Here is a 57671-nt window from a genome sequence, read left to right on the forward strand (position 1 = left end):
ATAGCCCGCTTCCGCCATCGCATAGAATAACGATTCGCGTATATCCAAGCCTTCCTTCGCTCTAACTCGTACATGAACCGTATCACTATCAATAACAGAATGATCTTGGCTCGAAGCCGCCGAAGCTGTTTCACGGTCATCAGCAGGCTCGATATGATCCTGTGCCTCATCCTCATCAAGAACAACCTCATCCACTTCCGCTATACCGCCTATACAAGTGATCACCTGCTCCGCAGGTCCTTTTACTTCCAAGCTGATACCTGCTGCCTGTCCCATAACATCACCGAGGCGATCAGGCTTCTCATCCAGCACCAGCTTTCCTTGATTAATGATGATCACTCGATTGCACAGTGAATTAACCTCCGGAAGAATATGTGTGCTCAGCAGCACGGTATGCTGCTCACCCAGCTCCCGGATCAAATTGCGAATCTCCGATATTTGATTCGGGTCTAAGCCGGATGTCGGTTCATCCAACACCAGAAGCTCTGGCTTATGAATGATCGCTTGCGCCAAACCGAGCCGCTGTTTATAGCCCTTTGACAGACTGCGTATCAATTGGCGTTCGCGGCCATGAAGGCCAAGCCTATCGACCATTTCTTCGATCCGTATCTTCTGTTCACGCGCAGACACATCCCGCAGATCAGCGACAAAGCGAAGATACGCGTGAACAGACATATCCGGATAGAGCGGAGGTGTCTCCGGCAAATATCCAATCTTGCTCCTTACCCGATGCGTATCCTCCGACATCGATATGCCATCGATGCGAATCGTACCGCTTGTTGGCAGCAGATACCCTGTAATAAGCCGCATTGTCGTCGTCTTGCCAGCTCCGTTTGGACCAAGGAACCCGATGATCTCTCCTCGTTCCATCGTAAAGTCGATGTTTTGAACGCCCCTTTGGTTCTCAAACCATTTGCTGACATCTTGAACTTCAAGCATAACGCTCCCCCTTCAATTGGTTAAAGTGCGATCCTATGGAACGCATGTCGTCCTATACTAACTGTAAGTAGGGAACCCTAAAGCAACATTAAATCAAACTTAAAATATGCTTAAAAAACAAATAAGGAGCACCACGCAGTAAATAACTACTGGCGATTACTCCATTTATCAACAAATCATGTATGATTATCAAAAATAAATAACAAAAAAACGACTGTATCCCATTATTCATGAAAACACAGCCGTGCATTATATTAGATGGTCGGGACGACACGATTTGAACATGCGACCCCCTGGTCCCAAACCAGGTGCTCTACCAAGCTGAGCTACGTCCCGTTCTTACAATTATCTTACTGAGATAACATAGATGAATATATCACAAGATATTCAGAGCTGCAATACATTTCATGATGATGAGCTTCACCGTTAAACCAATCCATTCTCAAAGGCATATCGCGTAAGCTGTACACGGTTGTCTAGATGTAGCTTCTGCAATATATTTTTGAGATGATTCTTAACGGTATGCTCGGATAACTGCAGGCGCTGCGCAATCTCTCGATTAGATTCGCCAGTTGCGACCCGCTCTAGTATTTCCTGCTCACGAGCGGTAAGCGGCGTCGTATGCTCGGAGCGCGAAGCAGGCTTCATCGTAAATTCCTGCAGCAGACGCAGCGCCAGCTCCTTCGACATCGGCGCTTCATCAATGGCTACAGCACGCAAGTACTCGTGCCAAGCTGAGGGCTGCAGGTTCTTGATCAGGTAGCCTTGTGCGCCAACCTTCAACGCTTCGAACAGATTCGTAATATCATCTGAAACGGTTACCATCACGATCTTCACCGACGGATACAGTTCTTTAATCCTGCGTGTCGCCTCCAATCCGCCCATAAGCGGCATCGAGATATCCATTAGGAGCAGATCAGGCATGAGCTGTCCCGTCATCGCAACAGCCTCTTCACCATTAACTGCTTCTCCTACTAATTGAAAAGCATCATCTATCGCTAATATATCAGCCATTCCTTCACGCGCATGCGCATTGTCATCCGCAATCAAGATTCGAAATCGTCTCATGAGGCATTTCTCCTTTGCAGATCTGAACAACGGTTTCCTGCTCTTGTCGTGTGATCACTATGCTCCAGCCCATATGCCGCACGCGATCACGCATCATTTTCAGACCGAACTTTCCTTTTATACTGAACGGATCATCCGCGAATCCTACTCCATTGTCCCGTATTTCGCATAAGAAGCCCCCCTCCGTACGCTGTGCATACAGCTTGACCTCTGTAGCCTGAGCATGCTTGCGAATATTCGTGAGGGCCTCGCGTATACATGAGAACAATGTAATCTTCTCTTTCATCATTAACCATTCATCGTCAAGCTGCCAGATCACTTCGGGCTCCCATTCTGCTTCCTGCTTAATGTCAGCTACCATCTGATGCAGCGCACTGGCCCAAGAGAAGCTCGCTTCATCCGGATGATGATGGAGACTGGTTATCGCTTGTCTAACGTCATCATGTACATGGCGCACCGTTTGGCGGAGCCTTTCCAGCTGCTGCGCGTAGTCATCGCCAGATGAAGCCTCCAACCGGTCGATCTTGACCGACAGTAAAAACAGAGACTGTGCGATGCCATCATGCAGCTCCTGAGCCAGACGCTCTCGTTCCTCCAGCGCAGCTTTATCGCGCTGCTCGCGTCCCAACTTCCGCTGCACCTCATCCAGCAGCGCGAATAGCTTCTTATGCATGATCAACGAGACAACGAACACGATCACTGGGGCAAGAAGATTCCCCATGTCCATCGATATATACGGAAGCAAAAAAGCATGCCGTATGTATTCCCATAGCCCGATTGTAATAGTAGGTGTCCATAGAATTAGCCGCTTGATATTCCGATCGCTCATGTCAATTCACCGTCTACTCTCCCTATATATGTAACTAACATGAAACTTTCATCAGCCATATATTTCAATAATAAACAATAGAGAGCTTTATTCCAATATCATCCTGAAAATATAATCCGTAAAAACAGCCTTTCCCCAGTTGGAGAAAGGCTGTTTAAATATTGATATTTATTTCTGCTTCTTAACCGCGAAGCTAACCTCAGGTGTCATGAACTTATCGTAGAACTCGGTAAATTTATCGCGATCAGGCGATGCGAGCAGCGCCATAGCAGTACGAGGATGCTCATCAAGCGTGCCTGTGATCAGGTAAGGGATCAAGTAGCCCCATTCCCACTTCTCACGCATCGGAATCATATGCTTCTCTAAGAAGCCCAATACCGCGCGCAAAGAGAATTTGCTGTTCTTCAGATGCGTCAGCAGCGCTTCAGTCGGACAGTTGCCTGCGCCGCGGCCCATACCGTATACAGATGCATCCAGAAGCTCAACGCCTCTCTCAGCAGCAATCAGTGTATTGGAGAAAGCAAGCTGCATATTGTTATGGGTATGTACACCCAGACGCTTGTTAGGAAGATGCTCTTGGAACTTGCTAACTAAGAACATAAAGTCATTGTGATCCAGACTGCCGTAAGAATCTACGATATATACGATATCTACCGGGCTTTCCTTAATCATCTGGAAAGCTTCGCTTAGATCGTTTTCCATAACGTTCGACAGAGCCATAATGTTCAGCGTCGTTTCGTAACCGCGGTCATGGAACATCTGAATCAGATTCAGCGCCTTATCCACATCTTTAATGTAACAAGCTACTCGAATCAAGTCGAGCATGCTCTCACTGCGAGGCAGGACATCATTCTCATCCACGCGACCGATATCAACTAGCGCGGACAGCTTGGTTGTACCCTTCTGCGGAATGACCTTACGCAAGAAATCATCGTCCAAAAATCGCCATGGACCTGCTCCTTCCGAACCTGGCAGCAACTTCGGCGAGTTCTTGTAACCGACTTCCATGTAGTCGACGCCCGCTTCATTTAAAGCTGCATACAGATCTTGTACAAATTCAACACTAAAATCCCAGTTGTTTACTAGCCCGCCATCGCGAATCGTACAGTCGACAATTTTGCAGTGATTCGTTTTCATTCCGCTCTCTCCCTCTACATAATTTTTCTCTCCATTCTACTGGATAAAGATGCATAAAGCAAAGTAAAGATGTTAAAATTTCGTGGAAATTGGCAACTGGTTAATTATTCTAACATTTTCCCTCACCGTATGTGATTTATGTCACTAACTTATTATTCTCTTTGACTGTAGCATTAATAGTTGTATAATTGATAAAGATTATCATTATGAATTGAGGGATTCGTCGTGAACGATACATCGGCACAGTCATGCCCACTACAATCATTATGCTGTTTACTACCAGGTCAGGACGCATGCATCACTGATCTATCTAAGACACATAAAGCAGTTTGTCACCGTCTCCTCGATCTAGGAGTTACAGAAGGAACGCGTGTGCAGCTGAAACGCTCAAGCCTCTTTGGCGGACCCTTGATGCTCGAAGCAAACGGTCAACTATTCGGTCTTCGCCGGCGTGAAGCATTGCGTATCGGGGTGGTAATCGGATGACAACTTGGGACACCGCCCTGTTAGGTAATCCTAACACAGGCAAGACCTCTCTATTTAATGCGCTAACGAAGTCATATGAATATGTAGGCAACTGGACAGGCGTTACTGTGGAAAAAAAAGTCGGATTGCTCCGCAATCAGGCTTCCTCATTAGTAGACCTGCCAGGTATTTATTCACTGCAGCCAGTGTCGAAAGACGAGAGCATCGCAGTTCATTATCTGATGAGCGAGAGGCCTGACGCCATTCTCAATGTCATCGACGCTTCTCAATTAGAGCGTAATCTGTACCTAACGGTTCAGTTACTTGAATACGGAGCGCCAATGTTGATCGCTCTGAATATGAATGATGTGGCTGAAGGCCGCGGTATTCATGTTGATGTGGACAAGCTCTCTGCCGCACTCGGAGTTCCTGCTTGGCGAGTAAATGCACGTCGAAACCAAGGCATTAAGGAATTGCTGCTGAATATGGAACCGCAAGCGATTCATCAGCAGCCGCGAACTGAAATATCCTTGGATTATGGCCCAATAACAGAGGCGGCCATCGCGTCTCTTATCGAGCTGCTGCCGCAATCTGGGGACATTCCCGCGAGGTGGGTCGCGCTTCAATACTTAGAGAGCAATGATCCCGTTCAGCAATGGGCTCATCAAGCTAGCAGCGATGCTGAAGCGATGCGGCTCATCTATAAGGAAACGGAAGCGAAGCTTCAGGCGGAAGGGAGCGCGCTGCATCTGCCGCAGCATATACGCTCGGTTCGCATGACATTTATCAAGCATGCAGTACAATTATGCAGTACAACCCGCGAGCATTCTGGCGTTACATTCACTGACCGAGTTGACAGTATCGTAACGAACCGATGGTTAGGCATTCCGATCTTTATCTTAGTTATGTTTATTATGTTCAAGGTTACATTTGAATGGATCGGAACGCCTCTCTCTGATCTGCTGGACGGCTTTATCGGAGGAACCTTAACTGAATGGGTGTCCGCAGGTCTAGACAGCATTGGAGCTTCGCCATTTACACACGCGCTGCTGGAAGACGGCATCATTGCTGGCGTCGGTGGAGTACTCGTATTCGTACCGCAGATTCTAGCCTTATTCTTATTCATTTCATTTATAGAGGATTCAGGTTACATGGCTCGCGTCACTATTGTAATGGATCGCCTGATGGAAATGGTCGGCCTGAACGGCAAGGCATTCATTCCGTTCATTATCGGTTTCGGGTGCAATGTCCCGGGAATTATGGCCGCACGTACGATGGAACAGCCGAAGGAACGACTTATTACGACCTTGCTTGTTCCCTTCATGTCCTGTTCTGCCAGGTTGCCGGTATACGCATTATTCGCAGGTGTCTTCTTCAAAGGCAATGAAGCCATAATTGTTCTTTCGCTTTATTTGCTCGGCGTAATACTCACCATGCTGCTGGCAAAGCTGTTCTCATCCCGCATGCTGAAGGATGAAGAGAGCGTGTTCGTAGTCGAACTGCCTCCATACCGATTCCCTCAATGGCAAACCATGCTCCTGAGCACATGGGAAAAAGGGAAAGGCTTTGTACGTAAAGCTGGAACGTTCATTTTGGGCGGATCCGTGCTCATCTGGCTGCTGTCATACGCAGGACCAGGCGGATTGAATGTAGAGATGGACGATAGCTTCCTGGCTATGATCGGCGGATTATTCGCGCCTCTGTTAGCTCCGCTGGGATTCGGCACATGGCAAGCTGGAGCTGCGCTCGTGACCGGCTTTATGGCCAAAGAAGTTGTCGTTTCAACGATGAACATTATCTACCATGCTCCAGACACGGCGATGCTGCAAGCTCAGATCGCACAAGCATTCACGCCATTATCAGCATATGCCTTTTGCGTGTTCGTGCTGCTGTATATTCCATGCTTGGCGACCGTTGGAATTATTCGTCGGGAGACAGCGTCGTGGAAATGGACCTTCTTCTCGATGGGGTACGCACTTATTACCGCGTATATAATTGCGCTTATCGTTTATTGGGGCGGCAAGCTGTTAGGCTTTGCTTAATGAGAGCAAACGGAAAGGAAGTGTTACGCGATGCCATGGATAGAAATTATTCTAGTCGGCGGTATCTTCGCTTATGCCATATGGGCAATTACACGCCAGGTTCGCAGAAGCAAGCAAGGAGCATGCGCATCCTGCTCCCTGAATAAGAGCTGCTCAAGCGGCTGCGGAACGAAAGAATATTCTCATACGAAATCAGCAATTGCTAACAAACAACCTGACATCAAATAACCATTTATTTACATCTATTATTCATTAAATATCCAATCTTATGGATGAGACTATTTCATGCCTGATTGAATTCCTAAACAGGAATATCAATCAGGCATTTCTGTATGGTCATGCATTCTCGCCGGCTATTCGCCGTTCTCTGATCTCAGCAATCGTCTGTAGAAACTTCCGCTCCGCCTCACCCATATAAGCGTCTGTGCGGCGAATATATACCACACTTACGGCTTGATACGGCTTAGGTATCGGGAACAGCCGTACGGCCCCTTCACGCTCCAGCTTATCGACTGCAGCCCGCGGAACAAGCGTGATGCCAAGCCCTGCCACAACAGTACCGAGTATCGTCTCAAGCGTACCGAATTCCATCAACTTATGAGGGGAAATACGTTCGGCTTGCATCCACTGCTTCAGCTTGGCTCGATATCCGCACCCCTTAGGAAATACGAGCAGCGGCAGATGAAGCAGCTCCTCTCCTGAACTTACCCGCAGCGATTCCTCTCGATTCGTCCCACATACAAGCACCAATTCTTCATCGAATACAGGAACTTGGTCAATCTGCGGCGTATCGACAGGACCTGTTACAAACGCTCCGTCCAGCTTCCAACCCAATACATCCTCCGTCAGCTTCTCAGTTACACCTGTTAAGAGTGATAGGTCAACCTTGGTGTTGCGGCGGTGATACAGCGATAGAATATCAGGCAAATCAACGACTGTTTCTACCGAACCAATTAGGAGTTGACCTGCGGGATCATTCTCGTCCTGAAACGCCTTGCGCATCTCGTTCATAAGCTTCATCATCTGATCCCCGTACATCATGAGCTTGCGCCCTTCCGCATTCAACGTCATTCCGCGACGATGACGATGAAACAAGGGATGACCGATCTCTTGCTCTAGTGACCGAATGCGCGCGGTCACATTGGATTGCACGTAGCCTAACTCTTCAGCAGCACGGCTCACACTGCCGTGCTCCACTACAGACATGAATATGTGAATATCACTGAAATCCATACCCTATCCCCAATTCTGTTACCCTAGTTTAGATATCATTTTAATTGATATCTTAAATCACTTACAATTATTTTACAAGATATCAGGAAAGGGATATGATGATCACTGTCAACTGACAATGAATAGCCGCTGTTCGTGCATCGATGCCCTGATCAAACATCCGGTTCACGTTCCGAACTAGTCATCAGAGAGAGATCATCATAGGAGTGAATAAGGTTGAGGAAATCGAATTTATGGCTGGGAGCACTGCTATGCTTCTTCGCCGCAGCGGCATGGGGTGCAATGTTTCCAGTTGCAGAAAACGCATTGAAGCATATTGATCCTTTTTGGTTCAGCTCACTGCGTTACGGTACTGTTGCAGTGCTGTTATGCATCATACTGCTAGTCAAGGAAGGACGTCGTGCTTTTCGATTTGAGGGCAGAGGCTTTAGGTTATGGATCTTCGGAACTTTCGCTTTCACTGTTTATAATTTCTTCGTGTTCTGGGGTCAACAGCAAATGGGCAAATCAGGCGTTCTGCTAGCTTCCATCATGGAATCTTTCATGCCGATGCTTGTCATCCTGCTCATGTGGGTCATCACTAGAAAGCCACCTAAACTTGCTGCACTCACTTGTGTAATTATTGCGTTCATTGGCGTAATATTCGTTGTGACAAAAGGGGATTTAAGCTTGTTCACGAGCAGCCAATTCGAAGCGATCCCGCTCCTGTCTGTGTTCATTGGAGTAGTCGGCTGGGTGTTCTATTCTGTAGGAAGTGGACAGTTTAGAGGCTGGTCTACGCTTCGCTACTCAACTCTTACTTGTATGTTGGGGTCCGCAACATCTGTAATCATTACTGGGGTTATGACGATAAGCGGGAATTTATCCGCTCCGACTATGACGCAGTTGCAGCCTATTATCCCGCATATGCTATTTATGATCGTAATCGCTGGATTAGCAGCGCTTCTCGCTTGGATGAAAGGCATGGAGCTGCTCTCGCCTGAAAATGGAATGCTGTTTATCAACTTTGTGCCTGCAACGACATTTTTCATCTCCGTTGTGCAAGGCTATCAAGTATCCGCAGCCGAGTGGTTCGGCACTGCACTCATTCTCATTGCCGTCGTAGCTAACAATATGCTAAACCGTCGTACAGCGCAAGCCTCTGCTCGCGTTCAGACAGCTGTAAAAGCAGCTCCCGCGACAAGCACCGTTCAATAATACAACTTTAAATAAATTGGCTCAGGCAGCGTTCAGACTGACTGAGCTTTTCATTTTTCACTCCTTCGCTATATTCACCTCTCAACTCCGTCTCACTGCTCTCCCCTTCGCTCAGAACTCGGTATGCTTCAACACACGATTAGCCGCAACTAACAATCGTCGTTATAAGAATATATGCAATGCATTTTTCATTTACTGATTGATTGCAGAACATATGTTTGGTATAATTTTCTTGTAATCTAGAACAAACATTCGCATGTGTGGGAGGATTAGTCATGGAACATAGTGGTTCATGGGCTACACTCGAGGAACTATCGCATCATTTTTCCGATGAACATACTTGCGTCTCCTATCTATATAAGATAAAGTGGCCGCACGAATTCAGATGTCCCAGATGCCACTATTCGCACGCCTATGTCATCAGCACACGGCGACTTCCACTGTATGAGTGCAGTGCCTGCCAGCATCAAACATCTCTCACAGCAGACACTATTATGGAGAATAGTCGAACTTCATTAGTAAAATGGATAACAACCATCTGGTTAGTATCACAGCATCATATGACCATCAATGCAGTCCAGCTTAGCTCCATCATTCAAGTTACATATAAGACCGCTTGGTCTATGCTCCATAAAGTTAGAGCTGTTATTAGCGCGATTGATTCAGATTCTCCATTGGAGGGAACCATTCAAGGCGTCGTTGAATACCATGCTAAGCCTCCGCCAAGGGCAGTATATGAGCTCAGCTCACGTGAAATCCCACTTATCGTCGCTGCATCCGTCTCGTTCGGCCAAGAGATCATCAACCTCAAGATCAAGAAAGTTGATCGGCAGCTGCTCATCAGCAAGTCTCTGCACCCTGCAGCATGCAGCCAATTCATTGAGCATCACACCTGTGCAAATGTTGCGGATATAACAATTATTAAACAGCCTTTCAGAACGATTCAATTTGCTTACTTGAAGAAGCAATTTCAACGTGCCCGCAGATGGATGATTGATACGTTTCACGGTATCGGATCAACCTATTTGCAGCGCTATTTAGATGAATTCTGTTTTCGATCCAATGCGAGTTCTGAACATTTTTCGGCGTGGGATCTCTTAATGAGCTTGTCATTATCTACTCGCTATGGCTCCATTTCCAAGCAAAATCTAATTTCCACTATTAAGCTTGCCGCATAACTTATTAAACCACATCTAATCGATTGATATTTTTCGAGCTGTCCATTTCTTAATTAAACCATCATTTTTTATAAGTAAAATTTTCAAGAATACGCTGCGAATTGCACCTGAGCCCTGGGGATAATGCATAATAGTCTCCAAGACAGGCATACATTGCATCCCCGCGGTGGTACAACTATTCCTTCTACCTACATAGCAGCACGGCTATTCCGAATCCCACTCCCGTCTCGCATCCCAGACTCACCAGCCTGTCCTGAGCCAATGGGAGAATAGGCAGATACTCTCTGAGACATATATTGAAGGTTCAGCTGCAATAAAAAAGAGGCCCGCTCCCATAATGTCATATCCCTGACACGGGGAACGTTCCTCTTCTATGTTTCTAATCTATACTATGCTATGACGACATAACTGCTTCTGCAATCGTACGTACCATTACACCCGTCGCACCCTTCGGATCAACACCGCGAGGCTTGCTCAAAAATGCTGTACCCGCGATATCCAGGTGAACCCAAGGCAATTCATCCGCAAACGTGCCGACAAACAGTCCCGCCGTAATCATACCGCCTCCACGACCGCAGCTGTTGCGCACATCTGCAACGTCACTTTTCAGCAGTTCCCAATATTCTGGATGCGAAGGCATCTGCCACAGGTATTCACCTGTGCGTTTTGATGCTGCAATAAGTTCCGCCATCAACTCATCATTATTCGTTAATGCCGCAGTCGTTACATCGGCGAAGGCGACAACTGCCGCACCCGTCAACGTTGCCACATCGATCAGCTTAGCAGCGCCCTGCTCCTTCGCATATGTCATTCCGTCAGCCAGCACCAAACGGCCCTCAGCATCAGTATTCAATACTTCCATCGTACGACCGCTGTAAGTTGTCAGTACATCTCCTGGCTTCATGGCAGATGCAGAAGGCATATTTTCCGCCGAAGGTACGACACAGACAACGTTTGCTTGCGGACGAATCTGACCAATAACAGCCATGGCTCCAAGCACAGTCGCCGCGCCGCCCATATCACAGATCATTTCATCCATGCCTGCCGCTGTCTTCAACGAGATACCGCCAGTGTCAAACGTTATTCCTTTGCCGACAAGACCAAGCACATTGTCCCACTGCTCTCTGCCTTGGTACTTAAGAACGATCATGCGAGGCGGGTTGGCACTGCCCTTGCCTACTCCAAGCAAGCCGCCCATCCCTTTCGCTTCAATCTCCTTTTCATCAAGAACATGAGCTTCGAAGCCATATGTTTCAGCCAAAGACATGGCATAGTCCGCTAAGGTACTAGGAACTAATACGTTACCAGGCAGATTCGTCAGATCACGAGCAATTGTTGTGCCGATCGCGAATGCTTGGCCACTCTCAACGCCTTTCTGCCAGACTGCTACATCCAGTCCCTCTCCTATTAGTGCAAGAGACTCTACTGCATGAACTGGATCGGCATCTTTCTTATATGTAACTCGCTGATAGGCTCCCAGCATAAAGCCTTCTACCATCGCATGCGATAACGATTGAACCTCTTTGTCGTCTGTAACGCCATTAAGTTCATTTGGAATTAATGCTGCTACTCGCTTCACTTCAAGCTTAATAGCTTTCTTAGCCGCATTCGCCATTATCACACGAAGATCGTTCGCTGTAAGCTGACCTTCCTTCCGTCCAACGGCGATAACATACTTCACATTCCCTTCACGAACAGGTACAACATGGATGCTGTTCGCACCTGCTTCATATAAACCTGTATGTACGGCATCCTCAATGGATGTGCCGCTTGGTACAGCATAGACGCCCTGTTCCCATTCAGACTTGGAAGCTATAACGACAAGCGCTTCTGCCTCTGCTTGCAAAGCGCTTTGAGCGGATGCTTGTACTGTCAACTCACGAAGCCATTGTGTATTGGTCAGATTCATGGTCACTCATCCTTCTATGATTAGAATAAAATAACTATCGCTGATTATACCACACTCGCGAGAGCTATCGGCAACCGGATTACGAATTCTGTCCACTCACCTTGCTTGGAATTCACTTCTATTGTGCCACCGTGATTGCGAATGATCTGGTAGCTGACGGATAATCCCAAGCCAGTACCATCATCCTTCGTCGTAAAAAATGGATCAAATAAACGTTCCAATGTTCGATCATCCATGCCTTTACCGTTATCCCGAATTGTTACGGTTGCATACTTACCTTCAAGCTTCGCACTAATGTTAATCAGTCCCGCTCTCGTGCTGCATATTTCCACAAGGGCGTCGATCGCATTGCGAATCATATTTAGAAAGACCTGCTTAATCTGTTTAACATCAATGGATACAAGAATGGGGCTGTCTGAAGCTTGCTCTTCCAGCGAAATATCGCACCCTTTCATAAGCGCTTCGCTCTCTGTAAGCATGATAACTTCTCGAATCAGCGAGGTAATAGGTACTACTGAAGTAAATGGCGCGGTTGGTTTAGAAGAATTAAGAAACTCATAAATAATATCATTAGCTCGATCAATCTCAGCTAAGATGATGCGGGCATATTCATCCTTACCAAGCTGCATGAGATGAGGTCTAAGCAGTTGGATAAATCCGCGTATTGAAGTTAGTGGGTTGCGGATCTCATGCGCAATAGCAGCAGCAATCTTGCCGAGTATCGCAAGCTTGTCATTCTGTACTGCAGTATGTTCAATTCTCTTGAAATCTGATACATCCTTGATGCTGTAAAGATAATTGCCATCCATCTGATCTCCATAAGTAAAGGTTACAACATATGTATGACCCTGCTTATCGGTAACTTCATGGTACCGTTTCCGCAGCACAATAGTCTCACGATAGATTCGCAGTATTAATTTGCGCTTATCACGATCAAGTAAAGGATGTCGCAGCAGATCCAATAAGGTGCAGCCAACCAATTCTTTGCGAGCTATTTGAAGAAGCTTGGCTGTCTCCACATTAATAAAGGACAACAATCCTTCCTCATTAAACAGTACAATTGCGCTGTCCATTTGTTGCAGTACATTTTCATAGTTATTGCGTGGATCTTGTCTTAATAAGATACTATTAGCTGACTGCAGTAAAGGCTCACGAAATGAATGAAGTGCCAGTTCTTCCCCCTCCTTACTGTCTTGTTCCGCTGCAATCACGGACAAGCTTTCCATTAAATAAGCGAGTGAACGATGAAACATAATCATCGCCTCGTTTATTTCAACGTGTGATATCATCATATACATCGTTTCTTCATGGAGACACATTATGTCGTAAGGTTGTTGTTGAATGACGCACTTGGCATTGTGCTTGGCTTGTGCTAGATCATCAGCATGTCCAGTTAACATAAACTTTCGAAGATGACGAATATAGCTTTGTTTCCATTCTAGTTGCAATTTTCGATGACTGGCGATAAGACCGTTCAAAATTTATCACCCCATTGCAGTATCAGCCTGCAATTTACATTCGTTTGTGAATTAAGATTATAGTCACAAATATGTCAAATACATTAATTGGTAGTTACTATCATAAAAATTATGCCTCACTAAATCAAGATAATTTATTGTCGAATAACCGCAAAAAAAGAGGAAAACGCTAAAAGTAATCTAAAATTAATCACGCTCGAGCATATACATTCATTTTTGTTTCATGATCTGAGCTTTTCTTCTACTCATTAACGCTAAGCGGCGTTTGAGCTGCATCTCCCATTGCGAATCTCCCCACTGCTTTGCCAAAGCAAGCAGATCGAGGGCAGAATCAATTTGGCTGCGTACAAGGTCCAATGGATCCTCATTTTCATGGTTTATGCAATTCTCCAGCAACCGACTATCGTCCTGTGTCACATATTCCTTAAAGTCGACCTCCTCTACTCCATCGATTTGCGCGTACTCCGCTAATATTGCATACTCATTCTCTACAAGATAATGTACTTCCATTCGTTGACAGACCGGACACAGCAACAGGGGAACATTAAGAATCCTTGTCCGATAGTGTTGTAAACTGCCTTGCGTGCCAATCATACTTGCTCCACAGCAAAAGCTCATGTTCTCCCTCCTTAATCATAGATGGTATCGTTTGTACTATCACTAATCTCAATAACGCCGTCTTGAGGTTCATGTGTTGAAGCATATTCGATTATGGCATGACCGATTCCTTTATTTTATATGAAATGGAGACTAAAGTCTTAATCAGCTCTTTTTTATTATGTACTTTTTATCATATATTATCAAATAGAGTCATAGACATAAAACCCGATAGCAAAGGATATGATGATAGGGAAGATACTTTCGATCAATAGTTTTATAGAAAAGCCAATCATTTCGCAGGAAGGAGATCCCTATGATTCGGCAATCAACATACTCAGCGGCATGGCCGTATCGTTATAATCAATCCTTTATTCATATAATGGTACAAACACCATACACACTCTTCGCGTACTGGGAACTGCATGAAAGACGCAAGCGACTGATCGCCGAGCATTATCGCTCCCATTGGAATGACTTGACGAAACAAGTTAGATTGCTTCAATATGGTCATGCACACGAACGCGCCTTGCCTGTTCAATACTCCGATGCAACGATAGACGAGCAGGGGTCATGGTACTTCCGCGACGTTAATCCGAACGCGTCCTATCGGGTTGAATACGGAATCCTGAATCCTGATCATCAGTTCATATCCCTGCTTCAAAATAATCTCGAATCCCATACCTCCATCACTGCCTTATCCCATTTCACCGATGAGTTGAGCGCATCTTATTCGCCCTTTGAACAATTCTCTGCCTATACGCTGTATTCTGTTGTGAATCCGCTTCTTCATCTACCTAATCAAAAGGAGTCGAAACATGACAACACCATTTGACGATAAGCCGTTTCCTGTTAGAAGGGGATATGCTTCATTAATATTGCACGCTCACTTGCCTTATGTCAGGCATATAGATGAAGCAGGAAAATTAGAAGAACGCTGGTTCTTTGAAGCGATGACCGAAACTTACATCCCTCTGATAGACATGTTCGAACGGCTAAGACGAGATGGAATACCGTATCGTATAACTATGTCACTGTCACCTACCTTACTGGCATTGATGAAGGATTCACTGCTGCAGGAGCGATATGAACAGCATCTGTTAAGTATCATCCATCTAGCAACCCTTGAAGCAGAACGTCTGAATGATTGTCCCGAGCAGGAGCAGATTGCAGCAATGTATAGAGATCGTTGGCAACAGTGGCTTCGTCATTATCGAAATTGGGATCGTAATATTATTGGACAGTTTCGTCATTATCATGAATTAGGTTTTCTTGAACTTATGACCTGTGCTGCGACTCATGCTTATTTGCCCTTCATATGCAATGATAAGCTTGTTGAGGCACAAATCGAGATTGGCGTTCAAGAGCATGAACGGCATTTTGGTGTGCGGCCGCGTGGGATCTGGCTGCCAGAGTGCGGATATACACCGCAATTGACCCCCTTACTGCGCAAGAGCGGGCTCAGCTACTTTATAGTTGATACGAATGGCATCACAGATGCTGATCCCGCTCCGCAGGCAAACACACTTCGTCCTATACTCGTAGACGAACGCACCTATGCCTTCGGCCGTGATCTTGAATCATCCCAGCAGGTGTGGGATGCATCCTGCGGCTATCCTGGCCATCCCGATTATCGCGAGTATTACCGCGATATCGGATACGATCTCGGCTGGCATGACGAAGCCGAGTGGAACTACATAAAGCCGTATATGCTGCGCGGCGGAACGCGGGTAAATACGGGCTTGAAGTATTACCGCGTAACTGGCCCGACGGATCATAAAGCATGGTATCACGAAGACAGGGCGCGGTTACGCGCGCGCGAGCATGCAAGGCATTTCTTGAACAGCAGACTGAGTCAAATGGACACCTATTGGGAACAGCACCCCGATTGCGAGCAGCCGCCATTGATCGTGTCCCCCTATGACGCGGAACTGTTTGGACATTGGTGGTTCGAAGGGCCGCTCTGGATTGAAATGCTGTTCCGCGAGCTTCACGCTGAGCAGCAGGCTTGGGGCGATCGCCTTCAGTACATAACGCCGTCGGATTATATCGATCGGTTCCCAGATGCGGAAAGAGCCCTTCTGCCAGCAAGCAGTTGGGGACGAGGTGGATATTCTGAAGTGTGGCTTACGCAGGGCAACGATTGGATCTATAAGCATCTTCATCAGGCTGAGAATCGGTTACTATATACGCTGAACGAAGCGGCTCCTCTCAAGTGGGGATTCACGGAAGTGCATGCTCGTATCTGCAATCAGGCGGTTCGCGAGCTTATGCTAGCGGAGAGCAGCGATTGGGCGTTTATCATGGAAGCCGATACTTTTCCTAGTTATGCTATGGAACGCACCAAAGATCATATCATGCGCTGCCATACCCTGCTCGACATGCTGGAGCAGCGAGTCTACGACGAAGAGCAGCTTACCCGCATGGAAGCAGAATACCGATGCTTCCCTAATATGGACTATCGACTCCTGCTATCAGGGGAATCGACCTCAAGTTCTAGCGGTTCTAAGCCCGCAGCGGCGATTAAACGAGTGCTGATGCTGGCATGGGAATATCCGCCGCTCGTGATTGGCGGACTTTCACGCGCCGTTTACGAGCTGTCTCGCCATCTCATAGCTAAGCAGTGCGAAGTTCACGTCATGACAAGAGATGTCCCCGGCAGTCCCCCTTATGAAGTCATGAACGGGGTTCATGTGTACCGTGTTCCAGTTCCGAAGTCGGAGACCCCCATCGGCTTCATGGATTGGGTATTGCAGATGAATATCGCCATGCTCGATGGTGTTGAGACACTTATAGACGATAACGGCGTACAGTTCGACTTCGTACATGCCCATGATTGGCTCGTGTATATTGCCGCGAAGGAATTGAAGCATACCTATAATCTGCCGATCATTACAACAATTCACGCGACAGAGCATGGCCGCAATCTAGGAGAGATTCATACCGATCTGCAACGTCGTATTCACGATACGGAGCACGAGCTTGTTCGCGAATCCGAGCATATCATCGTCTGCAGTCATGCTATGGTGCGAGAAGTGAATCAGCTCTTCGACGTACCTCTGTCGCGAGTGACGATGATACCGAATGGAGTAGAATGCACTGAATATGCTCCGAGACCGCTGAATCCATACTCACCAGCAGCAAGCGATACACATCCGCTTAATCTGACGAGAGCCGCAGCTGACGGACCCACACTTTTTTGTATCGGCAGGCTGGTCTATGAAAAGGGCATCCACGTCTTGCTTCATGCTCTTCCCCTTATTAGACAGAACGTGCAGCATACCCGTCTCATTATAGCTGGCGCGGGGCCGATGGCATCACAATTGAAGGACATCATTCATGAATTACAGCTTGACGACTGCGTTCATCTCATCGGCTTCATCAACGATGACATTCGGGATATGCTGTTCCAGATCGCGGATGTTTGCGTGTTCCCAAGCTTGTATGAACCGTTTGGCATCGTAGCCTTGGAGGCAATGGGAGCAGGCATTCCTGTCGTCGTATCAGACACTGGCGGTCTTGCCGAAATCATCGAGCACGATCGCGATGGCTATAAGACGCCCCCCGGCGATGTCGAGTCACTTGCACGGCACACAGTGGAGCTGCTGCGCGACCGCGACAAGGCACAGCGCTTCTCACTGGCGGCAGCAGGCAAGGTTCGTTCCAAGTACGATTGGAACACGATTGCCGTATCAACGCGCAACGTATACGAAGGTGTGATCGCTCGATGAATAGACATAACAGAAGCCCCGCTAGGATATCGTATCCTAAGCGGGGCTTCTGCTGTTGTTGACTCGAGCTTATAGAGCTCTATATTTAGTGATTACACACAGTGAATTCGTTTAATCTTACAGGTTCTTGTCGCCTGGTTTCCAGTTGATTGGGCACAATCCGCCGGATTGCAAAGCTTGAAGCACGCGAAGTGTTTCATCAACACTGCGGCCAACGTTGTTGTGGTTAACAACTTGGTACTTCAATTCGCCTTCTGGATCGATGATGAACAAGCCGCGAAGCGCAATACCTTCTTCTTCGATCAAGACGCCGTATTCACGAGCAACGTTCTTCGTGATATCGGAAGCGATCGGGAAGTTCAATTTGCCAAGGCCGCCATCTTCTTTAGCTGTGTTGATCCATGCTTTATGGCTGTGTACGGAGTCAACGGAGACACCCAGTACTTCTGTGTTCAGCTTGCTGAACTCATCCATTGCTACGCTCAAAGCTGTGATTTCAGTTGGACAAACAAATGTAAAGTCGAGTGGATAGAAGAACAGTACCAACCATTTACCGCGATAATCGGACAATTGTGCTGCGCCGAATCCTTGTCCATCACCTGTTGCTGTTTCCATGTTAAAATCTGGAGCTTGTCTTCCTACTAAACGTTCTGCCATTTTAAAAATCCTCCTTATATATGTGTGTATTCATTCTCGCTATTATGTGTCGAGTTGATCATGATCTTGACGAATCAACTCACATATAGAATGGTATCACTGCACAAAAATGATGTCAAGATTAAAGCAATTATTTATTTATATTTATTATAAATTGTGTCGAATTTGTTGCGAACGATTCTCAATTAGGGCGAAACATAACAATGGCCGATGTCCCCGTATCCCGACATCGGCCATTATAAAGCTTCATGTATTAAGCTGTAACTGCTTGCTTGCTAAGCGCCGCCACGATCAAATCGCCCATTGCGCTCGTGCCGACTGCTTTGGAGCGATCAACAGCGATGTCACTTGTGCGGTGACCCGCATCAAGCACTTCCTTCACCGCATTCTCAATGGCATCCGCCGCTTCCGCATAATCAAACGTCAAGCGATACATATGCGCTACTGATAGAATAGTTGCGATTGGATTCGCGATGCCTTGGCCCGCGATATCCGGCGCCGAGCCATGAACAGGCTCGTATAAACCGAAGCTTCCCTCTCCTAGAGATGCAGAAGCCAGCATCCCGATCGAGCCCGTCAGCATTGCCGCTTCATCGCTCAATATGTCACCAAACATATTTTCCGTAACAATAACGTCAAAGCTGGATGGGCGACGCAGCAATTGCATCGCGCAATTGTCCACGAGCACATGCTCTAGCTCTACATCCGGATAATCCGGTGCTACACGAATAACCGTTTCGCGCCAGAGGCGGGATGTTTCGAGCACATTCGCTTTATCCACCGAAGCAAGCTTCTTGCGGCGCTTCTGAGCGATCTCGAACGCTTGTCGGACGATGCGTTCAACCTCTTGCACGTTATACACGCAAGTGTCAACCGCTTCCTCGCCATGCGCTCCTTGACGGCGCAGCTTGTCTCCGAAGTAGATGCCGCCGGTCAGCTCACGCACGACGATAAGATCAGTGCCTTCCAGCACTTCCGGCTTCAATGTCGAAGCATCCTTCAGGCAATCGAACACGACAGCCGGTCGGATATTCGAGAATAAGCCAAGCGCCTTGCGAATGCCAAGCAGACCTGTTTCAGGGCGAAGCTCTTTCGGATTCGTATCCCACTTCGGACCGCCGACAGCTCCAAGCAGCACGGCATCAGCGCGTTGGCACATCTCAAGCGTATCCTGCGGAAGCGGCGTCCCCTTCTCATCGATCGCAATTCCGCCAAACAAGCCATGCTCAAATTCAAAGGACAAGCCGAACAGCTCTTCTGTTTTCTTCATCACTTTGATCGCTTCAGCAACCACTTCCGGACCGATCCCGTCACCTGCGATCACGGCAATCTTTTTAACCTCTGACATCTAAAGCCCTCCTCGCTCGATCTCTATTACTCCTGTTGTAACATACGAATACACGGTTTGACCAAGATATAAAATCTATGATTTTTATAGGTAATAACTATAACCATCCTCTAATCAAACTCATATTCGCTAATCTTCACAGCAAAAAGACCCTGCGTCATGCAATAGGCTCAGTCCCCTATTGCCATGCGCAAGGTCTTTATCATTAAGCGTATTTCTTAATCTTAAATCGTTCCCGAATCATATGATCAGCTTCAACCACATTGCTAGCGTTGATCTCGATTGCATCCTGCTCATACTTCAGAGCGGCATGTTCATAACGAGGATCATAATAATGCTCCAGCATTAGCGCGACAGCTGCTTCGTATTGTTCAAGCTTCAGCGATTCTCGAATCTGCTGCGCTATCGGAGTATGCAATCGGCGATGAATTCGTTCAAAAGCTGCAATAATCTCATCCTTATGTTGTTTCGGGTCATAATCCTTTAACAGATTGCGAACTCGTTCTTCCATCGGCATGTTGATCTGAATGACTCTGCCCCGCTGCTTGGACTCCATCAGGAAGTTGGGAAGCATGACTTTGCCAAGACGGCGGCTCTCTCCTTCCAGCATGATATACGGCGCTTGTCCCTGCTTAAGCTCATCCAGTCGCTCAATCAGCAGAGCGTCGAACATCTTCTGATTGCGCGGCGCCAGCCCAATATGTCCGAAGATCGAACCGCGATGCGCTGCGAGTCCTTCCAGATCCAACACAGGATATCCATCCTGTGCGAGCCGCGTCAGCAGTTCTGTCTTCCCTGTCCCTGTATGACCGGCGATCACTACGCAAGGAGCTTCAAGCTCATAATGCTCCAGTCGATCCTGTGCCCATTGACGGTAACTGCGTATTCCCCCAAGCAAGCGAAATACCTTCATTCCCATCAATGTCATCACTGTTGCCATCGTTCGACTTCGCATACCTCCACGCCAGCAATAGATGACGACCGGTCCTTTTAGCTGTCGGAACTGCTTATATAGAGCGGGGAGCTTAGCAGATGCAATCTCTAAGCCTCTTTCCTTTGCCGCTTCAACACTCACTTGCTTATATATGGTCCCTACTTCGCTGCGTTCTTCGTCAGTGAAGAGAGGAATATTGATGCTTCCTGGAATATGAAACTCCTCAAACTCCCCCGAAGAACGAACATCCACTAGGGTTCCTTTTTCATTGCGGAGAGCAAGACACTGCTCAAGTGTAATATCATGCATGTCTATCACCTCATGTTTGGATCGAAACTGTTATTAGTACTAGATTAACTGATATTTCCCCATTGTTCCACATCAATCGCTTTTACATAACCTAACGCTTCAAAATACAATGTTCTGCATATGATGACAAGCCGGCGCACACATTCAACAACAAAGAATCCACGCTCTAGAAGAACGTGGATCTATGAATGCTTTAGTTAGGCACGAATTATCCTACCTGCCCGCCTTCAACTTTAATCATGCCCGGATGATCAGCAACCGCTGTGCCGATTACTGATGCTTCAACTCCGGCAGATATCAGGCGATCGAGCAAGCCAGCCTCATCTTCTGGATGAACAGCAATCAACAAGCCGCCAGAAGTTGTCGCATCGCACAGCATCCAACGCGCGATCTGATCCAGCCGCTCATCAAACTCAATGCTGTCCTGAACGTGCTTGAAGTTATTTTTCGTACCTCCAGGAACTGTGCCTTGCTCTGCCAACTCACGAACTCGTCCCAAGAATGGAACCTTTTCGGCTTCAATACTCAGCCCTACGCCGCTGCCTTTAGCCATCTCCATCGCATGACCCATCAATCCAAAGCCAGTTACATCCGTACAGCCATGAACGCGATAATCAGCCATTACTTCAGCAGCAGTCTTATTGAGCGTCGCCATCACTTGCGTCACGCGATCGATCTCTGCATCAGTCAGCAGTCCATTCTTTAAGGCTGTAGTCGAAATGCCCACTCCGATCGGTTTCGTCAGAATCAAGCGATCTCCAGCCTGAGCTCCCGCATTCTTGCGGACGCGCTCCGGATGAACCAAGCCAGTTACTGCAAGGCCGAACTTCGGTTCCTGATCATCGATGGAATGCCCTCCGACGAGTGTAGCACCCGCTTCGCGCACTTTATCAGCCGCGCCGCGTAATATATCTGCCAGAATAGACTTATCCAGCGTAGAGATCGGAAACGCCACAATATTCAACACCGTCAGCGGCTTGCCGCCCATAGCGTATACATCGCTAAGCGCATTCGCGGCCGCTACCTGACCAAATGAATAGGGATCGTCCACAATCGGCGTAAAGAAATCGACAGTCTGAACTAGCGCCATCTCTTCATTCAGTCGATACACGCCTGCATCATCACTAGTCTCGAGTCCAACGAGCAGGTCGGGGTGAGGCTCGCTCTGCGGCAGCTCCTTCAACACCTGCATCAGATCAGCGGGGCCGATCTTGCATCCGCAACCGCCTTTATGAGATAGAGAAGTTAATCTAACATTTGCTTTATGTTCCAACACCAATCACCAATCCTTTGCTCTATATGCATGATTCAGCCCCATAGGCTATCAATACATATTCATCCTACAGTCTACCTTACTGCTTTCCCTCGAATGAATCAAGTTGAATATAACGAAGAAACTTACTCCCCGTTTTAAAAAATGGAAATTAGTAGTTAAATGCAAAAAAGACTGCACACTCCGTCATGCAAGACAGAACGTGCAGTCTCTTCCATTATGTGATCGCTAAATCAGGCTCATCTTATCACGTCGACCTGTAGAAGTCTTCCGCTTCTCAATCAGACGATTCAGCGCATCAACGTATGCGCGTGCGCTCGCCTCAATAATATCGGTGCTGACACCACGGCCTCGTTCGGACAATCCATTCTGATCAAGGACAACGTGCACTTCACCCAAGGCATCCTTGCCGTGAGTAACCGACTTGATGGAATAATCGCTTAATTCAACAGCTTCCTTGGAAGCCTGATCGATTGCATTATAGATCGCATCTACGGAGCCGTTGCCTTCTGCCGACCCTTCCAGTACATTGCCTTCCAGTGTCAACAAGCGTACGGACCCGGTAGGAACAGACTGGTTGGAATACGAAACATGCATATAGTCCAGCTTGAACACTTCCGGCGTATCGATTAGCTTCTCTTCAATCATCGCTAGAATGTCTTCGTTCGATACTTCCTTCTTCTTGTCCGCCAAGTCTTTAAATTTAGCAAATGCCACATTAAGCTGATCTTCATTAAGCTCATAGCCAAGATCAATCAGCTTCTCGCGGAACGCATGGCGGCCGGAATGCTTGCCAAGCACAAGCTTGCTTTCTTTCAGACCTATCGTCTCCGGAGACATAATCTCATAGGTCGTCTTCTCCTTCAGCATGCCGTCTTGATGGATACCGGACTCATGCGCGAACGCGTTAGCGCCGACAATAGCCTTGTTCCCCGGCACAACCATGCCTGTCAGCTTACTGACCATGCGGCTCGTGCGCGCGATCTCGGAGAGCACGAGCGTCGTCTTCGCTTGGAAGAACTCTTGTCGCGTTTCAAGCGCCATCGCCACTTCCTCAAGCGCTGTATTGCCTGCGCGTTCGCCGATTCCATTGATCGTACCCTCGATCTGATCCGCGCCATTCATGATGGCAGCGAGCGCATTGGCTGTCGCCATACCCAAGTCATCGTGACAATGAGCGCTCAATTGGATCTTCTCAATTCCGGGCACTGTTTCTTTCAGCATTTTAAATATATTTCCGTACTCATATGGAGTCAGGAAGCCGACCGTATCTGGAATGTTAACGACAGTAGCTCCCGACTTAATCGCCATATCGGTCACTTCGCAGAGGAAGTCGAGCTCCGTACGTCCTGCATCTTCCGGCGAGAATTCGATCTTGCTGAAATACTTCTTCGCGTACTTAATGGCTGCTGCCGCTGATTCGAGCATCTCCTCTTTCGTCATCCGCAGCTTGTGCTTGCGATGAATCGGAGATGATGCCAGGAACAGATGCAAGCTCGGGTCTTGAGCGCCCTTCAGCGCTTCGTAGGCAGCATCGATATCCTGAGTACGTGAACGGGCTAGTGCAACTACCGATGCTTGCTTAACCGCTCTTGCTACCGCAATGACAGATGCCAAGTCACCAGGTGAAGCGGCAGGGAAACCTGCTTCAATGCGGTCGATGCCGAGTCGCTCTAACTGATGAGCAATCTCCAGCTTCTCTCTCGTATTCAGGTTCACGCCCGGGGATTGCTCGCCGTCACGCAGAGTCGTATCAAACAAATATATTTTACGCATCCCGTACCTCCTCAATGTCGTCGTGTCTCCGATAATAAAAAACGCCCACCCGCCTTACGACGGGCGGACGCAGTACGCAATCGCCTCACTAAACTATGCTCTGAGCATCGTTCAACGATTACTTCTTAATCCAGTGCATCATTTCACGCAATTGGCCGCCGACCACTTCGATCGGATGATTAGCTTCGTTGCGACGAGTTGCCGTCAGGAATGCACGGTTAGCTTGGTTTTCTAAGATGAAGTCGCGTGCGAATTTACCTTGCTGAATGTCGGAAAGCACTTCTTTCATCGCTTTCTTCGTCTCATCTGTTACAATGCGAGGACCAGTTACATAGTCGCCGTATTCCGCAGTATTACTAATGGAGTCGCGCATTGTAGCAAGACCGCCTTCATACATCAAGTCAACGATGAGCTTAAGCTCATGCAAGCACTCGAAGTATGCCATTTCTGGAGCGTAGCCTGCTTCTGTCAATGTCTCGAAGCCTGCTTTAACGAGCGCGCTCATACCGCCGCACAATACCGCTTGCTCACCGAACAAGTCCGTTTCTGTTTCTTCCTTGAAGGAAGTTTCGATAACGCCTGCGCGAGTACAGCCGATACCTTTCGCATAAGCAAGGCCGATTGCCTTCGCATTGCCAGTCGCATCCTGTTCGATCGCGATCAGGCCAGGAACACCAAAGCCTTCCACATAAGTACGGCGTACAAGGTGACCTGGGGACTTAGGCGCTACGAGCAATACGTCATTGTCTTTAGGCGCGATGATCTGGCCGAAGTGAACGTTGAAACCGTGGGAGAACATCAACGCAGCGCCCTTTTTCAAGTTAGGTGCGATCTCATTGTTATATACTGATGCTTGTGTTTCATCAGGCATCAGGATTTGTACAACGTCCGCGCGGCTTGTCGCATCAGCAACGGACATGACTTCAAAGCCGTCTTGGCGTGCCTTCTCTGCGGATTTGCCTTCACGAAGTCCGATGATGACTTGAAGACCGCTGTCACGCAAGTTTTGCGCTTGAGCATGTCCTTGGCTTCCGTAGCCGATTACTGCGATTGTTTTGTTCTGCAACACTCCGAAGTCTGCGTCCTTTTCATAGTACATTGTAACTGCCATACGTATGATTCCTCCTCATATTAGTTCCATTATAGTAGATATATTGCTAGTCCCCAGATGAATGCGGGTGTATGAAGAGGCAATTCCGCTTGCCCCTTCATACACCCTCTCATCTGGAGGGTGGTTATTGCATATATGCGTTATTACTTAGCATCCGTTATCGAGCCGCGAATCATTGCCGTTATGCCTGTGCGGCTGATCTCACGAATGCCATACGGCTTCAGAAGCTCAACCATCGCTTCAATCTTAGGTGAATCCCCAACAACCTGAACAACCAGCGTTGTCGGACCGATATCGACGATTGAAGCTCGGAACGTTTCAACGATGCCAATTATCTCAGGACGTTCCTTATGATCAGCTTTAACCTTGATCAAGGCTAATTCACGGCCCACCATGGACTGTGAGCTTAAGTAAATGACTTTAATAACATCTATAATCTTATACAGCTGCTTCTCGATCTGCTCAAGTGTGTGATCGTCTCCCGATGTAACAATCACCATACGAGACAATCCAACCTCTTCAGAAGCTCCAACCGTAATACTCTCAATATTAAACCCGCGGCGTCCGAACAAGCCAGACACACGTTGGAGGACTCCGGGCTGATCATTCACAATAACGGCGATGGTATGTTTTGTTGTCATCATTCGCTATCCCCCATTATCATCTGATCTATTGTGCTGCCTGCCGTAACCATCGGATACACATTCTCATGCTTGGCTACGACGAACTCAACAACGGCTGGTCCTGGCGTGTTCATCGCCTCTTCCCATGCTTGGTGCGCCTCTTCCTTATTCGTGGCGCGGAAGCCGCGTACACCGTATGCTTCAGCCAGCTTTACAAAGTCTGGACTGCCTGCAAGATCGATGTGGCTATAGCGATTATCATAAATAAGCTCCTGCCACTGACGCACCATGCCGAGTACTTGGTTGTTAATGATAACGACCTTGACCGGAATGTTGTTGATCGCGCAAATCGCCAGCTCTTGCGCGCACATCTGCATGCCGCCGTCGCCGTTCACAGAGACGACTACGCGATCCGGCTTCGCCATCTGAGCGCCGATGGCAGCCGGGAAGCCGAAGCCCATCGTGCCAAGTCCGCCTGATGTAATAAAGGAGCGCGGATGATTGAAGCCATAATACTGTGCCGTCCACATCTGATGTTGACCAACGTCCGTCGTTACGATGGCTTCACCCTTCGTCATATCGTGGATCATCTGAATAACCCATTGCGGCTTCAATACTTCATCCGAATCGATATAGCGAAGCGGCTTCTCCGCCTTCCATTGCTGGATCTGTCTTCGCCACGCTTCCGCTTTATCGGTGTGCTTCACTGCAGTATTGACTTGCTGCAATGTCGTGCGGATGTCGCCAACGATAGGGATATCCGTCGGAACGTTCTTGCCGATCTCCGCTGGATCAATATCAATGTGCACTACCTTAGCATGCGGTGCAAAGCCATTCAAGTTGCCTGTTACGCGATCGTCGAATCTCGCTCCGATGTTGATCAGCAGATCTGACTCTTGAATTCCGATGTTAGCCGTGTAGGTACCATGCATACCCGGCATCCCCATCCACAGCTCATGACCGCTTGGGAATCCGCCTAGTCCAAGCAATGTCGTTGTCACTGGAATTCCTGTCTTCTTCACGAACTCCAACAGTTCTTCATGAGCGCCGGAGTGTACAACTCCTCCACCAGCCAATATCACTGGTCGTTCAGCGTGTTTGATCGCCTTCAGCATCTTATCCACTTGATGCTTATTCGGCTGAACTGTCGGGTTATAGCCTCGGAGATTGACCTTATCAACTGGCTTGAACTTGATTTTAGCAGCGGACACATCTTTCGGAATGTCGATAAGTACAGGACCCTTACGACCCGTATTCGCAATGTGGAACGCTTCGTGAATGACTCTTGGCAAGTCTGCAGCGTCGCGAACCAAATAGCTGTGCTTCGTAATCGGCAGCGTGATGCCCGTAATATCAGCCTCTTGGAAAGCATCGGTTCCGATAAGTGACGTTGCCACATTGCCTGTGATAACTACGAGCGGTATAGAGTCCATATAGGCAGTCGCGATGCCCGTCACGAGATTCGTCGCTCCTGGTCCCGATGTCGCGATGCAGACACCGACTTTGCCGCTTGCGCGGGCATAGCCATCTGCCGCATGTATTGCTCCCTGTTCGTGACGTGTCAGCAAGTGATTAAAGTCGTCGAATCCGTGCATCGCGTCATAAATGTACAGCACTGCTCCACCTGGATAACCGAAGACGCACTCTACACCTTCCAACAACAAGCTGCGGAGCAAGATTTCTGAGCCTGTAATGACCTCAGGCTTTGACCATTTCTCTCGTAATTCTTCTTTTGATCGCATTGACGTGTTATGTGCGCTCATTCGCCATCCTCCTTTATATCTTGATCAAGCTAACAAAAAAACCTTTCGCCCTGCACAGCCATTCCAATAGAATGCTGAATAGGGACGAAAGGTTGATCTTCCGTGGTACCACCCGATTTCACTTCACATTTCGCAATGCGAAGCCTCCGGAAGTATGCGCACTGCATACTTCGACGCCTAACGCGCGTCTGACGATTCTTCCTAATTCGATGTGTATGATCGAAGAACGCTAATGGTTGGATCTTCGTCATCGTTTCAGAAGAACAGCTCCGAGGTGAGCTCGATCATAGGGGTATTGGCGTCAGTTTCAGCTGATCTCCGCACGCTCTCTGTTCAATAGAGCCCTAAGTCTTCGTCCTCTTCATAGCCGTTGGATAATATTGCTGTTCGTGTTACCGAATGTTTAGGAACATTATAGTCCGACACTTTAACCGAGTCAATAGGTCGTTTTTAAAATATTATTGTGCCAATTGCATTCACTTCTTCATACGATATCTCAACATGGATGCTGTAAAGCCATCCCAGATATGTGAAATCAGGCTTACAATCCGGAGGAATGACTATGCTTCGACTTCGGGATCCGAGTCAAGATGACAGTGATATTTTGCAGTTGGTTGCCACAGAATTAATACCTGTATCGAAAAATACAATCCATGGAGAACAAGTGAAACAGGAGCTGCCGTTCCGCTTAAAGCGCGGCATCACCTATGTAGAAACCGACAAGCATGACCGTGTAATTGGTTTCGTTCACCTCCTTGTCATACAAGACAAATTGATTATTGATCTGATCGCTGTCAAGCATGATTCGAAGCGAAAGGGCATTGGATCCCGTTTGCTCGCTCAGGCGGAATCTGATGGTCGTATGAGTTATTGTCATACCGCGATTCTGTTGTACGACCTCGGGAATGAACAGGCTCGTCTATTCTACGAGCGCGCTGGATATTATGTGACTCGTTACCTGCCTGACCTTAAATGCTATGAAATGGAAAAAGCATTGTGACATGTATGTATGCCCGGAGTCCCCGGCTCCGGGCTGCGTGCTCGCTCTCGTGTCCTCACACGACCTGCTGATTTCTATTTTTAATCTCGAAAGCAGCCAGATGGCCCACACCCGCACCCGCACCCGCATCCGCCACCGAATCCACCGCCAAATCCTCCACCAAAGCCGTTATCGAAGCCGCCGAAACCACCGTTACCACCGGATCCAAACGGTCCGCCGCCAAATCCTCCGCCAAAACCGCCATTGCCAAAAGAACCGCCTGCTAGCGTACCTATTGCTAGTAAGTCGAAAAGCGCAAGCGCCAGTAACGCTCTCGTCCCAGCGCCTTTACTCGTTCTTTGTTCCAAGATAAGTCTATTTCCAGATACTTCAAGAAGTCTGCCTGTTACAACAGATCCGTCCTTGCGAACTGCACGGATGTGCTCGCCTACCCACTTCGCGGCCTGTTCTTTCGATACCCTGCGCATAAGAACCACCCCTTCAACATACGTACCCTATACAATATGTCCGCTCTACTCTATCTGATTGTATGAATATCCTATTATTTCACAAACCAAACTAGAGTCTGCAGTGGTTAATCCAATGCTTCACAATGCGTGACAAGCTTAACTCAAGACCAATTCTAGCAATTAGTATCGATGCATATGGATTTTCATAACTTGCATCTTATGACCTGATAGAGACGAGAACGATAGGACATGCTGAAGGCTATCTCTAACAGCAAGGGATATCCGTTTTATAACGTAGACAGAGACTATTCGCATCGGATAGAACCAATTCCGAGCAATTCTTTTTTTAACCATTGGTTAATTTAATGAATCAAAAAGACCGTTCGCTGCTCTGCGAACGGTCTTTTCATCATTAGCGGGCATCCCGCGCTATTCTTCCGCGTTGAAGTATACTTTGTAATAATACATCTGGCGCTCTTCGTCATAGCCGCGCTCCAGATAAGGGAAGGCTTCCTCATTTTTCAGCTTCAATTCGATGCCGGTATCGGTGCGTATATTGTTCTGAATCGTCCGCTTCACCTTCTTCAACGCTACCTGTGAGATCGGCATAGCGTCGAATGGAGGCAGGTCGTTCACTTCTTCGTATGTTTCCTTATACGCCTTGAAGATCTCCTTGTGTTCAGGACGCTCCGGGAGTACGGTCTCGACGAAGGCTTCCGGCTCGAATGTATCATTCTTCGCAAAGTATTCCATCGTGCTGTTGATGAACTCCAGCTTCTCTTTCTTCTCCGGCTGCTCGGCCTCTGGCGCGATGACACTGTCATAGAACTCGCTGCACATCTGAATTGCCGCATCCGTATAATAATGCTCGTCCTCTACCAGCTTCAGCTGCAGGAAGTCCTCCTTCCAATACTGCGCCTCGTCATTAGCTCGGCTGCCCGTATCCACGATGCATACTCGGAAACCGGAATCCGCGTAGATATTGAAGATCAAGCACCCTTTATCCAGCTTCTTAATGTTCACGCCTTCTTGAACAGATACTCCCAGTTCGTTCGCCGACTGCTGTTTCACCTGCAGGAACGTATCTTTATTCTCCGACTTAAAAATGCCGATCGCATCGACGCTGAAGTTACCATATAACACATTCGTAAAGTGCGCGATATAGAGATCGCCAGGCTTAATCTGCGGGTGTGTTGACTGTGCATATAAGTGATTCAGTATGTGAACCGACTGCTCATGGAATGATTGCGGCTGATAAAATATTCGGCTGGCAAACGTATACACTTCATTGAGCTGAAGATCCGCATCATGCTGGAATTGGTTAAAGACATCAAACTTGAATGGACGGACGAAATAATGAGTCAACGCTTGGCGCAGCACCTCATCATCCGACACATCACTCAATTGCTGTGATACCACAACGCCCTCATCGCGCGCTGAGCTTCCTACCTTGTGAATAACAAGCTGATGAATGTTAATTTGAGATACATCGATCACGGCTTACTTCCTCTCTGCAATAACTATTCGTATTGGAATTGTAATTGACATATAGGTTCAGGTCAATTCCTAATCCTTAACCGAGTTAAGCGAATAAAACACAAATGCGCCTTATAGAGGCAACGCTGGATCATCTCCATCGCTTATTCTATAAGGCGCACGTTATTGCAACACGGTTCAGAAGCTCTGAACTACGCGTTAACTTTCTCTTTTGCAACTGCTGCCAAGGAGTTGAACGCATTGATGTCGTTCACTGCCAGGTCTGCAAGCATCTTGCGGTTGATGTTAACTTCAGCCAATTTCAAGCCATGCATGAATTTGCTGTAAGACAAACCGTTCATACGAGCTGCTGCATTGATACGAGCGATCCACAATTTGCGGAAGTCACGTTTCTTCGTGCGGCGATCGCGATATGCGTAAAGCAAGGATTTCATTACTTGCTCGTTAGCTGTTTTAAACAAACGGTGTTTGGAGCCAAAGTAACCTTTAGCCAATTTCAATACTTTTTTATGACGACGACGTGTTGTAAATCCGCCTTTAACTCGTGCCATGTTGAATACCTCCCAATCGATTCGTGTACGTATAGTAGTACCGCATGCTAAACATACGGCATGTTATTTCGAATAAATTACTTCAGGTTACCCAATTGCTGCTTAATACGGCGCACATCGCCAGCTGCCATTACAGGGTTGCCTGCAAGAACGCGCTTCGCACGTGCAGATTTGTGGGACAACAAGTGGTTTCTACCAGCTTTATAGCGGCGAACTTTACCTGTACCCGTAATTTTGAAACGGCCTTTCAAGCTGCTGTGTGTTTTCATTTTAGGCATAATTATGTCCTCCTCAATATTAAATGTCCCCGCTTACCGCTTAGATAAGCGGTAAGCGCGTTGCACCTTAACCTAGGTGGTCGTCTTCGGTGCCAGAATCATTATCATGCTGCGGCCTTCCAGCTTCGGCAGACGCTCAATCGTGCACAATTCGGCCACTTCCGTTTTCACACGTTCCAGAACGCGTCTACCAATCTCAGCATGTGCGATCTCACGGCCGCGGAAACGAACGGAGCATTTTACTTTGTCGCCGTCGCGTAAGAACTTTACCACATTGCGAAGCTTCGTTTGGTAGTCGTGTTCATCGATATTTGCACGGAACCACACTTCCTTGACATCGACAACCTTCTGGTTCTTACGAGCCTCTTTTTCCTTCTTCTGCTGCTCGTAACGGAACTTTCCGTAGTCCATAATGCGACATACTGGCGGTTTCGCCTGTGGAGCCACATTTACTAGATCCAAGTTGGCATCGATAGCCATCTGTAGTGCATCACGGAATGGTGTAATCCCAATCTGTTCTCCGTTTGCTCCAACCAAGCGAACTTCCTTCGCACGAATCTCATCATTGATCAAATGTTCCTTGCTAATGACGTAGCACCTCCAAATTCAATTTCCCTTTTCATCAAAAAGAGGGATGTAGGCTACAAAAGAGCCCACATCCCTCACAAAGTTTCACGTGTGAGAACCGCATGGAGCGGTTATATCCGGAACCAGCCAACAAGTGTCGGTCAGGTGAGAAGCGGGCGCTTCTGCTTTGAATTAACATACTCAAGTACTATATCATATGCACTTCAGCAATGTCAACAGCGGATTCAAAATTTTATCCCTGCTTACCGTGAACTTCCTCAAGGCGCACGACGCGCGAGTGCTCAGTATGGCTCCACACCTTGTTGTTCTGCGTGAAGAACGCATAGAACGTGATTGGAAACCATGACAGCAGATAAATCGGGAAAGTAACTAGCGACGCATAAATTTTCCATGAACGAACGCCTTCCAGTACAAGCGCCAGTACGAACAATCCTCCTGATAGCACAACAGAGGCAACCGCGAGCCACGCAGGGATAAATTCATACAAGGTTGGGAAGTTCGGGCCGTTTAAGAATACCGCGTCCACCCAAATGTATACGGACAACAACAGCGTCAGCAGAACGGTGTAAACATTGGTCGTGTACAGCGCTGTATCGAACTTCGCCAGGTTGCGCTCCTTAAGGCTCTGCCAGAGCAGTGGGAAGAAGTAACGGCGAGCTACTGTGAAGTGACCTTGCATCCAACGCAAGCGCTGACGAGCGGAAGCCTTAAACGTGAGCGGCTTCTCGTCATATACGCGAGCGCGATAACTGAATACCGGGTTAACGCCGTGCTTGACACAGCGAACCGTAAACTCCAAGTCTTCAACGAGGCTTGTTGCGCCCCAGCCCATTTCCTTCAGCAGGTTAGTCTCGAAGCACATGCCTGTACCGCCAAGGAAGTTCGCTAACTTCAGATTCGTACGTGCCAGCTGCCACAAGCGGTTGCAGTACCAGTAAGTTACTCCATATGCAGCCGTAACCCAAGAATCTGTCGGGTTCTTCGTATCGATATAGCCTTGAATGACGCGTGCGCCGGAGCACAGCTCATTGTTCATATGACGCAGGAAGTCGTCACCGATCAGGTTGTCCGCATCCAGCATCACGACAGAGTCGTATTGCTTCGGCATCTCCCACAGCTTGCTCAGCATCCACTCGATTGCAAAGCCCTTACCGCGTTGATTCGGATTATGACGCTCGCAAGCATTCCAGCCATGAGCGCGAACGATGTCCGCTGTCTTATCTGTGCAATTGTCACAGATCACGAACACGTCATACATGTCCTTCGGATAATCCAGATGCTTCAGGTTATCCATTAACGCATCGATTACTTTTTCTTCGTTATGTGCAGCAACGAGAACTGCAAATGTGTTTTTTGGTTCGTATTGTGTATAGTGCTTCTTGCGATAAATGCCGACCAGCGATAAAGAGAATTGATACACCCCTACTGCCGCCAGCAGCACTTGCAAAGCAACTAGCCATTTGTCCATCATTAGTTGATGTCCCCCTTTATAATATACCCCTTGGAACATAGACCTGTCATCTTTCTATGTGTGATCAGGACCAGAGCCGCTCTATATGTGAGCTATGTTTTATATATTATCTATTATCAGCTTCAAAATAAAACGGTCGAACACGATTTTCTATCTTTTAGCCGCATTTGTCAAAACCTTTTATTGGCTTTCAGAGCGTTTCTACTGCTTCCTCCCCATTAAAGTCGAGCAAAACAGCATGATATTGAGCAATATAGCTCCAGTTCGTTACATTTTCATTCAATTTCGTCCTTTTTGCGGCTAAAGACCCCCTTTACGCTGTTATTGTCAAATAATTGTGCGAAATCACATTCAGGCTCTTAGGCTTACAAAATTAAACGAAGCAGGTCAGTCAAAGGTTGCAACCACCTCTTACTTGCTTAACCAAATATAGGAAACAGACCGTTCTTGGTCAATGTACGAAGCAGTTGGACAGGGCATATTTTTCCCAAATAGGGTGTAATTCATACAGATTATATGGAAGATGATTCTCAAGTCCCTGTTGTTTGGAGTTCAAATATTTCAATAATTGTAATGTGAAACTGAAGTGATTTGCCTAAGAATAGTATGTTGCCACATCCAAGGTTTGAGGTAAAATGAAAATAAGGGTCACATTTAAATAAAATTCACAATCCCCTCAACTTCTGATAATGTTACGTTGATACGATATAGATAGATTCCCGCATAAACGGAGGGATAACGATGGCCATGACCCGTTTCATCTCGCGGCTTGGACAGAGAGAACGTCAATTCTTCTTATGGATTAATCATCGATTAAATAACCGATTCATGAATGTTACCTTGTATACACTGACACATCTAGGAGGCGCCACCTTCACGATAATCTTTACCGTTCTGCTGGGGCTGTTAGCCCCGGAGCCTTGGAACACGATCGGCTGGCAGGCCTTGGCTGCTCTTGGAATAAGCCATCTTCCCGTGATGATGATCAAGAAGCTGTATCCAAGAGTTCGGCCGCACCTAGCGCTGCCTAATATTATCACATTCAGGAAGCCGCTTATCGATCATTCTTTCCCGTCAGGACATACTACGGCTATATTTTCGGTAACAGTTCCTATCATGCTAGCTTGTCCGATCTTAATCTGGCTCCTGCTGCCAATTGCACTTATTGTTGCATTATCTCGTATGTATCTTGGACTGCATTATCCTTCTGATTGCTTGGCAGGCGCTGCACTCGGCACGTTGTCCGCGGTTGGAACTGTTGTACTCTGGCCTGTCTGACAAGTCACGGCTCATTATTATTGATGAACGTACTAAGCGCTGAGTTAAAGTATCATAATATGATGAAGAAGGTGACGATCATGCAGAACGATGCTCCATCTCCCGCTGAGGCAGAGGATCTAAGGACGCATCAGCAAGCGGGATCACAGAAGAAACGCATCTTGTTATTGTCTGAACGCTTTGGCGCGGGTCACACCCAAGCCGCACATGCTCTTGCCGTCAGCTTGCGCAAGCTGTCGCCCCATGTTCAGACCAGGGTGATGGAACTTGGCAGTTTCTTAAACCCTAATACAGCACCGTTAATCATTGAAGCCTATCGAAAAACGGTAAGCATACAGCCTAAGCTCGTTGGTTTTATGTATAAGACTCAATATAAACGTTCGATCAATAGACTGACTTCAATGGCGCTTCATCGGCTATTTTATACACACGCGATGTCTGTCATGCGGCAATTAAAGCCTGATATGATCGTGTGCACGCACCCTATTCCGAATGCAGTCGTATCACGTCTGCGTCGACATGGTTTGAAGGTGCCGCTCTATACGCTAATAACGGATTATGATGCGCACGGTTCTTGGGTAAGCTCTGGAGTATCCAAATACTTAGTATCGACTCCTGAAGTACGCAATAAGCTGATGGGACACGGTGTAACGACTGATCTTATCCATGTAACGGGAATTCCGGTGCATCCCAAGTTCTCTGACAAGCACGATCTCTACTCTAAATTGATCATTCGGGAGCAGTACGGCTTGCGGGAAATGCCTACCATACTCGTTATGGGCGGCGGATGGGGATTGATGGATTCGGAGCAAACCAATGAGCTTCTAACGCGTTGGAGCAATGAGATTCAATTCATCTTCTGCATTGGAAATAATGAGAAGTTGCATCGGAGACTGCTTCAGAATCCGCGCTATCGACACCCGAACGTGCATATCATAGGATACACGAATGAGATCGATAAGCTGATGGATGTATCCGATCTATTAATTACGAAGCCTGGCGGCATGACATGTACAGAAGCGCTTGCGAAGGGCATTCCGATGCTGTTCTACAGTCCGCTTCCTGGTCAAGAAGAAGAGAACAGTCTCTACTTTACGACCAAGGGATATGCCGAAGCGATTACTTCACCGATCACGATAACTCACTGGATGAACATGCTCATCCATAATTACGATGAGGTAAGCAGTCGCAGACGTCAGTATGAACAGAATGCGGCTCGTTATGATCAATGGGCCTGCGCTGAGACGATTCTTCAAGCGTTGGGTATGCAGGTTTCGTACAATTTTAAGCAAAATGACCTTGTTGATATAGTCAAGGTTGTTGGCGAGATGGGAAACAGCGTTGAACGCGAGCACAATCAAGACAATCCTGAGGTCGATCCTCGCTAGAGAATACAATCGCTAAGCGCAACTGCGCTGCTTAGTACAAAAATGGTTCTATCCACGAGCATTCGCTCTGCGGATAGAACCATTTTTGTATTCCATATGAGATTAATATCTACGACGCACCTTCGCCTTCTCTTCCTCGTAAGTCCGCAGGGCTTCAGACCCTACAAGCACCTCTACTCGATGGATATTCATCCCTTTGCCAACAAACTTCTGCTCATATTCCGTCATGACATGCTCTTGATTGATCTCATCTCGATGCAGGTTAAGCGAAATATTTTTCATCTGCAGGCCAAGCTCAGCAAAGCTGTTCAACGAGAATTCAAAGAGCGTTTCCGAATCCGTCTTCAGATGAATTTCTCCTTGTTCATTCATAATGCGGCCATACTTCTCCACGAAACGCGGATGAGTCAGTCTGCGGCGCGCATGCTTCTTCTTCGGCCATGGATCACTAAAGTTCAGATAGATCCGATTCAGTTCCCCTGCGGCAAAAATAGATTCTATAAATTCAATATTTGCACGAACCAATCGAAGATTGGCAGGATGCTGCAGTCCGCCGCCTGATGGATCACCCAACTGGAGCGCCTTCTCAGCAGCGCGAGCAATTAATTCATCGTACATATCGATGCCGATGAAGTTTACGTCTGGATATTTCAAGCTCATTTCACTGATAAATTGTCCCTTACCCATACCGAATTCCACATAAATTGGGCGATCGTTGCCAAACAACTGCTTCCACTGTCCTTTATGGGCTTCCGGCTCGAGCACGACAAGCATAGACAATTGCTCCAATTGCTCGCGCGCGCCCTTCTTGCCGCGTAAACGCATAATGATGCCTCCAATGTACATATGGTATAAAGCTCTATCATGTAAATATACAACCTGCTAGGCATGCTGTTATTGCATGTCCCAAACCATTATTGTGCCGAATCTCCGGTAAAATGTAAAGCGCGAAAAAAAGGAATGCCAATCGCAATATCTGCGCTGGACACTCCTTATGAATGCGTATATGGTCACTTGGTGACAATCTTGAATTATCGCTCTGCTGCCTCCAGCTTGCGGTCAATGGCATCCATAAGCTTGCGCGCTGCGCTCGGCTTTACTTCAGGATCCGCGTTAAAGCGTTGACCGGACAATGCCATTGCTTCCTTCACTGTTAATTCAACCGTAATCTTGTCCTCGCCGCGAGGAACCGTTAAACTGGACTTCATCATCCATCACCTCACTAGTCATCTGTGCTTTCTGTTCCAAGTATGGCTGTGTCTAATGTGGGGGTTGCGGATATGTCGAGTTAGAAGAGATGAGCGGGCATCAAATAAAGTAATTGTTTGCTGGAATAATATAACATATGATGTAAGGTATTTCAAGCTAAACTTCGCTTTTGACGCGGATTCTGCTACAATAAGAACGGTGTTTCAACCGACTCATTACCAGTAATCAATCAAGATTCAAACACTAAATCATGCTACGCTGAAAGGGCTTGCTGCAATTGAAATATAATCAACATGTTCCTGCCATCGGCGGGTCAGATGCTCCTATATCCGAACAGCCTCTCCTCTGGGGAGACAAGCGTTTTCACACATGGAATGTGGAAATGCGCGAGCAGTTCGGCGAAAAAGTATTCAAGGTCATGCTCGATGCCGGATTCACCTGTCCCAATCGAGACGGTCGGATCGCGATCGGCGGCTGCACCTTCTGCAGCGCGCGCGGATCAGGCGACTTCGCCGGTCGACGCCGCGATGACCTAGTCACGCAATTCAATACGATTCGCGATAAACAGCATGCGAAATGGCCGAATGCGAAGTACATCGGCTACTTCCAAGCTTATACCAATACGTATGCGCCAGTGGAGACGCTGCGCGAGTATTTTGAAGTGATTCTGGAGCAGCCAGGCGTAGTCGGACTGTCGATCGCTACGCGCCCGGATTGCCTGCCGGATGATGTCGTCGAGTATTTGGCGGAATTAAATAAGCGCACTTATTTATGGATCGAGATGGGCTTGCAGACAATCCACGACTCCACTTCCGATCTGATTAACCGGGCGCATGACTCCGCCTGCTATATTGAGGCGGTAGAGAAGCTGCGCAAGCATAATATTCGAGTCTGCACGCACATCATCTATGGACTTCCGCAGGAAACCCATGAGATGATGTTAGAAACCGCGCAGGCGGTTGCCCGCATGGATGTGCAGGGCATCAAGCTTCACCTTCTTCACCTGATGAAGAAGACCCCGATGGTCAAGCAGTATGATGCAGGACTGCTTCGCTTCTTGGAGCAGGATGAATACGTGAAGCTTATCGTTGATTCGCTCGAGATCCTGCCGCCGGAGATGATCGTGCACCGCGTAACGGGTGATGCGCCGCGCGATCTGTTGATCGGTCCGCTCTGGAGTTTGAAGAAGTGGGAAGTGCTGAACGCGATAGATGCGGAGCTGAAGCGCCGCAATACGTGGCAGGGCAAGTTCTGGAGGGGGAAGTAACATGGGCTTCCTCTCCGTGCTGAGCTATGCCCAGCAGATCGTGAAGGAGCGCGTCCACCCTGGCGACCTCGCGGTGGACGCTACGATGGGGACGGGCGTGGACACGTTGTTTCTCGCCCGTCTCGTGGGCGAACGCGGCCAAGTCGCCGCGTTCGACATTCAGGCGCAGGCAGCGGAGCTTACCCGCCAGCGCCTTCGCGACGCGCTCGGCCCGGATGCGGCCGCGCGCGTGGATCTTCGCATCGCGAGCCATGCTGCGATGCGGGAGGCGCTCCCGCCTTCGTGGCGCGGGCAGACGGCTGCCGTCATGTTCAACCTCGGCTATCTGCCTGTGGCAGAGGCCGATAAGGCGGTCATGACGGAGCCGTCCACGACGCTCGAGGCGCTCGAGGGGGCGCTTGCTTTGCTGCGCCCTGGCGGCGTGCTGAGCGTCGTGCTGTACCCGGGCCACGAGGGCGGCGATCGCGAAGCGGCGGCCGTCGAAGTCTGGGCCGCTGGACTGCCTGCGCACGTCGGGCAGGCAGTCGTGTACCGCATGCTGCAGCGCCCGCATGCGCCATATGTCATCGGCGTCGAGAAGCGCCGTTAGACCTCATCCTTGATTTATCAAGTGCCGCAATTACATGTTGCGGCTGCTTTTTAAATAAGATACAGCAAGAAAAGACTAGAAGAAACGCATGGGAGTGAAGAGCATGACAACACCATACCCTCTGAAATTTCAACCTGTATTCCAAGAACGCGTCTGGGGTGGACGCGCACTCGAGCAGTTCGGACTTGAGCTGCCGGAAGGTCATATCGGCGAAGGCTGGATGATCGGCGACCATCCGAACGGCACGACGAAAGTCGTTAACGGCGAGCTCGCTGGCAAAGGACTTGACGAAGTGCGCGAGGCACTTGGCAAAGAGTGGTTCGGCACTAAGGGCTTCTCCGAGAAAAACGGCCGTTTCCCGCTTCTTATCAAGCTGCTCGATTGCAATGATGACTTGTCCGTACAAGTGCATCCGACTGACGACTATGCCGGTTTGCCTGCAGGCGAGCTCGGCAAGACGGAAATGTGGTACGTGCTTGATGCGAAGCCGAGCGCTAAGCTGATCTACGGTCTGAAAGAAGGCGTAGATCGCGCAGCTATGGCTCAAGCGATCGAAGAAGGACGCATCATGGAAGTACTGCAAGAGGTTCCTGTACAAGCAGGCGATTCCTTGTACATTCCAGCAGGCACAGTGCATGCATTGTGCGCTGGCGTAGTAGTAGCAGAGATTCAACAGAACTCCGATACAACTTACCGCCTGTACGATTACAACCGTCCTGGCTTGGATGGCAAGCCTCGCGAGCTGCATGTCGAGGATTCATTGAATGTCACTGCCTATGAAGGCGCAGGCGCAACTCGTATGACGACAGATCACGCTAAGCCTAACGAATGGCTGCAGCTTGCGGAGTCCCCTTACTTCATCGTAGAAAAAGGGATCGTTCGCGCACCTTGGGAGCTTGCAACCACTCCAGAAAGCTTCGTTATTCTCGTTATTTGCGAAGGAACAGGCTCACTCAAGTGGGCTGACGGCTCCATCGACCTTAACGCAGGCGAATGCTTGCTGATCCCTGCTAACCTGGGAGCATATACACTTGACGGCAACTGCACCGTGCTGCGTTCTGTAGCACCGTAACAATTGTCGCAATCACAACAAGAGCTTGCCCTATAGACGGACAAGCTCTTGTTTATACGCTGATTACTGATCACCAACCGCTCACGGCTGCTTCAACAAGATAACTTGGTTTTACCCCGTTACAGCTCGCACCACACGCTCCTCGACACTCCCTAACGGGGTAAAACCCTCTTACATGCTCCATTCCCAATCGCTCATGGCCGCTTCAACAAGATAACTTGGTTTTACCCCGTTATAGCTCGATCAACACACTCCTCGACACTCCCTAACAGGGTAAAACCCTCTTACGCGCTCGGACCACCATGCGCTCGGCTGAGCCCAACTTAACCTCGGCCGATTACATGCTTCGTCTACGCTTCCCGCCGGACCTCGCGGCGTTGCCCATCTTGCCGCCCCTACCCAGAAACGACCTCATCGACATGCGCGCGCAGACTAACGCGATGGCGACGAAGAGCAGCGCCCATACGACGGAGTGCACCCCGGTGGCGTTGTACAGGTTCGCTGCGTCGCCTGCTTGCAGCGGCTGCGTGACCGAAGCCGCCAGTATGGTAAGTGAGCTAACAACTGACTCGACCATCAAGATAAAGGCAATCAGCAAATAGTACCCCTGTCTCAGCCATTCCCACGGCACCAGGTAGACAATCACGTTGATAATGATAAAGCCAATGCACCAGAGCACACCGAATTCATTACGCACAAAGAATACAACACTCACAAGCGTCACCAGAGTTACAGCAATCAGTCCGATCTTCAGCTGATTCCGTCGGTAGAGCGCAAACATAAGAGCCGCGAACATAGCAGAAGTCGTATAACCGGCAAGTGCGATCGGAATGAACTTCCATGAGTCCGTCACCGTCGAATACGTCACCCCGCTGTAATCCGCAAACAAGTGAATGTACATCACCTTGCCAGATAACACAAGCGTCATCAGCGCATGACCAAATTCATGAATCATCGTATCTACATTGCGAAAAAATGATGAATAAGGTATCCACCTCGTCAATATCGCAGCAACAACAATAAAGATCAACGTCTTCAACCATTTGTTCAAGACACGTCCCCCATTCTTCGCAACAAGTAATTTAAATTCAGCCTGCTATTCTTCCAGAAAATGAATACCAATCGCCTATTTATACGTATATTTCAATTAGAACCGACACCCATATTTATCCACCATCAAGAAATCTGCTCGACATTCATCACGGGCAGTATATGACAAGGAGTCGATCACATGCAATATGAAATTTTGCACGATGGCACATTCCCCCTGCTTCAAGTTAAGATGAGCTCAGGCGAGAGCATTAAAGCCGAATCTGGAGCAATGGTATCCATGACACCCAATATTGACCTTAAAGGCACCGTCGAGGGCGGTCTGCTTAAGGGCATCGGACGAATACTCGGCGGCGAAAAGTTTTTCTTCCAAGAGTTAACCGTTCAGAGCGGGGATGGCGAAGTCACTCTTGCCCCCACTTCCCTTGGTGATATCGAAGCAGTAGAGCTTGACGGTTCTTACTCACTATATGTGCAGAAAGATGGCTTTCTGGCAGCGACGAGAGGTATAGAAGTATCCACTAAAATGCAAAATTTAGCGAAAGGCTTCTTGTCAGGTGAAGGCTTCTTCATCATCGAAATCAGCGGCAGAGGCACCGTATTCCTCTCTTCGTTCGGCGCGATCGAGACGAAGCACGTTCGAGCAGGTGAAGAGCTTATCGTTGACAATGGCCACCTCGTAGCTTGGCCCAGCAACATGTCCTATCAGATTGAACGAGCGTCTAAAGGGTGGGTATCTACGTTCACAAGCGGCGAGGTGGCGGTATGCCGATTCCGCGGCCCTGGCACAATCATGATTCAAACGCGCAACCCGCGCAGTATCGGAGTATGGTTGAGCCAGTTCGTTCCGAAGTCATAACACGTCACATCATGCACCTTCACTACACCGTTAACCCATCTGCAAAGACAACTTACGATCGCTGACGTTCCCTCGATTAGACGTGATCATGAATCTAGATTACGCCAAAATGAATGAAACTGCTGCTCTTACACGTTCCCAAAGCACATATCCTTCAATCGCTTGTAAGAGCAGGCAGTTTCCTATAATCCGTCGATATACTATGGCTTATTAAGCACCTGAACCCCCGTCGCATTCTATACTTCCAGACATCTGCCAGCCACAATCTCAACTGCTCATCCCTATCCTCCTGAACAAAAGGGATAATGGTCAAAAACTCGAGGAGATACTCTCTATCCAGGTCTGCTAAACAACTCACCAACACGCGAAAAAGGGATGCCCCTCCGTCAGTTATCATAACTTACGCTCGCGGGACATCCCTCTCATTATGCTTGCGCGTGCAGCAGCACGCTCTCTGGTACGAAGAACAGCAACGGCTTCTCGTCGTCGGTCTGCTGGAACAGCACGATGACAATCGTCGCTTCTTCACTTGAAGCTTGATCACGATCAGCGCCAGCCTGCTCCATGTGAGCATGGGAGCCGCCCTCTGACACGATCCAACGCTGCGGATTGAACGACAAACGCTCAACTACCGCATGCTTATGCAGCTCCTTCTCGTTTAAGCCTAGCTCTGCGAACGCTGCTGAGATACGCTCAGGATGCTCGGTAGCGGCACGCAGAACCGCTGAAGACTCTTCCTTCGACAACCCGGGTTCCCACCAGACCTTGCGCGGCTTGTACTTGTGGTTGCGGAAGTAATCAAGCTTCATCAAGCCCAATGCTGCTTCCGGACGTTTCACGCCATGCGCTGACAAGAATCCTTCCAGACGCACAAATAGATCCTCTAGCTGATGGCCGATCTTCTGCCATCCATTGGCTTCCCAATAGTCGCCGAAGGCTTGGAAGAAGTCAAACGGCGAAGCAAACTCCCGCTCCATCAGATGCTCCATCGTCCAATCCAGCCGATGGGAGTTCCAGTATTTCTCGAGCACATCCTCCAGCCGCTTTAAGCGGATAACGTCTTGGAACGGCATCATGTCGTTATACAGCATTTCATATGGTGCTTGGTCCATGTATACATAGCCGTACTTATCGGCGTCTAGTCTTAAGCCTGTGCCGCGCAGCAGCTTAAGGAAGCCGAGCTGCAGCTCTTCGGGACGCAGCGCGAATACGTCGTTGAACGTCATGCGGAACGTATCATAATCCTCATGCGGCAACCCCGCAATCAAGTCGAGATGCTGATCGATCTTGCCGCCCTCCTTTACCATGTTTACAGTACGAGACAGCTTGGTAAAGTTCTGACGGCGCTTAACTGCTTCATTTGTCGGGTCATTAGTAGACTGAACCCCGATCTCAAAGCGGAATACGCCTGGCGGCGCATTGTCCGTTAAGAATTGCAGCACCTCCGGCCGCATGATGTCAGCCGTGATCTCAAACTGAAAGACACACCCTTGGTGGTTGTCAATCAGGAACTGGAATATTTCCAGCGCATAATCTCGTTTAATGTTGAACGTGCGATCGACGAACTTAATGAGCTTGGCTCCATTTTCAATCAAATACAAAATGTCTGCCTTCGTCCGCTCGATATCGAAATAGCGCACACCCACCTCGATGCTGGATAAACAAAATTGACAGCTGAACGGACAGCCTCTGCTTGTCTCAAAGTACACCACCCGCTTGCCCAGCTCCGGAATATCGGATTCAAAGCGGTAAGGCGTCGGAATCGCATTCAGATCAAGCTTAGGACGTCCTGGGTTAATGACAACTTCTCCCGAGGGCTTACGATATGCTGTCCCAAACACGTAGTGGTACTTCTGGTCGCCATCAATCTCTCTCAACAGGTGAAGCAGCGTTTCCTCCCCTTCTCCCATCACGATAAAATCAACGTCGACGAGCCGCTCCATCCACTCTGCTGTATCATAGGATACCTCTGGACCGCCTAAGATGATCTTCAACTCAGGCTGCACTTTGCGCAGCATGCTTACGACCTTAATCGTTTCTTCAATGTTCCAAATGTAACAAGAGAAGCCAATCACATCCGCTTGATGCTGATACAGATCCGATACGATATTCATTACGGGATCCTTGATGGTATATTCCGTTAGCTCCACATCGTACTCCGGCTCACAAAACGCCTTTAAGCACCGTATGGCGAGTGAGGTGTGGATATATTTTGCATTTAGGGTAGTAAGTACAACTTTCATAAATTCTCCTTTCCGAACAGCAATATAGCCATTACCCATTATAACCATTTGCCCAGCTATTTTCGACAACTCCAACGATAATGAGTTCACATTGTCAATTAACTTTGTCACGTTATTACTCTCTCAATATCCATTAAGCGCATGATGTTATAAAAAAATGACGATCTGAGAGATCGCCATTTCAAAAATAAAATGATATCACCGCAATTGCGGTTACGACTGAGACTTAGGCTTAGGCCTAGACTCAGGCTCCACTGCGTGCAGATTAGTTCCAGCGTTATGCTGATCTGCTGGATCCTGTTCAACGAGATGCTTCAGCATAGCCAGCTTGTTATCCCAGAAACGCTCGTAATACGCAAGCCATTGCTTCAATTGCAGCAGCGGCTCCGGCTCAAGCCGATACCGCGTTTCACGGCCGACTCTGCGTTCTTTAACGAGCCCCGCATCAGCCAATATATGCAAGTGCTTGGATACCGCCGTTCGACTCATCGGAAAATGCCCGCTAATGACAGTAACCGCCATCTCCTCATGACCGCTCAGCAGCTGCAGCAGGTCACGTCGGGTCGGATCTGCGATCGCTTGAAACACATCATGTTTCGGTGATACAGCAGTCATATTACGCCCCCACGTATTCGCCCAGCTTGTGCACAATACCTTCCCAGCCCTGAGCCATATTGCCGCGAATAACGGTATGCGGTTGCCCGAACTCCGTTACCTGATCCGCGCTCCAACCATCGTGAATCACTGTGAACTCCGTAGTGCCGTTCTGTTCGACCAGCTCAAATGTAAGTGTCCAATCCTTTCCCCAGTTAAAGGATAAGCGATGAGGCGGCTTCAATTCCGTTACTTTGCATGGAGACATGCCGAACGGTCCAGCATTCAGTTCAAACTCATAACCTTCAATAGGTGAAAAATTGTTAGGCATAAACCAAGCCGCGATCCCCTCGGATGTTGAAACTGCTTCCCACACCTTCGCGATCGGAGCGTTCAATGTCACCGTCTTGCGAATGGGCGGCAGCGTATTATCATTGTGTTGTTCCATTATCGTATATACCTCCAAGTATGTTAGATATCTGTTGCTTCTTTAGATATTATATGAAACCATTTGGTTTCACGTCAAATGGAAGTCCAAGGCAAATTCCACCTCTTCAAGAGTTGACAAGAGAAGATCGTCTCCGTGACATGTACGAACAAACACAAATAGTATACCCATCGAACAGCAATCGGCGAGAAGGTACTGAACTTCTAAGCCGTAGTAAATGGACAATAAAAAAAAGCCAGACGTTGATTTCAAATATCAGCGCCCAGCTTCTTGTCGGTTATGAGTGATTTTTCATAAGTATAAATCTATTTTCGACATTTTTCAATATATTTCTGCAAATTCCATTCATGAATTTTTCGACATCAACAGTCTACTCCTGCCATTCAATCCGTTCATCCATCTCATCGACTGTATCCGCCATCTCACGGAACAGCTTGAGGAACGGCAGTCCGAACTTGCGGATCTTCGCTTCGCCGACACCTTTAACCCGCAAGAACTCGGCTTCCGTCGTCGGTCGGAGCGCCGCCATCTCGCGCAGCGTGCTGTCGTTGAATACGATGTATGGAGGAACGTTCTCGCGCAGCGCGATATCGCGGCGCAACAGACGCAGCTGCTCGAATATCGTCTCGTCGATCGCGGCAGCCGTTTGCGGTTTAAGCGAGTGAGCTACCTTCTGGAATACTTGCTGCTGTCCCTTAAGGACTTCAGCAGCTGGAGGCAGCAGGCGAACGAGCGGATACTGCCCTTCACTAAGCGCAAGATATCCATCAGCGATCAGCACGTAGATCAGATCCGCGATCGCTTTCTCTGTTAGATGGCGCATCTCACCATGTGTAGACAAGCTGTCAAACCCGTATTGGATCACCTTCTTGTTCCGCGACCCTTTCAATACTGACGCTACCATCGATACACCAAAGCGTTCTCTCATGCGATAGATGCAAGAAAATATCTTCTGAGCCTCTATCGTAATGTCGATCGATTCCCGTTCGTCCTTGCAGTTGCCGCAGCTGCCGCACGGCTCGCCGCCATGCTCGCCGAAGTAACGCAGCATATACAACTGCAGGCACTCTGGCGTATAGCAATAATCGATCATCGATTGCAGCTTCTTATATTCGTGCGCCTTGCGTTCCGGCAGCGCTTCACTCTGCTCGATGAAGAACTTCTGCGTCTGAATGTCCTGCGCATGGAACAGCAGCACACATTCACTCGTTTCACCATCACGACCCGCGCGTCCCGCTTCTTGTACATAGGCCTCCATATGCTTCGGCATATTGTAATGCAGCACATAGCGCACGTTGGACTTGTCGATCCCCATGCCGAAGGCGTTCGTCGCGACGATGACGCGAATATTATCATACAGGAACGCTTCCTGCATGCTTGCGCGTTCATCGTCCGACAAGCCGGCATGGTAACGCCCGGCCTGGATGCCAGCCTTGACGAGCATCTCATGCAGATCCTCGACCTCGCGTCGCGTTGAGGCGTAGATAACACCGGCTTCATTTAGGCGGTCTCGCACATAGTTCAGCGTAAATTCGCGGCGGTTCTCCCCGCGAAGCACGGTAAATGCGAGATTCTCCCGCTTGAAGCCGGTAATGACAAGCTCCGGCTGCTGCAGCTCGAGCAGCCGGATCATGTCCTCCGTCACTTCCGGCGTAGCCGTCGCCGTGAAGGCGGCCACCAGCGGGCGCTCGCCATACTCCTGCGCCGCCAAGCCTCGGACGAACGGCGCAATCGCGCGATAGCTTGGGCGGAAGTCATGCCCCCACTGCGACACGCAGTGCGCCTCGTCCACTGCGACGAACGCGATGCGCAGCGATTGCGCGCGCTCGCGGAACCAATCGCTCTCTAGCCGCTCTGGGGCTACATACAACAACTTCAGCTGCCCTTGCTCGGCAAGGCGCAGAATGCGCCCCACCTCCTGGGCATCCTGCGTGCTGTTGATGTAGCCCGCTTCAACGCCCAAGCTGTGCAGCGCATCCACTTGGTCCTTCATCAGCGAGATGAGCGGCGAGATCACGAGCGTGAGCCCATGCTGCAGCAGGGCTGGCACCTGATAGCATATCGACTTGCCCCCGCCGGTTGGCATAATGCCGACCGTATCTCTCCGCGCTAATAAATGATCAATGATTCGCGTCTGTCCTTCGCGAAAGTCATCATATCCGTATATTCGTTTCAGCGTCTCACGCGCTGCTGACATCGTTAAAGCCATTCCATCATCTTTCCCTTCTGCCACTCCCGTGACTCCATCCTTCTACTGATTATATCACGATGCGCAACTGATGCGCGGAATGACAGCTAATCGAATGGCTGGCAGCGCAAGCTCAAGCTTCATGACGCGCACACCCGATTACCTTTTAGAGTCGAAGAAAACATATCTCTCCTTAGGCACTCCATCCAGAAACGGCGTCGGCTCTCCCACCGCGTATAGATGGAGCTCATGCATCGCCCGCGTGCAAGCCGTGTAGAAGAGCTTGCGCTCGCTCTCTCTTCCATATCGATCTGCGGAAGCATCGTATATGATGACTGCATCGAATTCCACACCTTTAGCGAGGTAGGACGGAATGACCAAGATGCCCTGTTCATAGGACACAGTCTCCTTATCAATCAAACGCACGGCTATCTGCTGCCGCAACGCTTCATGCGCCGACCGGCTCTCCGCCGCCGTCTTCGTGATGACCGCAATCGAGCGATGCCCCTCCTGCTGCAACTCGCGAATGCGATCAGCAATCTGTACGATCCGTTCGGCTTCATCAGCAGCCCTCGTCAAGGTCGGCTTGCTCCCTTCGCGCTGGAACGGCTCGATCTCCTCGCCGCCAGGCATGAAGCTGCGCGTAAATTCAATGATTGGCCGCGTCGAACGATAGCTTCGCGTCAGCACATACGTTTCCGATTCAGCCGCTTCAAACAGTGCAGGCAGCGCGCTCAATCCGTTCCCCGCATCCGTGTGCGTGAAGATCGCCTGATTCATATCGCCTAACACCGTCATTTTCGCGCGCGGGAACACCTTCTTCAGATAGGCAAACTGGTAAGGCGAATAATCCTGACCTTCATCTATAAATAAATGACGAATATCGCCATTGATCTGGAGCCCTTCGATCTGTCCTTTTAAGTCCAGATATGGTGTCGCGTCCTCGTATGCCAGCTCACGACGATCCAGCCGCTGCACGGTCTGCTCAGCAATGCTCACCCATGACGCAGGCAGCTCAACGCCCAGCGCTTGCGGAGGATTCGCAAACAATTGCCGGTAGATCGCGGGAATATCGACGAATTGCAGCTTCTTAATCATTTGCCGCAGAGGCTTGAACTCTTCTTGTACAATTCTCCGGGCCAACAGATTCCGCTCGGAAGCATAGTCGTCAAATGATTCCTCCGAGTATTTCCCTTTACGCTGCAGCTCTTTATGAGCCCAATCGTACTCTTCATGATCGAGAAGCTCTAGCTCCTCATCTACCCAAGCCTTTCTCATTTCCAATCGAGACAAGGCTTTGAGCTCCTTAAGCAGCCACTCCTTCAGCATCTCAATACGATTCGGGAGCGTGAAGGAGGTATCAAATTGATAGAACTGCTTCCGCATCTGGTCCGCTGTGATGATGGCTGATCCTCGAAACATGATCGGCTTGAACAGCATGCCGTTCTCCCCTAGAGAGTTCGCATATTGACGAATGACAGTCATGAAATCTAACGACGACTTAGCCGTGATAGCAGCCATCCGCACCTCATATCCAGTCTCAGTGAACGCTGTATGCTCATATTCCAATAAGCTGAATGGATCCTCGAGAGTGAAATCATCGCTCAATCTATGCTCCAGATATTCTTGGTACGTCACCTGCTGCATATTTTCTTCTCCAAGCTCTGGCAGCACGGTCGATACGTAATGGTTAAACATCGGATTCGGTGAAAATAAAACGACATGCTCAGCGCTCAGCACACCTCGAAAACGATACAGCAGATAGGCAACACGCTGCAGCGCGGCTGAAGTCTTGCCGCTTCCCGCCGCTCCCTGCACAACGAGCAGCTTGCTGTGCTCATTACGAATGATGCGGTTCTGCTCTCGCTGGATCGTCGCAACAATGCTCTTCATCTGCGCGTCGGCTTGCTTGCCAAGCACCTCCTTCAACAGCTCATCACCGATCGTAACTCCCGTATCGAATAGGCTTCGAATCTGTCCATCACGAATAATGAACTGGCGCTTTAACTCCATTTCCCCGTGAATCGTACCGTTAGGGGTTTCATACTGTGCCTGACCCGGAGGGTAGTCATAGTAAAGGCTTGAAACAGGCGCGCGCCAATCATAGATCAGGAAGCTCATGCCATCTGCGTCAAGCAGGGAAGCAATGCCTAAATAGACTTGCTCCGTCGAGCGCTCGCCTTCTTCTACAAAGTCAATTCGGCCAAAGTACGGAGACTGCTTTAATCGCGTTAACGTCTTCATCTGTTTGTAGACATGTCTATGACCGCGTTCACGTTCAGAGAGCAGCTCCGCTTGCTGTTTGATACTAGCTGCCGTTTCTATCGCTTCATTCTCATCCTCTAAGTTAATCGTCACATCATCCCAGAACTCCTTGCGAATGTCGACAACCTCGTCTTTTAAACTGCCAACTTGTTGCTGCAGGTGATCAATTCGTCCGTCAATCTCCTCAATAACGCAGTCAACACGCTTCTGCTCTTCCTGCCACTGCTGATGCTCTGTACTCATGACACCGCCCCTTATCCTATAAAAATTGCGTACTACAAAACGTTTGACATGTTCATCGAACTGTGGTAAGATATAATTAGGAAAAGACTATCTTGCAACCTTTGGCAGCGGATGAACATTCCTATTTTATCACAAGTTAACCTGAACGACAATGCGAATACGACATATAACACGGAGGCGTTTCGAACGCCTCCGTTTTTGTTGCGATATTAGAGTGTATAAGTTCTCATCTAACTTCATTACTGATAGTAAGCTGAAGGGAATCTGCCATGGCGAAGCTTGGGCAATAATGTTAGGATAGAACTACTTATGAATAGAGAGGATCGAACAAGAACCTATGAACGATAAGCCCTACTCCAAACGAACATCCCGCCACCATTTTCGCAATGGAAGCACTGGAGCTGCAAGCAGCAAGCCCAACGCTTCGACAGCTTCGCGCCGTTCGGATATTACGAAGAAACTAAAGACAAAGGATACTGTGCCCGATAGAACGCCTAAGGCGGTACAACCCAAAGTATATACGGTTAATGAGCCTTCTGAGCTTCTGAGCTTTCTGCTGAATACGATTACGAATCGCGGTCGCAATTCAATCAAGTCCCTGCTCTCACACGGACAAGTATTAGTCAACGATCGCGTTGAAACTGCCTACAATTATCCGCTGCAGTCTGGTCAGACTGTCACGATCCGCAAAGAGAGAGCGGCGGACATCCCCGTGATGTCCGGGCTTCGCATCCTGCATGAAGATGATGATCTTATCGTCATCCATAAGGACGCCGGGTTGCTCTCTATCTCGGGCGCGCAGGATGAGGAATTGACGGCCTACCGTCAGTTGATGACCCATGTGCGGCTCGCTGATCCGAAGAATCGGATCTTTGTCTTGCACCGTCTTGATCGCGATACGTCTGGAGTAATGATGTTTGCCAAGAGCGAACATGTGCAGCAGCAGCTGCAGAACTCTTGGAAAGAGTTCGTCCAGAAACGTCTATACGTCGCCCTCGTAGAAGGTGCAGTGAAGAAGGAGGAAGGAACGATTTCCTCCTGGCTGAAAGAAACGAAGACGCTGAAGATGTATTCCAGCCCGTTTCCGAATGACGGCCAGCATGCTGTTACCCACTATAAGCTGCTGGAGTCCAGCCGCTTCTATTCCTTGTTGGAGGTTGAGCTGGAGACTGGACGCAAGAATCAGATTCGGGTTCACATGTCGGATATCGGACATCCTATCGTCGGCGATAAGAAATACGGCTCTAAGTCGAAGCCTATCGGCCGAATGGGGCTTCACGCCCGAGTTCTCAGCTTCACGCATCCTACAACTGGCAAGCTGATGCACTTTGAAACAGAGATTCCTAAGAAGTTCACGAATCTGATTCATGGTACCTCTAACTAAACTCAATGAACGTACACATATAAAGCGCTGGATAGGCAGATACCGCCCGTCCAGCGCTTTATTATTTGCAACGTATGATGTCGTATTCATCAAACCGTTCGAAGCAAGGAGGTATAGTTCTTCTCCATATCATGGAGCAGTTTGTCTGCAATAAGTTGATGTCCTTGCTCGTTAGGATGAATACCGTCCTCACAGATGAATTGACGGTAATCGTTCGTGCTGAGGAAGGCACCTCTCACATCGATCCACTTCACCTTCATCTCTTGCGCAACCTGCATTATCGCGGAATTGTAACGCTCATGCCACCAATAGATACGGTTGACAGTACCCAGCCATGAAAGTATATTTCGCTCGGAGGCCTCGTCATTTTTACTTATCCACTTGAAATATTTATCCGCATCCAGCGGCGGGAGTGTCATGAGTACTGGAACAATCCCTTCTTCCCTAACCTTCTGAACCATCTCTTGCAGGGTTGATATGAATTGATTCAATGTCGTATTAGGCGTGTATTCGCCTTCAGGATTCTGTGCGATCGCGTCCCAGTTGAAGTCGCAATCGTTGCCGCCGAATTCCAGAACGACGATGTCCGGCCGCTTGTTCAGCACATCGCGTTCCAGTGTCGCTTGTCCCTTCGTGATGACCGAGCCGAATCTGCCCGCATTATGAATAATGCCCTTGACCCGCTGCTGTACGAGCTGCGCAAAGCTATTTTTGAGAACCGAATATTTCCCTTTATCTTGATCATATATGACGCCCTTGGCGATAGAATCTCCGAACAATACGATGTTATAGCAATCCTTCTTATCCATCACTCAACCTCCTATAGAATACGACAAAGCTCGTATGTAGTTTTTATTACTACTTGTTAAGTTAACTATATTATATCACGAGTTTTCGACATGTAAATATTGAAGTTTAATGTTATTTTGCTGTTGTATCGGTATCTATATTCATTGTAAGATAGGTGTGAAAGGGAGGGCTAACATTGGATCAGCCAGTAAACCCATTTTTGAAGCTAATTATGGAGCAGACCGACATCGAGACGTCTGATATTCCAAAGATTGATTTATATATGGACCAGGTGATCACGTTATTTGAGAATGCATTGGGTTCGGGTAAGCGCAATCTGGAAGACAAGCTTCTGACCAAGACGATGATCAACAACTATACGAAGGATAAGATTCTCTTACCCGCCAAGAATAAGAAGTACACACCTGAGCATATTGTTCAGATGGCGCTTATTTATCATCTGAAGCAATCGCTGTCGATTGGCGATATTAAGAACCTGTTTCAAGAGAAGCTGCATCAGCAGGATGTAGACATCTGGAACGTTTACGAGGAATTTCTTGAGTGGAAGAAGGCACAGTCACAGGCCATCGAGACGCAGATCGAAACGCTGCTCGATACGAATGTAACGGAGCTTAATCAGAACGAGCATACGCTGCTCACGATTCTGTTGCTCATTCATCAAGCGAATACGTACAAGCGGTTGGCTGAGAAGATGATTGATCAACTAACCTAAACGCAATCCGGCAGTTGAAACGTCACCTACGTGCGTCTCGGCTGTCGGATTGTCTATTTTTACCACAAGTTTTATAATAGATAAAACAGATATGTTCTCATATTTCTCCATGCGCGTGACGCATCACTACATAGGGAGTTATGCTTGATGGACAAGAAATCGTTCTTGAACGAAAGTCATGTAAAGGCCGCTGAGCAAGCTATCGATTATATGAAGAAACATCTCGACGAAGAAGTTACTTCTGAACAGCTCGCAGCACATGTTGGATACAGCCCCTATCATTTTTCAAGAATATTCAAGCAAGTCACGGGCATATCCCCGCGCCAATATCTGGCCGCTCTCCGCATGGAGTCCGGGAAGTCCGTACTGTTAAGAGAGCCCTCGCTATTAATGAAGCTTCTGCTGTCCATCGGCTTCCGGAGCGCAGGTTCATTCCATACTCGCTTCAAGCAATATGTTGGACTCTCGCCTAAGAAGTTTCAAACGACCTCTTTCTCATTAGTCCAGCATATGAACCAATATGAGCATCTGAAGCTTGCCTTTGATGAGCCTATCCATTCTCATCTCCCCATCATTCATTGTCGGATCGAGGCGCCGCCGTCATTTAGCGGCATCATATTTGTCGGGCTGTTTCCACGTCCGATTCCGGATCAGAAGCCTATCGTCGGCACTGCGATCAACTTGAGAGAGCGAACGTGTCAGCTCAGGAATATCCCGCCAGGAACTTATTATGTTCTTGCTGCCGGTATTCCGTGGAGCTTGAACCCGAAGGACTACTTCACGCTCGACAAGTCGCTGCGCGGCATATACGAATCTGCTCTTCAAGTGGACAATGACACTGATCTCCAGATCAAAATTACGTTAAGAGAGCCTCTTTCTACCGATCCTCCGATCGTAGTAAATTTACCACTGCTCTTATCTGAGAAGTTAAGCCGTAAACGAGCAAAGTAGAAGAATTTATTTCCAACATTGCCGTTTATAATGAATACATAAGTAAAATAGGAGGTTATACCTAATGCCGAATCTATGCGTAATATCCATTAATGTGCCTGACATGGAGGCTGCTCTGCAATTCTACTGTGAGAAGCTGGGCTTCGAAGTCTCAAGAGTATATGACGAGTGCATCATCAGCCTGAAGCATGAAGGAATTCCGATTATATTAAATAAGGTGGAGCGTGCATCTACCACACAATATCCGATCGAAGCACAGGTTGTCATGGGAATCCAAACGCTTAATCTACACAACACGCTCGCTGAATATAAGGAGCTGGGCATTGAGATTATTTACGACACCCCTCTCGAGTGTCCTCCTGGAGTATATTCCGCTATTCGAGATCCTTTCGGAAACGTCATAGAGATACTAGAATTCAAATAATTGCGCAATCAGCCGATATGCCTCCGCCGAGGATATCGGCTTTTTTTATCTGTAAAATTGGTTTGATAAATAATAGGTAATTTTTCCTTTACATAAGAACCGGGACTATATAGAATTAGGCGTAATGCACCATTAAGAACATCACAAAGCCTACCCATTCGTCACAGCACTTTTTGATTCATACACGTATAATTAACGTTATTAAATTGTTGATCATATTGAACAGCATACATATGCTAGGGAGCTGCAGCACATGAACCTGAAAGCGCTATTGGCTACGTCTTTCTTATCGATTCCGAAACAGTTGAAAGAAGAATTCAGCCACGAATTATTCAAGAAGAATGTATGGATCGGTCAGTTTCTGCTGCCGCTTATCGCGTTGTATGAGCTTTATAATATTCTATACCTTGTGTTTGTTAGAACCGACCGCATTAACAGATTCCCTGGCAATGCCTATCTAACACTGTACGTGCTGTTATTGACCATAAGCATCATCTTCTTGATCGCTGCTCATTCCATAAGCAAGCGTAACATAACCAGCAGCCCATTCATCAGAAGCCTAACGGTTATCTATGTTTCATTTCTAGCTTTATGGGGGACAAGCATTACACTGCTTGATTTAAGGAATGCGGAAAGTGTTCACGTTTACCTTATTATTACGATTTCAATCGCTGCCACCATCTATATGAGACCACGGTCCGCCATACTATTATTTTCGATAAATCAAGCTATTCTATGGACCTTCTTTGAAACGTTTCAGCAAGTTGAAACGGACAACTCTGGCAACTATATCAATACAACTCTTGGTGTCCTTATCGCGATATCGGTCTCTATATCTCGTTATTACAATATGACTGTAGAATTCAATAATAGGCAGATCATTATTAAACAGAACAATAAGCTGGATAGGTTGAATCAGGAGCTTCAAAAATTAGCCGTAACAGACCCGCTGTCCGACTTGTATAATCGTAGATTTCTAGATGCTGCATTACTAAAAGAGTGGGAGAAATGCAGATCCGACTGTTCGCCGATCACTGTGCTCATGATTGATATCGATAATTTCAAAACATTTAATGATTATTACGGGCATAAAGCAGGCGATGTCTGTATCGAGCAAGTAGCTGATGTGATGTTAAAATGTACGGAAGGTTTATCTGCATGTTCATTTCGCTATGGCGGCGAAGAATTTACGATACTGCTGACTGAGCTCAATTCAGAGCAGGCATATCAGGTCGCTGAACTGATTCGCACAGAAATCCATCAATTGAAGATCATGAATCAGACTATGACACCTTCTGCATATGTAACGATAAGTACCGGCATGTATCATGGCATTCCGGCAAGCGATCTGGAGCCTGATGATCTGCTTAAGATGGCGGATGCCGCCCTCTATGAGGCTAAAGCTCGCGGCAAGAATCAGGTGGTCATGTATGATGAAGAAGAAATAACCATGCAGAACAGATGTAAAGAAATGATAGCTGCCACCACATAGTTAAAAATGAAGTTCTCGAAGGAGCCGACATGAATATTCGATTAGCGCATACCTATGATATTCCTTCAATTAAGGAGCTCTATCTTGAGCTGATAGCAGATATGGCGGAGCTTCAACCGAGCTATTTAAGCCCTGCGGCACAGGACGATGCGTTTATTGCCAATATGATTATTGCGGAAAATGCATCCTTTCTATTATTAGAAGATTCGGAGCGCATCATCGGCTTCACCCTTGTGCAGGAGCTTGACACGCCGAGTCATGATTCGGCCATGTACCAGCGTTATGCTTATCTGACCGATCTCGTTATTACGAATAATTATCGCAGTCTAGGTCTAGGCGCTCACCTGCTTGAAGCCGCGAAGCAATGGGCTAAGCGACGCAATCTAGACTATATCGAGTTAGACGTGCTGTCGGAGAATACCCCGGCGATTCAGCTATACGAAAAACACAGCTTTACAGAAACGATGCGAACCATGCGCTGCTCATTAAATACTTGACGGTGTTCCCTATGAAGAGTACCCTTTTTTGAGAGATAAAAGATAGCACATATATGATACTAGGAGTGAATATTGTGAGTTGTTTAGGTAATATTATCTGGTTTATCTGTGGTGGACTATTTAACTCTTTAGGCTGGCTATTTATCGGCTGCTTATGGAGCATTACGATCATCGGGCTTCCTATCGGCATGCAATGCTTTAAGTTGGCAAAGCTTCAGCTTGCCCCCTTCGGCAAAGAAATCGTGACGGTCAACGATAGCACCGGCAGCCTTCTTCTCAACATATTATGGCTTATATTCGGCGGCTTGGTGCTCGCGTTCGCTAACTTGGTCAGCGCCTTAGTATTGACGATCACGATTATCGGTTTCCCATTCGCACTGCAATCATTGAAGCTTGCTAAACTATCCCTAATGCCTTTCGGCAAGGAAGTAAGATAGAATCGAGTACATTACACTTACACCACCTTATTCAGCAATCCGCTGTAATGGGGTGGTTTTTAATATGTCCGCAATAAACAATAAAGGCCGCAAGCGATAAGCCCACGACCTTTACTATTTCTATATGATTAACTATTTTGCAACAAGTGCAAAGCACCGTTCTCTGCTCTGCCTGATCGTCAGATTAACCAAAGAATAGATCGAGAATATTGCTGCCTGTAGATGATTTTTTGTTATAAAATTCGGAGTAGCCGCAATTTCTGCAAGACACAACTACAAACTGATTATGTTGAATATCAAACATCTTCGACAATCCCGTCCCTGTCATCGCCACTTCTTTCTGATCCGCATCCGGGCAGCCGCATTTAATACAACCTGGTCTGTTCATCACCAATCACTCCTACGTTGATTTATAATCTTGTATACGATTATATAGTCATATCGTTCCATAATATTGGATCAATGTTACAGCTTATTGCAACAATTATGAGACGCAGGGTCAGCCGAAGCTTAAAGTTTAGCCAGCAATATTGTCCCTTTTGAGCAACTTTTGACTACTCTCCCCTACGCTCAGGCTGTGTCAACTCCTGCTCTCATTCGTATCCCCAGGTTCTCTCACTGGCTATATATCTCTCCACAGAGCATCTCGCTACTCTCCCACTCGCTCAGTCTGTGTCTACTCCTGCTCTCATTCGTATCCCCAGGTTCTCTCACTGGCTATATATCCCTCCACAGAGCATCTCGCTATTCTCCCACTCGCTCAGGCTGTGTCAACTCCTGCTCTCATTCGTATCGTTGGTTCCTCTCACTGGTTATATGTCCCTCCACAGAGCATCTGGC

53 protein-coding genes and 1 tRNA gene (1 of these 54 running past the window's edge) are annotated in these 57671 nt (G+C 48.0%); 21 read left to right on the forward strand and 33 right to left on the reverse strand.

Annotation, left to right across the window (positions count from 1 at the left end):
- The 5 genes from AC3WTP_RS05405 to AC3WTP_RS05425 all read right to left on the reverse strand — a co-directional run.
- On the reverse strand, nucleotides 1-939 hold the 5' portion of the coding sequence (locus AC3WTP_RS05405; RefSeq protein WP_492393563.1) for an ABC transporter ATP-binding protein. 93 nt of this gene lie to the left of the window's left edge; 939 of the gene's 1032 nt are visible here — the first part of the coding sequence; its start codon is at nucleotides 937-939; the stop codon falls past the left edge of the window.
- 259 nt (nucleotides 940-1198) lie between these two features.
- Nucleotides 1199-1275 (reverse strand) — tRNA-Pro (locus tag AC3WTP_RS05410).
- Nucleotides 1276-1365: 90 nt separating this feature from the next.
- Entirely contained in the window at nucleotides 1366-2007 is a 642-nt protein-coding gene (locus tag AC3WTP_RS05415; protein ID WP_492393564.1) for a response regulator, read from the reverse strand.
- A complete protein-coding gene (locus AC3WTP_RS05420; protein ID WP_492393565.1) occupies nucleotides 1976-2836 on the reverse strand; it encodes a sensor histidine kinase in 861 nt (286 codons plus the stop codon). The genes AC3WTP_RS05415 and AC3WTP_RS05420 overlap by 32 nt, the downstream gene beginning before the upstream one ends.
- A 168-nt stretch (nucleotides 2837-3004) precedes the next feature.
- Nucleotides 3005-3973, reverse strand: coding sequence for an aldolase catalytic domain-containing protein (locus AC3WTP_RS05425; protein ID WP_492393566.1), 969 nt, complete (start codon nucleotides 3971-3973; stop codon nucleotides 3005-3007).
- 225 nt (nucleotides 3974-4198) lie between these two features.
- Between AC3WTP_RS05425 and AC3WTP_RS05430 the strand changes: the two genes are divergently transcribed.
- The 3 genes from AC3WTP_RS05430 to AC3WTP_RS05440 are packed head-to-tail and all read left to right on the forward strand — an operon-like array spanning nucleotide 4199 to nucleotide 6708.
- The gene (locus AC3WTP_RS05430) at nucleotides 4199-4459 is read left to right on the forward strand and encodes a FeoA family protein (RefSeq protein WP_492393567.1); all 261 of its coding nucleotides are present in this window, start codon (nucleotides 4199-4201) and stop codon (nucleotides 4457-4459) included.
- Entirely contained in the window at nucleotides 4456-6480 is a 2025-nt protein-coding gene (gene feoB, locus AC3WTP_RS05435; protein ID WP_492393568.1) for a ferrous iron transport protein B, read from the forward strand. Before AC3WTP_RS05430 ends, feoB begins: the two co-directional genes overlap by 4 nt.
- Nucleotides 6481-6510: 30 nt before the next feature.
- Nucleotides 6511-6708, forward strand: coding sequence for a FeoB-associated Cys-rich membrane protein (locus AC3WTP_RS05440; protein ID WP_492393569.1), 198 nt, complete (start codon nucleotides 6511-6513; stop codon nucleotides 6706-6708).
- Nucleotides 6709-6816: 108 nt separating this feature from the next.
- Here the strand turns inward: AC3WTP_RS05440 and AC3WTP_RS05445 are convergent, their stop codons facing one another.
- Nucleotides 6817-7713, reverse strand: a complete 897-nt coding sequence (locus AC3WTP_RS05445) for a LysR family transcriptional regulator (RefSeq protein WP_492393570.1) — start codon at nucleotides 7711-7713, stop codon at nucleotides 6817-6819.
- 216 nt (nucleotides 7714-7929) lie between these two features.
- Between AC3WTP_RS05445 and AC3WTP_RS05450 the strand changes: the two genes are divergently transcribed.
- On the forward strand, nucleotides 7930-8910 hold the full coding sequence (locus AC3WTP_RS05450) for a DMT family transporter (RefSeq protein WP_492393571.1): 981 nt from the start codon (nucleotides 7930-7932) through the stop codon (nucleotides 8908-8910).
- A 275-nt stretch (nucleotides 8911-9185) separates the two neighbouring features.
- Complete coding sequence (locus tag AC3WTP_RS05455) at nucleotides 9186-10088, forward strand: IS1595 family transposase (RefSeq protein ID WP_492393572.1); 903 nt, start codon at nucleotides 9186-9188, stop codon at nucleotides 10086-10088.
- Nucleotides 10089-10482: 394 nt separating this feature from the next.
- Here AC3WTP_RS05455 and AC3WTP_RS05460 read toward each other — a convergent pair whose 3' ends face one another.
- The 3 genes from AC3WTP_RS05460 to AC3WTP_RS05470 form a co-directional block, all read right to left on the reverse strand.
- A complete protein-coding gene (locus tag AC3WTP_RS05460) occupies nucleotides 10483-11997 on the reverse strand; it encodes a leucyl aminopeptidase (protein ID WP_492393573.1) in 1515 nt (504 codons plus the stop codon).
- A 44-nt stretch (nucleotides 11998-12041) separates the two neighbouring features.
- Complete coding sequence (locus AC3WTP_RS05465) at nucleotides 12042-13250, reverse strand: two-component system sensor histidine kinase NtrB (protein WP_492393574.1); 1209 nt, start codon at nucleotides 13248-13250, stop codon at nucleotides 12042-12044.
- 435 nt (nucleotides 13251-13685) lie between these two features.
- Nucleotides 13686-14093, reverse strand: coding sequence for a hypothetical protein (locus AC3WTP_RS05470; protein WP_492393575.1), 408 nt, complete (start codon nucleotides 14091-14093; stop codon nucleotides 13686-13688).
- A 295-nt stretch (nucleotides 14094-14388) separates the two neighbouring features.
- Here AC3WTP_RS05470 and AC3WTP_RS05475 point away from each other — a divergent pair, with 295 nt between their 5' ends.
- Both AC3WTP_RS05475 and AC3WTP_RS05480 read left to right on the forward strand, forming a co-directional pair.
- Complete coding sequence (locus tag AC3WTP_RS05475) at nucleotides 14389-14907, forward strand: DUF4912 domain-containing protein (protein WP_492393576.1); 519 nt, start codon at nucleotides 14389-14391, stop codon at nucleotides 14905-14907.
- Entirely contained in the window at nucleotides 14891-17803 is a 2913-nt protein-coding gene (locus AC3WTP_RS05480) for a 1,4-alpha-glucan branching protein domain-containing protein (RefSeq protein WP_492393577.1), read from the forward strand. Before AC3WTP_RS05475 ends, AC3WTP_RS05480 begins: the two co-directional genes overlap by 17 nt.
- A 117-nt stretch (nucleotides 17804-17920) precedes the next feature.
- Here AC3WTP_RS05480 and AC3WTP_RS05485 read toward each other — a convergent pair whose 3' ends face one another.
- The 8 genes from AC3WTP_RS05485 to ilvB all read right to left on the reverse strand — a co-directional run bounded on the left by AC3WTP_RS05485 (nucleotide 17921) and on the right by ilvB (nucleotide 27597).
- Nucleotides 17921-18460, reverse strand: a complete 540-nt coding sequence (locus AC3WTP_RS05485; RefSeq protein ID WP_492393578.1) for a peroxiredoxin — start codon at nucleotides 18458-18460, stop codon at nucleotides 17921-17923.
- A 253-nt stretch (nucleotides 18461-18713) separates the two neighbouring features.
- Entirely contained in the window at nucleotides 18714-19808 is a 1095-nt protein-coding gene (gene leuB, locus AC3WTP_RS05490; protein WP_492393579.1) for a 3-isopropylmalate dehydrogenase, read from the reverse strand.
- Between the two features lie 205 nt (nucleotides 19809-20013).
- Complete coding sequence (mnmH, locus tag AC3WTP_RS05495; protein ID WP_492393580.1) at nucleotides 20014-21051, reverse strand: tRNA 2-selenouridine(34) synthase MnmH; 1038 nt, start codon at nucleotides 21049-21051, stop codon at nucleotides 20014-20016.
- Nucleotides 21052-21259: 208 nt separating this feature from the next.
- On the reverse strand, nucleotides 21260-22327 hold the full coding sequence (gene selD, locus AC3WTP_RS05500; protein ID WP_492393581.1) for a selenide, water dikinase SelD: 1068 nt from the start codon (nucleotides 22325-22327) through the stop codon (nucleotides 21260-21262).
- Between the two features lie 225 nt (nucleotides 22328-22552).
- Nucleotides 22553-24100 (reverse strand): 2-isopropylmalate synthase, encoded by a 1548-nt coding sequence (locus AC3WTP_RS05505; protein ID WP_492393582.1) that lies wholly within the window; start codon nucleotides 24098-24100, stop codon nucleotides 22553-22555.
- 118 nt (nucleotides 24101-24218) lie between these two features.
- Nucleotides 24219-25211, reverse strand: a complete 993-nt coding sequence (gene ilvC / locus AC3WTP_RS05510) for a ketol-acid reductoisomerase (RefSeq protein ID WP_458567103.1) — start codon at nucleotides 25209-25211, stop codon at nucleotides 24219-24221.
- 143 nt (nucleotides 25212-25354) lie between these two features.
- Nucleotides 25355-25852, reverse strand: a complete 498-nt coding sequence (gene ilvN / locus AC3WTP_RS05515; RefSeq protein WP_492393666.1) for an acetolactate synthase small subunit — start codon at nucleotides 25850-25852, stop codon at nucleotides 25355-25357.
- Nucleotides 25852-27597, reverse strand: a complete 1746-nt coding sequence (gene ilvB, locus AC3WTP_RS05520; protein WP_492393583.1) for a biosynthetic-type acetolactate synthase large subunit — start codon at nucleotides 27595-27597, stop codon at nucleotides 25852-25854. Before ilvB ends, ilvN begins: the two co-directional genes overlap by 1 nt.
- Before the next feature lie 562 nt (nucleotides 27598-28159).
- Between ilvB and AC3WTP_RS05525 the strand changes: the two genes are divergently transcribed.
- Entirely contained in the window at nucleotides 28160-28597 is a 438-nt protein-coding gene (locus AC3WTP_RS05525; RefSeq protein ID WP_492393584.1) for a GNAT family N-acetyltransferase, read from the forward strand.
- An 80-nt stretch (nucleotides 28598-28677) separates the two neighbouring features.
- Here the strand turns inward: AC3WTP_RS05525 and AC3WTP_RS05530 are convergent, their stop codons facing one another.
- The 6 genes from AC3WTP_RS05530 to AC3WTP_RS05555 all read right to left on the reverse strand — a co-directional run bounded on the left by AC3WTP_RS05530 (nucleotide 28678) and on the right by AC3WTP_RS05555 (nucleotide 33431).
- The gene (locus tag AC3WTP_RS05530; protein ID WP_492393585.1) at nucleotides 28678-29064 is read right to left on the reverse strand and encodes a hypothetical protein; all 387 of its coding nucleotides are present in this window, start codon (nucleotides 29062-29064) and stop codon (nucleotides 28678-28680) included.
- A 411-nt stretch (nucleotides 29065-29475) separates the two neighbouring features.
- Nucleotides 29476-30543, reverse strand: coding sequence for a nucleoid-associated protein (locus tag AC3WTP_RS05535; protein WP_492393586.1), 1068 nt, complete (start codon nucleotides 30541-30543; stop codon nucleotides 29476-29478).
- 191 nt (nucleotides 30544-30734) lie between these two features.
- Nucleotides 30735-31094, reverse strand: coding sequence for a 50S ribosomal protein L20 (gene rplT / locus AC3WTP_RS05540; protein WP_492393587.1), 360 nt, complete (start codon nucleotides 31092-31094; stop codon nucleotides 30735-30737).
- Between the two features lie 77 nt (nucleotides 31095-31171).
- A complete protein-coding gene (gene rpmI, locus AC3WTP_RS05545) occupies nucleotides 31172-31372 on the reverse strand; it encodes a 50S ribosomal protein L35 (protein WP_492393588.1) in 201 nt (66 codons plus the stop codon).
- 72 nt (nucleotides 31373-31444) lie between these two features.
- A complete protein-coding gene (gene infC, locus AC3WTP_RS05550; RefSeq protein WP_492393589.1) occupies nucleotides 31445-31945 on the reverse strand; it encodes a translation initiation factor IF-3 in 501 nt (166 codons plus the stop codon).
- 247 nt (nucleotides 31946-32192) lie between these two features.
- Nucleotides 32193-33431 (reverse strand): glycosyltransferase family 2 protein, encoded by a 1239-nt coding sequence (locus AC3WTP_RS05555; protein ID WP_492393590.1) that lies wholly within the window; start codon nucleotides 33429-33431, stop codon nucleotides 32193-32195.
- Nucleotides 33432-34178: 747 nt separating this feature from the next.
- On the opposite strand from AC3WTP_RS05555, the gene AC3WTP_RS05560 reads away from it, so the two are divergent.
- Both AC3WTP_RS05560 and AC3WTP_RS05565 read left to right on the forward strand, forming a co-directional pair.
- Nucleotides 34179-34709 (forward strand): phosphatase PAP2 family protein, encoded by a 531-nt coding sequence (locus AC3WTP_RS05560; protein ID WP_492393667.1) that lies wholly within the window; start codon nucleotides 34179-34181, stop codon nucleotides 34707-34709.
- A gap of 80 nt (nucleotides 34710-34789) precedes the next feature.
- Nucleotides 34790-36097, forward strand: coding sequence for an MGDG synthase family glycosyltransferase (locus AC3WTP_RS05565; protein ID WP_492393591.1), 1308 nt, complete (start codon nucleotides 34790-34792; stop codon nucleotides 36095-36097).
- A gap of 102 nt (nucleotides 36098-36199) precedes the next feature.
- Here AC3WTP_RS05565 and trmB read toward each other — a convergent pair whose 3' ends face one another.
- Together trmB and AC3WTP_RS05575 are read right to left on the reverse strand one after the other, a co-directional pair.
- Nucleotides 36200-36922 (reverse strand): tRNA (guanosine(46)-N7)-methyltransferase TrmB, encoded by a 723-nt coding sequence (gene trmB, locus AC3WTP_RS05570; RefSeq protein ID WP_492393592.1) that lies wholly within the window; start codon nucleotides 36920-36922, stop codon nucleotides 36200-36202.
- Nucleotides 36923-37128: 206 nt separating this feature from the next.
- A complete protein-coding gene (locus tag AC3WTP_RS05575) occupies nucleotides 37129-37308 on the reverse strand; it encodes a hypothetical protein (RefSeq protein ID WP_492393593.1) in 180 nt (59 codons plus the stop codon).
- 323 nt (nucleotides 37309-37631) lie between these two features.
- Here AC3WTP_RS05575 and mnmL point away from each other — a divergent pair, with 323 nt between their 5' ends.
- The 3 genes from mnmL to AC3WTP_RS05590 all read left to right on the forward strand — a co-directional run bounded on the left by mnmL (nucleotide 37632) and on the right by AC3WTP_RS05590 (nucleotide 40234).
- Nucleotides 37632-38573 carry a tRNA modification radical SAM protein MnmL/YtqA gene (gene mnmL / locus AC3WTP_RS05580; RefSeq protein ID WP_492393668.1) on the forward strand — a complete coding sequence of 314 codons (942 nt, stop codon included), beginning with the start codon at nucleotides 37632-37634 and terminating at the stop codon, nucleotides 38571-38573.
- A 1-nt stretch (nucleotide 38574) separates the two neighbouring features.
- Nucleotides 38575-39162 (forward strand): tRNA 5-(aminomethyl)-2-thiouridylate-methyltransferase MnmM, encoded by a 588-nt coding sequence (gene mnmM, locus AC3WTP_RS05585; protein ID WP_492393594.1) that lies wholly within the window; start codon nucleotides 38575-38577, stop codon nucleotides 39160-39162.
- A 103-nt stretch (nucleotides 39163-39265) separates the two neighbouring features.
- A complete protein-coding gene (locus AC3WTP_RS05590) occupies nucleotides 39266-40234 on the forward strand; it encodes a type I phosphomannose isomerase catalytic subunit (protein ID WP_492393595.1) in 969 nt (322 codons plus the stop codon).
- 337 nt (nucleotides 40235-40571) lie between these two features.
- On the opposite strand, the gene AC3WTP_RS05595 is transcribed toward AC3WTP_RS05590, so the two are convergent.
- On the reverse strand, nucleotides 40572-41285 hold the full coding sequence (locus AC3WTP_RS05595; RefSeq protein ID WP_492393596.1) for a M50 family metallopeptidase: 714 nt from the start codon (nucleotides 41283-41285) through the stop codon (nucleotides 40572-40574).
- 180 nt (nucleotides 41286-41465) lie between these two features.
- Here AC3WTP_RS05595 and AC3WTP_RS05600 point away from each other — a divergent pair, with 180 nt between their 5' ends.
- The gene (locus AC3WTP_RS05600) at nucleotides 41466-42143 is read left to right on the forward strand and encodes a TIGR00266 family protein (protein WP_492393597.1); all 678 of its coding nucleotides are present in this window, start codon (nucleotides 41466-41468) and stop codon (nucleotides 42141-42143) included.
- 425 nt (nucleotides 42144-42568) lie between these two features.
- Here AC3WTP_RS05600 and AC3WTP_RS05605 read toward each other — a convergent pair whose 3' ends face one another.
- From AC3WTP_RS05605 to helD, 5 genes are all read right to left on the reverse strand, one after another.
- A complete protein-coding gene (locus AC3WTP_RS05605) occupies nucleotides 42569-44386 on the reverse strand; it encodes a B12-binding domain-containing radical SAM protein (RefSeq protein ID WP_492393598.1) in 1818 nt (605 codons plus the stop codon).
- A gap of 213 nt (nucleotides 44387-44599) precedes the next feature.
- Nucleotides 44600-45001 carry an ArsR/SmtB family transcription factor gene (locus tag AC3WTP_RS05610; RefSeq protein WP_492393599.1) on the reverse strand — a complete coding sequence of 134 codons (402 nt, stop codon included), beginning with the start codon at nucleotides 44999-45001 and terminating at the stop codon, nucleotides 44600-44602.
- A gap of 1 nt (nucleotide 45002) precedes the next feature.
- Nucleotides 45003-45428, reverse strand: a complete 426-nt coding sequence (locus AC3WTP_RS05615) for an SRPBCC family protein (RefSeq protein ID WP_492393600.1) — start codon at nucleotides 45426-45428, stop codon at nucleotides 45003-45005.
- A gap of 370 nt (nucleotides 45429-45798) precedes the next feature.
- A complete protein-coding gene (gene recQ, locus AC3WTP_RS05620; protein WP_492393669.1) occupies nucleotides 45799-47637 on the reverse strand; it encodes a DNA helicase RecQ in 1839 nt (612 codons plus the stop codon).
- Nucleotides 47638-47775: 138 nt separating this feature from the next.
- A complete protein-coding gene (gene helD, locus AC3WTP_RS05625) occupies nucleotides 47776-50124 on the reverse strand; it encodes an RNA polymerase recycling motor HelD (RefSeq protein WP_492393601.1) in 2349 nt (782 codons plus the stop codon).
- A gap of 337 nt (nucleotides 50125-50461) precedes the next feature.
- Here helD and AC3WTP_RS05630 point away from each other — a divergent pair, with 337 nt between their 5' ends.
- Nucleotides 50462-51508, forward strand: coding sequence for an RluA family pseudouridine synthase (locus AC3WTP_RS05630; RefSeq protein ID WP_492393602.1), 1047 nt, complete (start codon nucleotides 50462-50464; stop codon nucleotides 51506-51508).
- 89 nt (nucleotides 51509-51597) lie between these two features.
- On the opposite strand, the gene AC3WTP_RS05635 is transcribed toward AC3WTP_RS05630, so the two are convergent.
- Complete coding sequence (locus AC3WTP_RS05635; RefSeq protein WP_492393603.1) at nucleotides 51598-52317, reverse strand: SGNH/GDSL hydrolase family protein; 720 nt, start codon at nucleotides 52315-52317, stop codon at nucleotides 51598-51600.
- A gap of 176 nt (nucleotides 52318-52493) precedes the next feature.
- Between AC3WTP_RS05635 and AC3WTP_RS05640 the strand changes: the two genes are divergently transcribed.
- The 6 genes from AC3WTP_RS05640 (at nucleotide 52494) to AC3WTP_RS05665 (ending at nucleotide 56831) form a co-directional block, all read left to right on the forward strand.
- The gene (locus AC3WTP_RS05640; protein WP_492393604.1) at nucleotides 52494-53030 is read left to right on the forward strand and encodes a DUF1836 domain-containing protein; all 537 of its coding nucleotides are present in this window, start codon (nucleotides 52494-52496) and stop codon (nucleotides 53028-53030) included.
- A gap of 147 nt (nucleotides 53031-53177) precedes the next feature.
- Nucleotides 53178-53981, forward strand: a complete 804-nt coding sequence (locus AC3WTP_RS05645) for an AraC family transcriptional regulator (RefSeq protein ID WP_492393605.1) — start codon at nucleotides 53178-53180, stop codon at nucleotides 53979-53981.
- Between the two features lie 64 nt (nucleotides 53982-54045).
- Nucleotides 54046-54405, forward strand: a complete 360-nt coding sequence (locus tag AC3WTP_RS05650; protein ID WP_492393606.1) for a VOC family protein — start codon at nucleotides 54046-54048, stop codon at nucleotides 54403-54405.
- Nucleotides 54406-54658: 253 nt separating this feature from the next.
- Complete coding sequence (locus AC3WTP_RS05655; RefSeq protein WP_492393607.1) at nucleotides 54659-55897, forward strand: GGDEF domain-containing protein; 1239 nt, start codon at nucleotides 54659-54661, stop codon at nucleotides 55895-55897.
- 29 nt (nucleotides 55898-55926) lie between these two features.
- Nucleotides 55927-56394: a GNAT family N-acetyltransferase gene (locus AC3WTP_RS05660; RefSeq protein ID WP_492393608.1), complete on the forward strand. Its 468-nt coding sequence runs from the start codon at nucleotides 55927-55929 to the stop codon at nucleotides 56392-56394.
- A gap of 74 nt (nucleotides 56395-56468) precedes the next feature.
- On the forward strand, nucleotides 56469-56831 hold the full coding sequence (locus AC3WTP_RS05665; protein ID WP_492393609.1) for a YccF domain-containing protein: 363 nt from the start codon (nucleotides 56469-56471) through the stop codon (nucleotides 56829-56831).
- 184 nt (nucleotides 56832-57015) lie between these two features.
- Here AC3WTP_RS05665 and AC3WTP_RS05670 read toward each other — a convergent pair whose 3' ends face one another.
- The gene (locus tag AC3WTP_RS05670) at nucleotides 57016-57219 is read right to left on the reverse strand and encodes a zinc ribbon domain-containing protein (protein WP_458567131.1); all 204 of its coding nucleotides are present in this window, start codon (nucleotides 57217-57219) and stop codon (nucleotides 57016-57018) included.
- Between the last annotated feature and the right edge of the window lie 452 nt (nucleotides 57220-57671).

This window comes from Paenibacillus sp. EB106-04-04-XG159, from assembly GCF_058791835.1.

What these genes read in the sequence shown, in the direction of transcription:
- AC3WTP_RS05440 (WP_492393569.1), top strand. Translation starts at nt 6,511, where the DNA reads ATGCCATGGATAGAAATTATTCTAGTCGGCGGTATCTTCGCTTATGCC.
- AC3WTP_RS05650 (WP_492393606.1), top strand. Translation starts at nt 54,046, where the DNA reads ATGCCGAATCTATGCGTAATATCCATTAATGTGCCTGACATGGAGGCT.
- AC3WTP_RS05455 (WP_492393572.1), top strand. Translation starts at nt 9,186, where the DNA reads ATGGAACATAGTGGTTCATGGGCTACACTCGAGGAACTATCGCATCAT.
- ilvN (WP_492393666.1), bottom strand. Translation starts at nt 25,852, where the DNA reads ATGACAACAAAACATACCATCGCCGTTATTGTGAATGATCAGCCCGGA.
- rpmI (WP_492393588.1), bottom strand. Translation starts at nt 31,372, where the DNA reads ATGCCTAAAATGAAAACACACAGCAGCTTGAAAGGCCGTTTCAAAATT.
- AC3WTP_RS05670 (WP_458567131.1), bottom strand. Translation starts at nt 57,219, where the DNA reads ATGAACAGACCAGGTTGTATTAAATGCGGCTGCCCGGATGCGGATCAG.
- AC3WTP_RS05605 (WP_492393598.1), bottom strand. Translation starts at nt 44,386, where the DNA reads ATGAAAGTTGTACTTACTACCCTAAATGCAAAATATATCCACACCTCA.
- AC3WTP_RS05590 (WP_492393595.1), top strand. Translation starts at nt 39,266, where the DNA reads ATGACAACACCATACCCTCTGAAATTTCAACCTGTATTCCAAGAACGC.
- AC3WTP_RS05415 (WP_492393564.1), bottom strand. Translation starts at nt 2,007, where the DNA reads ATGAGACGATTTCGAATCTTGATTGCGGATGACAATGCGCATGCGCGT.
- AC3WTP_RS05645 (WP_492393605.1), top strand. Translation starts at nt 53,178, where the DNA reads ATGGACAAGAAATCGTTCTTGAACGAAAGTCATGTAAAGGCCGCTGAG.
- AC3WTP_RS05610 (WP_492393599.1), bottom strand. Translation starts at nt 45,001, where the DNA reads ATGACTGCTGTATCACCGAAACATGATGTGTTTCAAGCGATCGCAGAT.
- feoB (WP_492393568.1), top strand. Translation starts at nt 4,456, where the DNA reads ATGACAACTTGGGACACCGCCCTGTTAGGTAATCCTAACACAGGCAAG.
- AC3WTP_RS05555 (WP_492393590.1), bottom strand. Translation starts at nt 33,431, where the DNA reads ATGATGGACAAATGGCTAGTTGCTTTGCAAGTGCTGCTGGCGGCAGTA.
- AC3WTP_RS05485 (WP_492393578.1), bottom strand. Translation starts at nt 18,460, where the DNA reads ATGGCAGAACGTTTAGTAGGAAGACAAGCTCCAGATTTTAACATGGAA.
- AC3WTP_RS05565 (WP_492393591.1), top strand. Translation starts at nt 34,790, where the DNA reads ATGCAGAACGATGCTCCATCTCCCGCTGAGGCAGAGGATCTAAGGACG.
- AC3WTP_RS05660 (WP_492393608.1), top strand. Translation starts at nt 55,927, where the DNA reads ATGAATATTCGATTAGCGCATACCTATGATATTCCTTCAATTAAGGAG.
- trmB (WP_492393592.1), bottom strand. Translation starts at nt 36,922, where the DNA reads ATGCGTTTACGCGGCAAGAAGGGCGCGCGCGAGCAATTGGAGCAATTG.
- ilvB (WP_492393583.1), bottom strand. Translation starts at nt 27,597, where the DNA reads ATGAGCGCACATAACACGTCAATGCGATCAAAAGAAGAATTACGAGAG.
- mnmM (WP_492393594.1), top strand. Translation starts at nt 38,575, where the DNA reads ATGGGCTTCCTCTCCGTGCTGAGCTATGCCCAGCAGATCGTGAAGGAG.
- AC3WTP_RS05470 (WP_492393575.1), bottom strand. Translation starts at nt 14,093, where the DNA reads ATGAGCTTTTGCTGTGGAGCAAGTATGATTGGCACGCAAGGCAGTTTA.
- AC3WTP_RS05475 (WP_492393576.1), top strand. Translation starts at nt 14,389, where the DNA reads ATGATTCGGCAATCAACATACTCAGCGGCATGGCCGTATCGTTATAAT.
- AC3WTP_RS05460 (WP_492393573.1), bottom strand. Translation starts at nt 11,997, where the DNA reads ATGAATCTGACCAATACACAATGGCTTCGTGAGTTGACAGTACAAGCA.
- leuB (WP_492393579.1), bottom strand. Translation starts at nt 19,808, where the DNA reads ATGTCAGAGGTTAAAAAGATTGCCGTGATCGCAGGTGACGGGATCGGT.
- AC3WTP_RS05655 (WP_492393607.1), top strand. Translation starts at nt 54,659, where the DNA reads ATGAACCTGAAAGCGCTATTGGCTACGTCTTTCTTATCGATTCCGAAA.
- AC3WTP_RS05600 (WP_492393597.1), top strand. Translation starts at nt 41,466, where the DNA reads ATGCAATATGAAATTTTGCACGATGGCACATTCCCCCTGCTTCAAGTT.
- AC3WTP_RS05575 (WP_492393593.1), bottom strand. Translation starts at nt 37,308, where the DNA reads ATGATGAAGTCCAGTTTAACGGTTCCTCGCGGCGAGGACAAGATTACG.
- rplT (WP_492393587.1), bottom strand. Translation starts at nt 31,094, where the DNA reads ATGGCACGAGTTAAAGGCGGATTTACAACACGTCGTCGTCATAAAAAA.
- AC3WTP_RS05425 (WP_492393566.1), bottom strand. Translation starts at nt 3,973, where the DNA reads ATGAAAACGAATCACTGCAAAATTGTCGACTGTACGATTCGCGATGGC.
- AC3WTP_RS05420 (WP_492393565.1), bottom strand. Translation starts at nt 2,836, where the DNA reads ATGAGCGATCGGAATATCAAGCGGCTAATTCTATGGACACCTACTATT.
- AC3WTP_RS05445 (WP_492393570.1), bottom strand. Translation starts at nt 7,713, where the DNA reads ATGGATTTCAGTGATATTCACATATTCATGTCTGTAGTGGAGCACGGC.
- AC3WTP_RS05615 (WP_492393600.1), bottom strand. Translation starts at nt 45,428, where the DNA reads ATGGAACAACACAATGATAATACGCTGCCGCCCATTCGCAAGACGGTG.
- mnmH (WP_492393580.1), bottom strand. Translation starts at nt 21,051, where the DNA reads ATGCATGATATTACACTTGAGCAGTGTCTTGCTCTCCGCAATGAAAAA.
- AC3WTP_RS05560 (WP_492393667.1), top strand. Translation starts at nt 34,179, where the DNA reads ATGACCCGTTTCATCTCGCGGCTTGGACAGAGAGAACGTCAATTCTTC.
- AC3WTP_RS05480 (WP_492393577.1), top strand. Translation starts at nt 14,891, where the DNA reads ATGACAACACCATTTGACGATAAGCCGTTTCCTGTTAGAAGGGGATAT.
- AC3WTP_RS05465 (WP_492393574.1), bottom strand. Translation starts at nt 13,250, where the DNA reads ATGTTTCATCGTTCACTCGCTTATTTAATGGAAAGCTTGTCCGTGATT.
- recQ (WP_492393669.1), bottom strand. Translation starts at nt 47,637, where the DNA reads ATGGCTTTAACGATGTCAGCAGCGCGTGAGACGCTGAAACGAATATAC.
- AC3WTP_RS05635 (WP_492393603.1), bottom strand. Translation starts at nt 52,317, where the DNA reads ATGGATAAGAAGGATTGCTATAACATCGTATTGTTCGGAGATTCTATC.
- AC3WTP_RS05505 (WP_492393582.1), bottom strand. Translation starts at nt 24,100, where the DNA reads ATGCGTAAAATATATTTGTTTGATACGACTCTGCGTGACGGCGAGCAA.
- AC3WTP_RS05530 (WP_492393585.1), bottom strand. Translation starts at nt 29,064, where the DNA reads ATGCGCAGGGTATCGAAAGAACAGGCCGCGAAGTGGGTAGGCGAGCAC.
- AC3WTP_RS05630 (WP_492393602.1), top strand. Translation starts at nt 50,462, where the DNA reads ATGAACGATAAGCCCTACTCCAAACGAACATCCCGCCACCATTTTCGC.
- AC3WTP_RS05525 (WP_492393584.1), top strand. Translation starts at nt 28,160, where the DNA reads ATGCTTCGACTTCGGGATCCGAGTCAAGATGACAGTGATATTTTGCAG.
- ilvC (WP_458567103.1), bottom strand. Translation starts at nt 25,211, where the DNA reads ATGGCAGTTACAATGTACTATGAAAAGGACGCAGACTTCGGAGTGTTG.
- helD (WP_492393601.1), bottom strand. Translation starts at nt 50,124, where the DNA reads ATGAGTACAGAGCATCAGCAGTGGCAGGAAGAGCAGAAGCGTGTTGAC.